Source organism: Microbacterium sp. BE35 (assembly GCF_031457705.1).
Lineage (GTDB): Bacteria > Actinomycetota > Actinomycetes > Actinomycetales > Microbacteriaceae > Microbacterium > Microbacterium trichothecenolyticum.
Genome location: NZ_JAVDXD010000003.1, coordinates 1 through 56,755, shown reverse-complemented (window position 1 = coordinate 56,755; position 56,755 = coordinate 1). Strand labels below are relative to the sequence as shown.

The following is a 56,755-nucleotide window of genomic DNA, read 5'->3' as shown; positions in this document are numbered from 1 at the left end:
TCAAGCGGGCCCGATCGCGGCGGAGTTGGTCTCGCCGCGTCGCGGCATTCGCGTTATGTCACAAATCGGCAACGGGAGCCGCCCATTATGCGCCTTCCCAGGCCTCATCGCTACCATGGTCGAGGCACGAAGGGGTGTCGCGCCGGTGAACCGGCAGTGAATCACGCACTTCAGGAGCAGATTTTGACCCTTCAGACCGTCATCCTCGCAGCCGGAATGGGCTCGCGGCTCGGCCGCAGCCTGCCCAAGCCCCTCACGGAGCTCGGCGACGGCCGCAGCATCATGCAGCAGCAGCACGACAACATCCGTGCCGCGTTCGGCCGCGAAGCCAAGATCACGACCGTCGTGGGCTACCGCGCCGAGACCATCGTCGAGGCGTTCCCGGACGTCGACTACGTCTACAACGACCGCTACGACCAGACCAACACCTCCAAGAGCCTCTTGCGCGCCCTCGCCAAGACGGGCAAGGGCGGCGTGCTCTGGATGAACGGCGACGTCGTCTTCGACCCGCGCGTGCTCGGACGCGCCATCGAGCTCATCGAGCGCGACCGGTCGTTCGTCACGGTCAACACCTCCAAGGTCAGCGACGAAGAGGTCAAGTACACGGTGACGCCGGAGGGCTTCATCGACGAGCTGTCGAAGACCGTCAAGGGCGGCATCGGCGAGGCCGTCGGCATCAACTACATCTCCAGCCGCGACAAGAAGGCGTTCATGCGCCACCTGACGCGCGTCGACGACCAGGACTACTTCGAGCGCGGCCTCGAGCTCGCGATCGCCGAGGACGGCGTGCTGCTCGAGCCGCTCGACATCTCGGACCTGTACGCCGTCGAGGTGGACTTCGCCGAGGACCTCGAGCGCGCCAACCTCTTCGTCTGACTCAACGCCGCGAGGCTGTCAACCCCGGTCCTGCGCTCAGACTCGGCCGCATAGACTCGGCGCGATGACCGACAAGGTGCACCAGATCCACTCCCTCCCCGGCGACGCGCCGTGGCAGGGAGGGCTGCCGCCCGCTGGGTCCGACGAGCATCCCTTCACGATCCGTGCGCTCGACCGGGTGCTCGCGATCCAGCGGCCGGTCGTCCTCGCGCACCTGCGCAGCATCCGTCTACGGCATCCGGAGTCCTCCCCCGCCGACATCGTCCGCATCCTCGAACGGCGCTATCTCGCTGCGGTGACCTCCGGCGGCGCCGCGGTCGGCGCGACCGCGGTCGTTCCGGGGATCGGGACGGGGGTGACGCTGGCGCTCAGCGGCGTCGAGACGGTGGCGTTCCTCGAGGCGACCACACTGTTCGCGCAGTCGGTCGCCGAGGTGCACGGCATCCCGGTGTCGGATCCCGACAGGGCGCGAGCCCTGGTGCTGACGCTCATGCTCGGCAAGGAGGGCGTCGACCTCGTCGCGCAGCTCGCCGGGCAGGCCGCCGGTCGCGGTCCCTCCCGTTCGGGCTACTGGGGCGAGCTGATCACCAAATCGCTCCCCCGCGCCGCGGTCGGGCCGCTCGTCGACCGGCTCAAGACGACGTTCATCCGCCAGTTCGCCGCGCGGGGCGGCGCGTCGTGGATCGGCAAGGCTCTGCCGTTCGGCATCGGCGCGGCCATCGGCGGCGCCGGCAACAACATCCTCGGGCGACGGGTGCTCACCGGCTCCCGGCGGGCCTTCGGGATGCCTCCGCAGGTGCTCCCGCCCGAACTCGAGCCGCGCCCGGGCGCCGACCGGATCGAACGCCTCGCCGGACGCAGCATACGTCGTGCCGGAGAGGCGGTCGTCGGCGGTGTCGCGCGCGGCGCGTCCGGTGCCCGACGCATCACGGCCCGCGTGATCCGTCGGCCGCCGCAGGCGATCGAAGCGCCCGTTCCGACCGAGGACGGAGCCTCCTCCCCGCCCGCGGGGTGACAATGGCGTCATGGGACTGTTCAGCAAGCTCCCCGAAGAGCCCGTCGAGTGGGCGGGTCTCCCGTCGGAGCCTGCGCGCGCCGAGACGCGGGCGGAGTGCTTGACGGATGGCGCAGCCGTCGATCTCGGCGCCCTCGGCCTCGGCGACCTCGCCGTCGGCGGCGGAGGAGCCGTCGAATCGATCGTCATCCCGGTGACGCCGGTCATCGAGATCGCCGAGACCCAGGAATCCGGCGCGGACGGGTAGCAGGCGGAATTCCACTGCGCTTTCTGCAAGCGCTTGCAGCGGGTCCTCGACACGCCCCCGACCACGGGCATACGCTCACAGGTATGGACAGCACGTTGGCGTGCCTTGCAGCGTGGATGCCGCGGCAGCGGTGGTACGCGGCGAAGGGGAGACCGCCCAGCCTGCGCCTGCTCTCGTGGTGGGATCTGAGCACGGTATCCGGCGACGCCGACGACGAGGACGCCGGCGCGCGCATCCGCACATTCCTCGTCGCGGATGAGGGGGCTCTCCCGGCCGTCCTGTACCAGATCCCCGTCGTGGAGCGTGCGACGGAGACCGTGGGCGCGGACCCCGACCACGTCATCGGCAGCCCGGTGCCGGGAACGACCTTCATCGACGGCCCCTTCGACCCCACCTATGCCCGGGCTCTGCTGCGGCTCATCTCGGCCGGGGGCACCGCTCACGGGCCGCAGACCACGGCGATCGGGCGGGCCGCGGGCTCAGGCGGAGCTCCGTCCGGTGCGACGTCGCGCGTGATCACCGGCGAGCAGTCGAACACCTCGCTCATCTTCGAGGGCGACGGCGCTCCGGTGATCTGCAAGGTCTACCGGCAGTTGCACGCGGGACTCAATCCCGACATCGAGCTGCAGGAAGCGCTGGCCGGGGCGGGATCGCCGCATGTGCCGCGCCCCGTCGGCTCGATCGAGGGGACGTGGCCCGACCTCGCCACCGCGCACGGCACCGTGCACGGGTCCCTCGCCTCCGCGCAGGAGTTCCTGCCGGGGGTCGAGGACGCGTGGCGCGTCGCGCTGCAGGCAGCCGCCAAAGGCGACGACTTCCAGGACGCGGCGCGCGCCCTCGGCACCGCGACGGCCGAGGTGCATGTCGCCCTCGCGGAGTGCTTCCCGACCCGCACCGCGACGGACGCCGACCGTGAGGCGACGGCGGCCACGTGGGAGCGAAGGTTCGCGATCGCCATGGCCGAGGTTCCCGAGATCGCCGGTCGGCGGGGTGCCGCGGCGGCGGTGTACCGTCGCGCGCTCGAGGTGCCCTGGCCGCCGCTGCAGCGCATCCACGGCGACTTCCACCTCGGGCAGGTGCTGCACTCCCCCGACCGCGGCTGGATCATGGTCGACTTCGAGGGCGAGCCGCTGCGCCCGATGGCCGAGCGCACGCAGCCCGATCTCGCACTGCGGGATGTGGCGGGAATGCTCCGCTCGTTCGACTACGTCGCGGGTTCGCTGCGCCTGGACGACCCGGATCGCTCCGCCGACGCGGTGCGCGCGTGGGCGCGCGATGCCCGCGGGGCGTTCGTCGACGGATACGCCGCGTCGGCGGGCGGGCTCGACCCCCGGCATCCGCTCCTCGCCGCGCTCGAACTCGACAAAGCGGTGTACGAGGCGATCTACGAGGCCCGCAACCGGCCGACGTGGGTTGCGATCCCGCTGCGCGCGATCGCGCGCCTGGTCGAGCGTCCTACCCCGGTGGCCTGACGCCGCCGGAGGATCGCCCGGGCTCAGCCCTCGTCGTCGAGTTCCGCTTCGTCTTCGGGCTCGTCGTCCTCGGCGTCGGCGACCGACCGCGCGTACCAGGAGTCCCAGTCGTCCATGAGGCGCTGCACGGCGCCGTGGAACCGTGCCGTCGCCGCCCCCGGAGCGGTGTCGCCGAAGTAGCGGGTCACCCATTCCTCCAGGCGCGCGACGGCATCGGGGTCGCCGAGCACGCGTTCGGTCTGGGCGACGATGTCGGGCGCGGCGGCGGCGTCGAGCCACTCGCAGGCCGACAGGTAGCCGTGCGTGTCGATCGCGGCGGCGGGGTCGGCCGGTCGCGTGATCATGAGCGGCTTGTCGGCCGCGAGCCGGTCGTAGACCATCGCCGAGATGTCGACGATCGCGACGTCCGCCGCGGCCAGCTGCCAGCCGAGCTCGGGCCCGTCGTCGAAGACGTGCCGGGCAGAGGGATCCGAGGCGTTCGCCGCGTTCAAGGCCGCGATGATGCGCTTGTTCGCCGCCCCGTACTCGTGGTTCACGACTCCCGAACGCGGGTGGGGCCGGTAGATGACGCGATGGCGCCCCGTGGCCACGAGCGCGGTCACGAGCGCTTCGCCATGCGTGGCGATCGAGCCGTAGTGGGCGGACGGCCGGTCCCCCTCCCACGTGGGCGCGTAGAGCACCACCGTGCGCTCGTCAGGCGTGTAAGGCAGGGTGCCCGAGTAGTGGTCGGCCTGCGGGCGCCCGATCTGGATCGTTCGGCGCTCGATGTCGTAGTCCCACAGCACCCGCGAGAGCCGCTCGCGCGCGGCGTCGCCCGCGATCATCGCGTAGTCGTACGCCTTGTACTGATTCGTGGTCATGTACATCTTGTCGGACTCGCCGTGGTTGATGAACACGTGCCAGCGCCGGCCGTAGCGGAACATCTGGAAGTTGCGCGTGTTCTGGTTCACGTACAGGACGACGCGGATGTCCTGCTTGGCGATGAAGCGCTCGAGATCGCGCACGGTCGGGACGAACGCCACCGGGAGCGCGCCGTCTGCCAGCAGCGCCTCGGCGCCGGTGGCGGCCCTGCTCAGCACCACCACGGGCCAGGTCTTGGCGAGTTCGGCGAGCGGCTTGTACCACTGCCGCATCTGGTACATGTTGACCGCGCCGTCGGCGAAGTAGACGGCGACCCGGTACTGGAACGGCGGGTGCGGCGGCCGCGCAGCGAGGGTGCGCCGCACGTCGATCACGGCCGAACGATTTCGCACCGCCTTGCGGACGAGAGCGACCGCCTTCTTTCCATCCGAGACCAGACCCACGCTTCCAGCCTACCCAGGGCTCTCGTGACATGATCGACGCGTGCATGTCGAGCAACACGGGCGCAGGGACGCTCCAGTCCCTCCGCCGGGTTCCGGCGTGAGCTTCGTGATGCCGGTGCTCAACGAGCGCGATTACCTCGGCCGCGCGGTCGAGACGGTGCTCGCGCAGGACGTCCCCGGCCCGACCGAGCTGATCCTCGCCCTCGGCCCCTCGACGGACGGCACGAACGCGCTGGCGGCCGAACTCGCCGCCGGTGACGACCGCATCGTGCTGGTCGAGAACCCGGGCGCCGACATCCCCATCGGCCTCAACCTGGCGATCCGCGCCGCGCGGCACCCCACGGTCGTGCGTGTGGACGCGCACTCCGAACTCGATCCGACGTACGCGCGACGCGCGCTGGCGACCCTCGACCGTGTGCGCGCGGCGAACGTGGGCGGCGTGATGCGCGCCGACGGCCGCACACCGTTCCAGCGGGCCGTCGCGCGCGCCTACAACTCCCCCATCGGCCTCGGCGGCGGCGCGTACCACGGCGGCACGCAGGAGGGCGAGGCCGAGTCCGCCTACCTCGGCGTCATGCGCCGCGAGGTGCTCGGAGAGGTCGGGCTGTTCGACGAGAGCATCCGGCGCGGCGAGGACTGGGAGCTGAATCTGCGCATCCGCCGCGCCGGCTACCGCGTCTGGTTCGATCCCTCACTCGCCGTGACGTACTGGCCGCGTGAGAGCTGGGCGCGCCTGGTCCGTCAGTTCTCGGCGACGGGGCGATGGCGGGGAGAGCTCGTCCGGCGATTCGGGCGCGGCAACTCGCTGAGGTTCTTCGCGCCGCCGGCGCTCGTGCTGACGATCCTGCTGGGGATCATCGTCGGCGTGCTCCAGCTCACCGGTCTGCTGCAGGGATGGTGGTCGGTGGCGGCATCCGTCGTCTACCTCCCCGTGCTCGCGTACGCCGTCCTCATCGCCGCCGTCGCTCTCGGCCGAGGTGGCGGGCACGGGTGGCGCGACAAGCTGTGGACAGCAGCGGTGCTGCCGTCCATGCACCTCGCGTGGGGCTGGGGTTTCCTGCTCGGAGTGATCGGCGGCGCACACGACACCGTCGACACCTCCCGCCTCGGAAGCCGCAACACGCCGCTGCCGTGACGTGCACCGCGCAACCCGCCGTCAGGCGTCGATGAAGCCCTGGTCCAGGATGCGTGCCACGACCCGCTCGGCGGCGTGGCCGTCATCGCGGGCGTTGAACTTGTCGCGCCACTGCGTGTAGCGGGACGCATACTTCGCGGTGTCGCCCGCGGCGAGCGCGGCCACGAGCTCGTCCTGCGTGCGCACCATCGGGCCCGGCGCGTGCGCGGCGAGGTCGAAGTAGAACCCGCGCAGCTCGCCGCGGTAGTGCTCCATGTCGGGGACGAGGAAGTACATCGGCTTCCCGGTCACCGAGTAGTCGAACATCACGGACGAGTAGTCGGTGATGAGCGCATCGGCGACGAGCAGCAGCAGCGAGGTGTCGGGGAAGCCTGTGACGTCGATCACCCGTGGGCCTTCCGCGTCACGTCCCGGCAGCAGCGTGCGCGAGTGCCCGCGCACGAGCACCACCGCGTCGGTGGCCGCGGCGAGCGAGACCGGGTCGATGAAGTCCACGATCTGGTCGCGGTCGTCACGCCACGTCGGCGCGTACAGCAGAACGCGCTCGCCGGGGCGGATGCCGAGGGCCTCGCGCGTCGCGGTGCCGTCGCCCGTGGTCAGGACATCGTTGCGCGGATACCCCTCGACCCAGACCGGACGCGTGAGGAACGCGTACGCCTTGCCGAGGATGCGCGCGGCATAGGGATTCTGCGCCAACAGGATGTTCCATCGCCGCGACTCGCGCACGACCGCCGCCGTCCGGCGCGGGTCGAACCCGGGCCGGTGCAGCGCGAGGCGCTTGAGCGGAGTGCCGTGCCAGGTCTGCAGCACGATCTGCCCCTTGCGCCGCGAGAACCGGCGGCGCAGCCAGTCGTTGACCACGAGCAGTCGGGCGGCGCCACGGGCGCGCCACCACTCCGGGCTCCCCTCGACCACCGGGATCGCGCCGTCCGGCACGGCGACCGACAGGTCGACGACGCTCCAGTAGCGGGTCACGCCCGGCGCGCGGCGCGCGACCTCCCGGTCGATCGCCAGCGGGTTGCAGCTGGCGTTGCGGCCGTAGAAGCTCTCGAAGAACACGGCGTTCTCGAAACCTGTGGCGGGTCGGGTCGCATAGCGGCGTTCGAGGGCGTCCTGCCCTTCGCCGGAGTCGTACGCGGGGTCGATCGGGGGCCCGACGCGCAAGGTCCATCCCTCGAGGCTCGCTCGGAGGGTTCCGAGCTGCGTGAGCGGGAGCGCTTCGGGGGGACGGATGCCGCGATCCGCGGCATCCTCGATCCGCACCTCGTACGCGCCCGCGGGCAGTGGCAGCTCAGGCCCGCCCCAGCGCGCGGCGCGCAGCGGCAGCGTCGCCGTCCACGTCTTGCCGCGTCCGGTGAGGCGCGCGGTGACGCGGGCACGGGCGCCGACGATCTCGACGGATTCCGGCCGCTCCCCCTCGCCCGAGAGCACGAGAGCCGGGCTCCCCTCCGTCGTGAAGCGCGCGTCGGTCATCCGGTTCCTTCCCTCGGGTCGTCGTGCACCGTTCCGGCCAGAATCGCACGGTACACCCTCTCGGCATTGCGCCCGTCGCGGAACGCGTGCACCCGCGCATCCAGCGCGATCGCCCGATCGACGCGGCGTGCACGCTCGGCATCGTCTCCGAGCACCGCGTCCAGCTGGGTCGCCGCCTGCGTCCAGTCGATCGCCCAGTCCGCGCCCGCCACGTCGGCGTATGTGCCGTAGAAGCCGCGCCTTCGTGCGTACTCCTCGACGTCGGGGGCGAGGAACAGCGTCGGCAGCGGCACGAGCGACGCGTCGAACGCGAGCGACGAGTAGTCGGTGACGAGGGCGTCGAGGCCGGGCAGCAGCGGGGTCACGTCCGCGACCAGGTCACTGCCGAGCAGGTGCACGCGGTCGGTCGGGAACGGCGGGGTGTAGTCGCCGGCGCCGAGCGGGTGCGACCGGACGAGGAGCGTCGCGTCGTGATGCCTCAGCACATCGACGATCTGCGACCATTCCTGCGTGGTCGGCACCGCCGGGTCGACCGCGCCGTCGCGCCACGTCGGCGCGTAGAGCACGAAGCGGGTCGAGAGGCCCCCGCGGGGCACGGCGCGCCCGATGGCGGCGCGGGCCTGCACGCGGCGATCCTCGGCGCTGCCGCGGGAGAGCACGTCGACGCGAGGCTCGCCGGTCACCGGCACGCTCGCATCGGGCAATGCGAAGGCGGATTCGAGACGGCCGCGGACGAGATGCGAGGCGGCTGGAATCACACGGATGCGGCGCGCGGCGCCGCGGTACATCGATCTCAGCAGCCCGCGCACGGCTCCGGCAGCCGGCGTCGCAGCGACGACGCCGGGCACCCTCAGCGTCTCGGGCGAATCGACCCCGATCCGCTTGAGCGGGATGCCGTGCCACAGCTGCACGACGAACGCACCCGACACCGCGTAGCGGTTGACGTCCCCGAATCCGTGCGTGACGACGACCACTCGGGCGCGCGCGGTGCGCCACAGCCCGCGCAGGGAATGCTTCGGAACGGTGCGGATGCCGCAGGCCGCAGCATCCGCCGCCTCCTTCGCCGAGCCGACCAGCCAGACAGGGCTGCGTCCGTCGGCGGCCGCCACCTCCCAGAGCGCCAGCGCGCCGTCACCGATGCCGACCGCACAGCCGATCACCCACTCGTCGCGCGAGCGGGGCACCAGGAGGGTGAGGAGGCGTCCGGCGGCATAGAGCGGGATGGTCGCGAGCTTTCGGGCGTTCCCCGCGCCGAACGAGAAGGACGCCATCCCGCGAGCCTACCTGCTCGCGCAATGGCGTCCCTGGGGGTGTGGACGGGCGTGCGGACTACTGCTGGAGCGATCCCAGCGTGACCTGGACGGTCTGCGTCTTGCCGTCGCGGACGTACGTCACTTCGGCGTCGCTGCCGGCCGCGGCCGCGCGCACCTGCGCCGTGAGGTCGGTCGCGTCGGTGACGGGGACGCCGTTGAAAGCAGTGACGATGTCGCCCTTCTGCAGGCCGGCGGCGGCAGCCGCGCCGCCGTCGGTGACGGCATCGATGTAGGCGCCGGTGATGGTGGAGCCTTCGACGGATGCCGCGGCCTTCACGTTCGCGCCGAGCAGACCGTGGGTCGCCTCGCCGCTGTCGATGATCTCGCCGGTGATGCGCTTGACGATGTCGGACGGGATCGAGAAGCCGACGCCGATCGAGCCCGAGCCGTCGGACGACGAGCCGCCAGCGGTCGCGATCGCCACGTTGATCCCGATCAGCTTGCCGTCGGAGTCGACCAGCGCGCCGCCCGAGTTGCCGGGGTTGATGGCGGCGTCGGTCTGGATGACGGAGATCGAGATGCTCTCGGTCGCCGTCGACTGCTGGTCGCCCTGACCGAAGTCGAAGCGGAACGGGCCTTCCTGGCTGTTCTGGTCCTGCTGGTCCTGGCTGTCGCCGCCCGAGTCGGGCGCCGCCGACGACGCGATCGAGATCGAGCGGTTGAGCGCGCTCACGATGCCTTCCGTCACCGAGTTCGCGAGCCCCAGCGGCGCCCCGACCGCGACGGTCGTGTCGCCGACGTTGAGCTTGCTCGAGTCGGCGATCTCGATCGGGGTGAGGTCCTCGGCGTCCTTCAGCTTGATGACGGCCAGGTCGTACGTCGGGTCGGTGCCGACGACCTCTGCGTCGTAGACGCGGCCATCGGACGTGGTCACGCGGATGGTCGCGTCACCGGTCGCGCCGTCGAGGGTCACGACGTGCGTGTTGGTGACGACGTAGCCGTCCTTCGTGAGCACGACGCCCGAACCGGTGCCGGCTGCCGACGAGCCGGTCGCCTCGATCGTGACGACGCTCGGCACGACCTTCGCGGCGATCGCGGTGGTCTGGTTGACCGAGTCGGTGTCGTTGACGGTGACCGTCGACGGTCCCGCGGCGGGCGATGCGCTCACCGGGGCGAACCAGGTGACGCCGGCGTACGCGCCACCGAGGCCCGCAGCGCCGCCGACGATGGCGGCCGCGACGATGAGGCCGACGACCTTGCCCGCTCCGGACGACTTCTTGGGGGCCTTGGTCGCCGTCGGCACCGCGCCGGTCGAGCCGGCGATCGGCAGCGTCTGCTGGGCGTCCGCAGCGGGCACGCCGAACGCGGCACCGGGGGCGCCGGGCGTCGGCTGGCCCGCGTAGGAGTGGGGGTAGGGTGCGGGCTGGCCGGCGTAACCCTGCGGACGGGCGTACGCGTGCGCCCCTGCCGGATAACCGGCGGGCGGCACGGGCTGGGTCGGCGCGGTGGGCTGCACGTGGGTCGCGGGCTGCGCGGCGGGTGCGCTCGGCGGGACCGGGGGCAGCGCGGCGGCGGGCGCGGCCGAGGCCACGGGCGGCGCAGGCTGGGCGGGCGCGGATGACTGCGCGGGCTCGACGGCTTCCGGCGCGGCCGCGGCGGGGGCCGGGGTCTCGGGCTGGGCGGGCGTCTGCGCGGCGGCCTCCGCGGCCGACTGCGAGGGGACGGCGGGGGTCTGGTCTTCCGGGCGATCGCCCTGGATGTCGCTCATGGTTGCTCCTTCTGCCAAGCACTCACCACTGTGCCCACCGATGCTGTGCGTTTCTTATGTCGCGAATGGGACTCGCCTATGCAACAGGGATGAGCCCGCCCGGTATTACGGTGAAGCGATGCGACAGATCTCCGGAGCATGGCGCCGCACGGCCGCGGGCGCCGGACTCGTCGGTTCCGACGGGTCGATCCACCCCACCATCTTCGCCGAGATGTCGGCCCTTGCGGCGCGTACCGGCGCGATCAACCTCGGGCAGGGCTTCCCCGACGAGGACGGCCCGGCCGAGGTGCTCGAGGCGGCACGTTCGGCGATCGCGAACGGCGTCAATCAGTACCCGCCGGGTCGCGGCATCCCTGATCTCCTCTCGGCCGTCGCCGAGCACCAGGAGCGGTTCTACGGACTGCGGCTGGATCCCGCCCGTGAGGTGCTCGTGACGGCCGGGGCGACCGAGGCGCTCGCCGCCACGCTCCTCGCCCTCATCGACGGTCCCGACGACGAGGTCGTGGTGTTCGAGCCCTACTACGACTCGTACGCCGCGGTCGTCGCTCTCGCCGGCGCTCGGCTCGTGACGGTGCCGCTGCGGTGGCCCGACTTCCAGCCCGACCTCGACGAACTGCGCGCCGCCGTGAGCGATCGCACCCGCGTCATCCTCGTGAACGATCCGCACAATCCCACCGGGGCTGTCTTCGGCGCCGCGGTGCGCGACGAGGTCGTGCGCCTCGCCGAGCACCACGACGCCGTCATCGTGACCGACGAGGTGTACGAGCACCTCGTCTTCGACGAGCCGCACGTGCCGATCGCCACGCTCCCCGGCGCCGGGGAGCGCACGCTGACGATCTCGTCGGGCGGCAAGACGTTCTCGACGACCGGCTGGAAGATCGGCTGGATCTCCGGCCCCGCCCCGCTCGTCGATGCGGTGCTCGCGGTCAAGCAGTTCCTCACGTACGTCAACGGCAGCCCGTTCCAGCCTGCGATGGCCACCGGACTCCGCCTGGGCGACGACTTCTTCCAAGGCATCGCCGGCACGCTGCGTGCGAAGCGCGACCTGCTCGGCGCGGGGCTGCGCGCCGCCGGATTCGACGTGTCGATGCCCGCCGGCTCCTATTTCACCGTCGTCGACGCCGCGCCGCTCGGAGCGACGGATGCCGCGGCCTTCTGCCGCGCTCTCCCCGAGCGCGCCGGGGTCGTGGCCATCCCGCTCACCGCGTTCGCGACGCCGGACCGGCTCGAGGAGTACGCCACGCTCGTGCGCTTCGCGGCGTGCAAACGCGTCGAGGTGCTCGAGGAAGCGGCCTCCCGCCTCGCCGCCCTCGGGTGAGCCTCGGGGTCAGCGCGGCCCGACGCCGAAGCGCCGGAGCGTCAGGGCGGGGTTGACCCGGCGCACACGCTCGATCGCGCCGACGTCGAGGTGGGCGACCGCCACGTCGGTCGACGTGCCGACCGCGGCCAGTTCGACGCCCTGCGGGTCGACGACGAGCGAGTTGCCTACTCCGAGGGGCGGCGGGTGGTCCGCGGCGGCGACGAACACGGTGTTCTCGATCGCGCGGGCGTGCAGCAGGGTGCGCCAGTGGTGCTCCTTGAGCGGACCGCGCACCCATTCCGCCGGCACGACGAACACGTCGGCCCCGGCGTCGACGAGCAGCCGTCCGACCTCGGGGAACCGGAGGTCGTAGCAGGTCATGAGGCCGAACCGGAGTCCGCCGAGCTCGAACGTCTGCGGTGCCTCCGGCTCCCCCGGCTCGACCCAGTCCGACTCCCGCTGGCCGAACGCGTCGTAGAGGTGCAGCTTCCGGTAGTGCGCGATCAGGCCCGTCGCATCGACGGCGACCGCGGTGTTGCGCACGCGCTCGCCGTCGCTGCCGCGCTCCAGCAGTCCCGCGACGATCGTCAGGTCGTGCTGCGCCGCAAGTCGCGTGAGCGCCTGCACGAACAGGCCGTCCAGCGCCTGGGCGTTCGCGGCGAGGGACTCGTCGAACGGGTCGACGAAGTAGCTCGAGTACTCGGGGAAGACCACGACGCGCGCTCCGCGGGCGGATGCCGTCGCCACGAGCTGCGCGATGGATTCGAGGTTCACCGCGGCATCGGCCGTCGGTGCGAACTGCGCCACCCCGATGGGGAGTGTCTCGGTCATCGTCGTACTCCGTTCGTCCGGCGGCGCGCGCGGAGGATCGCGGGCACGACCAGCCACATCGCGAAGACCAGCAGCCCGAGCGGGATGAGGGCCCACCAGAACGCCGACCCACCCAGCACGACATCGAACACGAAGGCCACGACACCGACGAGGAGCACGGCGACGGTCCCGAGCGCCGTGACGAGGGCGAGGTGTCCGTACCGCACGACTTCGGCCTTGGCACGCTGCTGGAACAGGGCCCGGTGGAGGGCCACCGGTGCGAGGGCGACGATCGAGCTGAGCGCTGACAGCACGACGAGCCCCAGATAGAACGACCTCTGGGAATCGGTGAGGTCGCCGAAGGCCGGCTGGAAGGCCAGCGCGAGCAGGAAGCCGGTCAGGATCTGCGTGCCCGTCTGCAGGACGCGCACCTCCTGCAGCACCTCGCTCCAGTTGCGGTCCGCACGCTCCTCCGGCGTCTCGTCGCGGCCTTCGACGCGGCCGCCTGCAGCGTCGGTGTCGCGCTCGGTGGACATGGGTTCATCCTTGCCCGCCGCCCGCGGTCGGGGCAAGCCGACCACCCCTGTGTCACGACCACCCCAAACCCCGTGCTAGGCTATTCCTTGTGCCGCGGGGTGGAGCAGCTCGGTAGCTCGCTGGGCTCATAACCCAGAGGTCGCAGGTTCAAATCCTGTCCCCGCAACAGAAAACACAGAAGAGGGCGTCCCGACAGGGTCGCCCTCTTCTGTTGTTCCGCGAGCCGTCGCGTTCACTCCTCCGGGTCCATCGCGCCGCACAGGTCGTCCAAGAACCGCGCGATCACGGCGAGTTCCACCTCGTCGTAGTCCAACGCGACGGCCCGCATCGCCCGCAGCCTGTCGCCGAAGACCCGGAAGAACGCATTGCGCGCATCCTCGGTGAGCACCACCACGCGCCCGCGCCCGTCGCTGGGATGCGGTCGCCGCTGGACGTGGCCGGAATCGACGAGTCGATCGAGCAGCTTGGTGGTCGATGCGGTCGAGATGCGAAGGTGTCGGGCGATGTCGCGCGGGCTGACCGAGCGGCCTTGCCGCTCGCGGATGATGAGCAGCCGAAGAGCGGCGACATCGGACGCGTTCATGTCCATGTCGCCCTTCATGCCGCTGTGCATGCGCTCCATGGCGTCACTGACGGCACGGATGGACGTGAGCACACGCATCACCGCATGCTCATGCTCGGTCTGTGGCAGCCAGCGTTCCGACATCGTGGACGTTCCCTCCGACCCGTTGTAGCATCGCACAAGAGGTATTGCTAGCTTAGCTAGCAATCTGAGAGGAATGATGGGATGCCCGACACCGACCACGTCGTCCTGCTCGACGATGACGGCCGAGCCATCGGCACGGCCCCGAAATCCAGCGTGCACGGCCCCGATACCGCCCTGCACCTCGCGTTCTCCTGCCACGTCGTCAACAGCGACGGCCAGGTTCTCATCACCCGGCGGGCCCTCACGAAGCGCACCTGGCCCGGGGTCTGGACCAACTCGTTCTGCGGGCATCCCCGTCCTGCCGAACCGGTGCTCTCGGCGGTGCGTCGCCACGCGGACTTCGAACTCGGGCTCACCCTCACCGACCTCCGCGTCGCGCTCCCGCTTTTCCGGTACCGCGCCACCGACGCCAACGGCATCGTCGAGCACGAGGTGTGCCCGGTGTACACCGCCTATACCGACGACGAGCCCGTGCTCAACCCGCTCGAGGTCGTCGACGCGCGGTGGGTCGAGCCCGAAGCGCTCGCCGTCTCGCTCGAGGCGACACCGTGGGCGTTCAGCCCGTGGCTCGTGCTCCAGGCCCAGCAGCTCCACCTGTTCGAGACGTCATCGCGCGAGAGACGCGCGTCATGATCCCCGCGGCGTCCGACCCCGACCTTCGGATCGCGATCGACGGCGCGCTCGCGCGCATCCGCGAGCGCGCGTCGGAGCTGGGCCCCGCGTTCGGCGTCCTGGGCGACGCGATCACCCGCGCGGCCCAGGGCGGAAAACGACTGCGTCCCGCCCTGGTCACGGCATCCTTCGACGCGTTCCGCGCCGACGACGCCGACACGTCCGCCGTCCTCTCCGTCGCCGCGGCCTTCGAACTGCTGCACACGGCGTTCGTCGTGCACGACGACGTGATCGACCACGACACGATGCGGCGCGGGGTGCCCAACATCGGCGGCGAGTTCCGGCGGCGGGCACAGGACGACGGCGCCGACCCCGACGGGGCGGCCCTGGTGGGCGACGCCGCCGCCATCCTGGCCGGCGACATCCTCCTCCACGAGGCCTTCCGCCTGATCGCGATGGCCCACACCGACGACGCGACGAGAGATCGGCTCCTGACCCTGCTCGACGACGCCGTCCTGATCTCGGCGGCGGGCGAACTCGCCGACGTCGAGAACAGCGTCGCGGCGCGGCATCCGTCGCGCCTCTCGACCCTCGATACGGCGTTCAACAAGACCGCGGTGTACACATTCCGCGCGCCGCTGCAGGCGGGCGCGCTGCTCGGGGGCGCCGACGGCGACGCGCTGCGCGTGCTCGGTGAGGCAGGCGGACGCCTCGGGCTCGCCTTCCAGCTCGTCGACGATCTGATCGGCGCGTTCGGGACCACGGCGCAGACGGGGCGTGACACCGGACCCGACCTCCGCGAGAACAAGCGCACCCCGCTCGTTGCGCTGGCGCGGGAGTCCGGCGCCGCGCCGCGCGTCGACGAAGCGCTCGCGCTCGCGCGTACCGGCCCTGTCGCGGTGCGCGAGGCGCAGGCGGTGCTGGAGGAGACCGGAGCACGCCAGCGCCTGGTGCAGCTCGTCGAGGAGACGCTGACCGCGGTGCGGGCGGCGTCGCACGATCCCGCACTCCCCGACCGGGCCGGCGCACTCCTGCGCACCCTCGCCGACGGCATCGAAAGACGGATCCCATGAGCACCGTGCGCACCGCGACCCCCACGGGTCTCGCCCTCTACAACCAGGCGGCGGCGGATGCCGCGGCAACCGTGATCGCGCGGTACTCGACGTCGTTCGGGCTCGCGTGCAGGCTGCTCGGTCCGCGACCGCGACCGCACGTGCGCAACGTCTACGCGCTGGTGCGCGTCGCCGACGAGATCGTCGACGGCCCCGCCGAAGAGGCCGGGCTGCCTCCGGAGGTCGCGGGCGAGATCCTCGACGAGCTCGAGCAGGAGGCACTGTCGGCGATCGAGCGCGGCTTCAGTTCGAACCTCGTCGTCCACGCGTTCGCCCGCACGGCACGCGAGTGCGGCATCGGGGAGGATCTCGTGCGCCCCTTCTTCGCGTCCATGCGCACCGACCTCGGCACGCGCAGCCACGATGCCGCCTCGCACGACGCCTACGTGTACGGCTCGGCGGAAGTCGTGGGACTGATGTGCCTGCAGGTCTTCGTCAACGCCGGGGCGCAGCATCCGGTCGCCCCCTCTCCTCAGCTCGTCGATGGAGCCCGGCGCCTCGGTGCGGCCTTCCAGGACGTGAACTTCCTCCGCGACCTCCACCACGACGAAGCCGTGCTCGGCCGCGACTACCTCGGTCTGTCCTCTGCCGACGGGGAGCGTGCTGCAGTGCTCGACCGCATCGACCGCGACCTGGCCGTCGCGGCGAGCGCCATCCCGGCGCTTCCCGCCGACTGCCGCCGCGCGGTGACCGCCGCGCACGACCTCTTCGCCGAGCTCGCCGTGCGCCTGCGCGCGTGCGACGGATCCGAGGAGCGGGTGCGCGTGCCCGACGCCGTGAAGGCGCGTCTCGCGGCCCGCGCGCTGCTCGGCTTCGCACCACGGGAGGTGCGCGCATGACTCTCATCGACGGACCGCGGCGCGCGGTCGTCATCGGCGGCGGGGTCGGCGGGCTCGCCGCGGCCGCACTGCTGGGCAGCGAAGGGTGGGACACGACGCTGTTCGAGGCGCGCGATGAGATCGGGGGCCGCGCAGGTTCCTGGGAGCGCGACGGGTTCCGCTTCGACACGGGCCCGAGCTGGTATCTCATGCCCGAAGTGTTCGAGCACTTCTTCCGGCTGCTCGGGACGACGGCGGAGCGCGAGCTCGATCTCGTCCCGCTCGACCCGGCGTATCGCGTGTACTCGGACCCCTCGACCGGTCTCGCCCCGCTCGACGTGCGCTCCGGCCGCGCCGAGGCCACCGCCCTCTTCGAGAGCGTGGAGGCCGGCGCGGGCGCTCGCCTCGACGCCTACCTCGACTCCGCCGCCGACGCGTACGACCTCGCGGTCTCGCGCTTCCTCTACGACACGTACGAGACGACCGCGGGCCTTCGAGACCCGGCAGTGCTGAGACGGGTGCCGCGGCTCGCGTCCCTGTTGACGCGCAGCCTCGCCAGCCATGTCGAGCGTCGGTTCACCGATCCGCGGCTGCGTCAGATCCTCGAGTACCCTGCGGTCTTCCTCGGGGGATCCCCCTACGGCGTGCCGAGCCTCTATCACCTCATGAGCCACCTCGATCTCGGCGATCGCGTGCTCTACCCGCGCGGTGGATTCACCGAGCTCGTGAGCGCGATCGCGCGCCTGGCCGAAGCATCCGGAGTCGCGATCGAGACCGGTGCGCGAGTCACCGCGATCACCACCGAGGCAGGCGTCGCGACGGGCGTCGAGCTCGTCGGCGGACACCGGGTGCCCGCCGATCTCGTCGTGTCGGGCGCCGATCTGCACCACACCGAGACCCGTCTGCTCCCTCGCGCCGAACAGACGTATCCCGAGGAGTGGTGGCGTTCGCGCACGCCGAGCCCCGGCGCGCTGCTGGTGATGCTCGGCGTCGAGGGGCGACTGCCTCAGCTCGCCCATCACACGCTGCTGTTCGCCCGCGAGTGGCGCGCGAACTTCACCGACATCTTCGGCGCCCGCCCGCGCATCCCTGCCCCCGCGTCGCTCTACATCTGCCGTCCCAGCGCCACGGACCCCAGCGTGGCGCCGCCGGAGCACGAGAATCTCTTCGTGCTCGTCCCCGTGCCCGCAGACCCCCAGCTGGGGCACGGGGGCATCGACGGCGGCGGAGACGCTTCGATCGAGGCCGCTGCCGACGAGGTGATCGCGCAGATCGCCGAGTGGTGCGGCATCCCCGACCTGGCGGGACGCATCGTGGTGCGCCGCACGGTCGCGCCCGGCGACTTCGCCGACGACTTCGGCGCCTGGCGCGGCAACGCGCTCGGTCTCGCCCACACGCTCGGGCAGAGCGCGGTGTTCCGCCCACGCAACGCCTCGCGCAGGATCGAGGGCCTGTCGTACGTCGGCGCCTCCACCCTGCCCGGCATCGGCCTGCCGATGTGCCTCATCTCGGCCGAGCTCGTCGTCAAGCGTCTGCGAGGGGATCGCTCCCCCGGTCCCGTCGCTGAGCCGGCGAGGGTGTGAAGGTGCCGGGGATCTACCTCATCGCGATCCTCGCCTCCGCCGCAGGCGTGCTGCTGATCGACCGGCGCTGGCGCCTCGCGGCATGGCAGGCGCCCGCACGCACAGCCCTCGCGGTGGGCATCGGCACGGCGTTCTTCCTCGCGTGGGACGCCGTGGGCATCGCCACGGGTGTCTTCGTCAAGGGCGACAGCGCCCTGTTGCTGGGCGTCGACCTCGCCCCCCACCTCCCCCTCGAAGAACCCGTGTTCCTCGCATTCCTGAGCTACCTGGCGCTCGTCGCGTGGTCCGGCGCCGTGCGCCTGACGGAACGACGACGAGCGGATGCTGCGTCCCCGCGCTCGGAGGCGAGCCGATGACCTACTCCCTCATCGTCGTCCCGTTCGTCGTCATCACCGTGATCGTGGCGCTGCTGACGGCCCGCCGCCCGGCGTTCGGGCGCAGGATGACAGCATCCGTCATCGCCGCCGGCGTGCTGGTGGTGCTCACCGCCGTGTTCGACAACGTCATGATCGCCGCGGGACTCTTCACGTACCCCGAGACGCTGATCTCCGGAGTGCGCATCGGTCTCGCCCCCATCGAGGACTTCGCGTACCCCGTGTGCGCGGCATTCCTCGTACCTGCGGTCTTCACGCTGCTGGAGCCGACGCGCTCGCATCGTGAGGAGACGGCCTCGTGACCACCGACGCGCCCCTGCGCGCCAACACCGTCGCCCGGCAGCTGCTCATCGCCTCGCGGCCGGTGAGCTGGATCAACACCGCGTATCCGTTCGCCGCCGCCTACGTCCTGACCACGCGCGAGGTGGACCTCACCCTCGTGGTCGGCACGCTGTTCTTCCTCGTGCCGTACAACCTCGCGATGTACGGCATCAACGACGTGTTCGACTACGAGTCGGACCTCCGCAACCCTCGCAAGGGCGGCGCCCACGGCGCCGTGCTCGATCGGCGGATGCACCGCGTGACCCTGTGGGCCTCCGCACTGCTGTGCCTGCCGTTCGTCGCCTATCTTGCGGTGGTCGGCTCCGCGGTCTCGTGGGTCGTCCTCGCCGCGAGCCTGTTCTTCGTCGTGTTCTACAGCGCGCCACCGCTGCGGTTGAAGGAGCGGCCGTTCCTCGACTCCGTGACCAGCAGCATCCACTTCTTCTCCCCCGCCGTGTACGGAATCGTCCTGGCCGGAGCGACGTGGACGCCCGCCCTCGTCGCCCTCATCGTCGCGTTCGCGCTGTGGGGCATCGCCTCCCACGCGTTCGGAGCGGTGCAGGACGTCGTCGCCGACCGCGAAGCGGGCATCGCATCGATCGCCACGGCACGTGGCGCGCGCTGGACGGTGCGCTTCTCCCTCGCCTGCTACGCCGCGGCGGGGGTCGCGATGCTCGCGACGACCTGGCCGGGGCCGCTCGCGGCAGTGCTCGTCGTGCCCTACCTCGTGACGGTCTGGCCCTACCGCTCGATCGCCGACGCCGACGCCGCGGCCGCGACCTCCGGATGGCGGCGGTTCCTGTGGCTCAACCAGTTCTCGGGCTTCGCGGTCACGCTGCTGCTCATCTGGTACGCGATCCTCACGGCATAGCTCTCGGAAACGCCGAAGGCCGGCCCCCTCGGGGACCGGCCTTCGCGCGTGCGGGGGTTACGGCTGCTCGCCGAGCTGGATGAGCTTCTCGACCGCCGCGGTGAGACGCTCGTCGGCCGCGCCGTACGCCGCCCAGTCGCCCTTCTCGAGCGCCGCCTGGCGATCGAGCATCGCCTGCTGCGCGTCCTGCAGCGCCGCCTGGTACTCGTCGGTGGGCGCGGTCGGGGTCGTCGGCTCGGTCGGAGTCGGCTCAGGAGTCGGCGCCGGCGTGGCACCCGGGGTCGGCTGCACGTCGGTGTCGCCCGCGTCGGCACCCGAGTCGCCGCCGAACAGAGTGTCGAGGGCCTCATTCAGTGTGTCTTCGAAGGCGATCTTGTCGCCGAACGAGACCAGCACCTTCTGGAGCTTCGGCAGCTTCGTGCCCGTCGACGACTGCACGAACACAGGCTGGACGTACAGCAGGCCGCCGCCGACCGGCAGGGTGAGCAGGTTGCCGTTGAGCACCTCGGACTGCCCCTGTTTCAGCAGGTTGATCTGCGCCGAGATCTGCGGATCCGAGTTGAACGTGTTCTGCACCTGGCCAGGACCGGGCACCGTCGTCTCGGCGTCGATCACCAGCATCCGGAGTTTTCCGTAGTCCTCGCTCTTGACGCCCGCTTCACTTCCGGCGTTCGAGTCCACCGCGAGGTAGCCCATCAGGACGTTTCTGGTGTTGCCTGCCGTCGCCGCCGGGATGAATGACGTGAACATCGAGTACGTCGGCTCATCCTGGTCGGGCATCTGCATCGTCAGGTAGTACGGCGGCTGCAGCGCCGTCTCTTCCTGCGGGTCGTTCGGCGTCTGCCAGCGGTTGTCGCTCTGGTAGAACGAGCGCGCGTCGTCGACGTGATACACCCCGAGGATCGTGCGCTGCACCTTGAACAGGTCGGTCGGGTATCGCACGTGGCTGATCAGGTCGGCCGACATGTCGCTGATCGGCTTGATCGTCGACGGGTAGACCTTCTGCCACGACTCCAGCACCGGGTCGCTCTCGTCCCACGCGTACAGCGTGACCGAGCCGTCGTACGCGTCGACGGTGGCCTTGACCGAGTTGCGGATGTAGTTGATGTCGTCGAGAGCGAACCGCGGAGCCGGGTTGCTCGAATCCGAGATCGCCGACGTCAGGCTCACGGTCGACGAGTACGGGTAGTTGGCGCTCAGCGTGTAGCCGTCGATGATCCACACGATCCGCCCGTCGACGACACTCGGGTAGGCGTCGTTGTCGAGCGTCAGGTAGGGGGCGACCTTCTGGACGCGATCGCGCGGATTGCGGTCGTAGAGGATCTGCGAGTCCTCGTTGACGTAGTCGGAGAACAGGATCTGCTCGGCCTGGAACTTGAGCGCGTAGATGAGCCTGTTGAAGACGTTGCCGAGGCTCGGGCCGCCCTCGCCGTCGAACGTGGTCTTCGTCTCGCCGGAGCCGTCCTCACCCGAGGGGTAGTCGAGCTCGACCGGCTCCGCCCCGGCGGGTGCCCCGACGATGGAATACGTCGGCGAGTACTCGCCGAAGTACACCCGCGGCTGGAAGTCCTCCTGGTCGGAGAGGAACCCCGCAGCGGGGATGCCGCGCTCGAGGAACACGGGGTCGCCCTCATTCGTGCGGTCGTTGCCCTTCGCGGCGACGAGGCCGTAGCCGTGCGTGTAGACGACGGCGGAGTTCTGCCAGTCGGCGGCGTTGCCGAGCTGCGCGAGGTTCAGCTCACGCACCGAGACCACCGTGTCCTGCGAGACTCCGTCGATGTCGTACCGGTCGACGTCGAGCGGGTCGGCGAACTGGTAGTAGGACCGGTACTGCTCGAGCTGGCGCACGTTCGGCGAGATGATCGCGGGGTCCATGATGCGCACCTGGGCCGTGGTCGCCGCGTCGTCGCGCAGCTGGCCGGCCTCGACATCGGTCACGGCCGTGAAGTCCTGCTGGTCGAGGCTGGCGACGCCGTACGCCTCGTGGGTCATGTCGACGTTGCGCTGGTAGTAATCCTCTTCCAGGGCGAAGCGGTTCGGCTGCACCTGGAAGGTGTTGACGACCCATGGGTAGCCGACGCCGACGACGATCGCCGACACGACGAGCAGGGCGGTCGCGATGAGCGGGTAGCGCCAGCGGCCGATGATCGCGGTCACGAAGAACAGGATGGCGACGATGACGGCGGCGAAGGCGAGGATCGTCTGGCCGGGGATGATCGCGTTGACGCCCGTGTAGCCGGGACCGGTGATGCGGTCGCCGGGCTCGACGAGCGTCTTGTACCGGTCGAGCCACAGGCTCGCGCCCTGCACCAGCAGGTACAGGCCTGCGGTCACCGCGAGCTGGATGCGGGCAGACTTCGAGATCCGCAGCTCCCGCTGACCGATCCGCACCGAGCCGTAGAGGTACGAGACGAGCGCCGTGACGAGCAGGCAGATGAGCAGCACCGCCGAGGCGAAGCCGATGAGCGAGCTCCAGAACGGCATCGCGAACATGTAGAAGCCGGTGTCGAGCCCGAACTCGGGGTCGGTCGTCTTGGTGGCGACGCCGTTGAACCACAGCCACGTGGTCTCCCACTGCGCCGAGGCGGCGAAGCCGGCGAAGAAGCCGAAGAAGATCGGGATGCCCCACATCGCCAGCCGGCGCAGCGGCTCGACGACCTCCTGATAGCGGTCGAGCTGCGAGCTCAGCCGTGCGTAGACGGGGCGCAGCCGGTACGCGAGCTGGATGGAGAGCCACACCGGCACCGCCATCCCCAGGAAGCCGACCGCGAACATCACGACGCGCGCGACCCACTGGGTGAGCAGCACCTCCGAGAAACCGAGCTGGTCGTACCAGAGCCAGTCCGCGTAGAGGCTGGCGAAGATGAAGAAGGCCACCACGAGCGCGGCGATGATCGCCAGGCTGATGGCGATGACGCGTCGGGTGCGAGAGGGTGTGGCCGGAGTCGGCGCGGAGGTCGTGGTCACGTTCCCATCCTAGGCGCGCGATTCTCGGCGCCCGCCTTGTCCTCCCTGGGCGAACTCTAAGAAACTCGCAACGTTTCGGGCACGATCCGCACGCTCACTTGAGAGTGCAGGTCGGGAGCGCGTCGAGATCGCCGCCCGAGCTCACCGCGTCGAGCACGGCCAGCGCATCGTCCAGATCCTCGACCGAGAACACTCGCAGGTCGCCCGGGATGTGACCCACCACCTCGTCGCAGTTGGCCTCGGGAGCGAGGAACCACTCGGCGCCCGCATCCAGCGCGCCCCACATCTTCTGACGGATGCCTCCGATCGGCCCGACCTCGCCATCAGCGGTGATCGTGCCCGTGCCCGCGACCTGCTCCCCGCCGTTGAGCTCGCCCGGGGTGAGCGTGTCGATGATACCGAGCGCGAACATCATGCCGGCGCTGGGTCCGCCGACGTTGTTCAGCTGGATGGTGACGTCGATCGGGAAGTCGTAGTCCGTCGTGAGGTTGACCCCGAGGATCCAGGTCGTCTTCCCATCGTCGTCGGTGATCTCCTTCGGCGCGACCTCCACCGTCTGCTGCTCGCCGTCGCGCTCGATGAGGAGCTCGACCGGAGCGCCCTCCCCCTGGTTGATGACCGAGCGGAGGTTCGAGACATCCGCGAGCTCCTCGCCGTTCGCCTCGAGGATCAGGTCGCCCTGCTCGAGGATCCCCTCGGCCGCGGCGCCGTCGATGACCGAGTAGACCGACAGGGTCCCGCCGACGTCGTAGCCGAGCTCGGTCAGCGCGGCCGCCGTCGCCTCGTGCTGGGAGTCGACCATCATCTGCGCGCTCTCCTCGTTGCGCTGCTCGGTCGTCTGGTTCTCGGGGAAGATCGCGTCGATCGGCATGACGGCCCGGCTCGGGTCGAACCACGCCATGGCGAGCTCGAACCACGACGGCGTGTGCTCGCGGTTGCCCTGCACCTGCACGGTGAGGAGGTCGAGCGATCCGTCCGTCGGGTAGGTCTCGGCTCCCTCGACCGAGATCAGGGGCACCTCGTCGCCGTCGGCGTTCTGGGCCGTGCCGAGCGTGTTGTACACCGGACCCGGCCGCTGGATGACGTAGGAGGTCGGCAGGAACGTGATGACGAGGAGCACCACCATCGCGACGGCGAGCGACCATACGCCCGCCAGCGTGCGGCGGGACATCCGCGGCCGTGGGGCGGGCTCGATCGTCGTGTTCTCGTCGAACAGGGCCACGCGGGACCTCTCTTCCGTGCCTTGTCGGTGTTGCGCCTGGTCGTTCGCGACCGGCGTAAGGCGTTCGGGGTCCTTGCCGGGGAGTGCGACGGATGCTGCGACTAGCGTAGAACGCAACCTCATCGACCGGCTGAAAGGCGGCTGAAGTGGCAGACGACGTCACTGGCGGGGGCGACCCCAGCCCCGAGGACGACTTCCAGGAACTCATCCGCCAGCTGTTCGGCGGCGCCGCGGGCGACTTCGACCCCGAGCAGCTGTCGCGGCTGTCGGGGATGAGAATCGACCCCGCGATGATGCAGGCGGTCATGCGTCAGCTGCAGGGGGCGTTCGAGGGCGCCGATGAGACCGGCATCTCGTGGGACATGGCGAAGCGGCAGGCGCTGCACATCGCCAACCAGGAGGGCCTGGGTGTGACCGCGGGTCAGCGCACGGACCTCGACCAGGCGTTCTCGCTGGCGACGCTGTGGCTGAGCGAGGCGACCACGATCTCGGAGCTGTCGGCTCCCCCCGCGACGCTCACGCGTGGTGCCTGGGTCGAGGCGACGCTGCCCGTATGGCAGGAGCTCGCCGCTCCGGTGGCCACGAGCATCGCAGACGCACTCACGTCCGCGCTGAGCGAGCAGGCGCCCGAAGACATGCAGGGACTCGTGCAGGGCGCCGGGCGCCTCATGCGCACGGTGGGCGGCTCGCTCTTCGCGTCGCAGCTCGGTCAGGTGGTCGGCAACCTGTCCAAGGAGGTGGTGAGCGGCGGCGACGTCGGCATCCCGCTGATGCCCGACGGCCAGGCCGCGATCCTTCCCCAGAACTTCGCCGACTTCGGGCGCGACCTCGAGGTGCCCGAAGACCAGCTCGCGCTGTACGTCGCGACGCGCGAGCTCGCGCATGCCCGCCTCTTCCGCCACGCGCGCTGGCTGCGCCTGCACGTGATCTCGCAGGTCACCGACTTCGCGCGGGGCGTGCACGTCGACACCGACGCCCTCGAGGATCTCGCCACGCGCTTCGACCCGTCCGAGCCCGAGGAGCTCCGCCGCGCGATCGAGAGCGGTGCACTGCTGCCCGCCCGCTCCGAGGCCCAGGAGGCGGCTCTCGCCCGCCTGGAGAACCTCCTCGCGACGGTCGAAGGCTGGGTCGAAGTCGTCACCGAGGACGCCACCTCGCGACTCCCCTCGGCACAGCGCATCTCGGAGGCCGTTCGCCGCCGCCGCGCGGTCGGCGGTCCCGCCGAGCGTGCTCTGGGCTCGCTCGTCGGCCTCGAGATCCGGCCGCGCCGCATGCGCGAGGCCGCCGCGATGTGGCGCGCCGTGACGGCTGCGGTGGGCCCGGCCGCGCGCGACGCGCTGTGGGACTACCCCGATCTCATGCCGAGCGCTTCCGACATCGACGACCCCGCAGCACTCGTCGCCCGCCTGGAAGCCCGCGCCCGCGGCGAGGAGCCGGCGCGCGACGAGATGGACGACGCCCTGGCGCGCCTCCTCGCGGGCGAGGAGCCCGGAGGATCGGCCGCGGACGAGGCATCCGATTCCCCCTCCGAGTCCGACGGATCGGGCGAGGAGGGCGAGAGCGGCGCGCCCGACGACCACCGGCCCGTGTAGGCGGCGGGTCCGGGCCGGATCGCCGGTTCCTCCCCAGACGGCCGGAGCACCCCGAAGACACCTCGCGGCCTGTGGATATCCGCTGCGGACCCTGTCGGCGCGACAGGATCGGGCGCATGCTGCGACTCGACACCGCGTATCCCCCGGTGTGGCGGACCGACTCGACGATCCAGTTCGGCGCCGAGCCGGTCGCGGTCCTCGATGATCCGCTCCCGTGGCAGCAGCGTCTGCTCCGCGAACTGGAGCGCGGCATCCCCGACGGGGCCGCAGTCCCCTTCGCACAGGCGCTCGGAGCTCCGGACGCCCTCGCCGCGTCGCGGTTCCTCTCACGCATCCGCCGGGCACTCCTGACGGATCGGGCGACCAGACCCCGCGTCGCGATCCAGTGCGCCGAGGGCGTGCCCGACCGCCATCGCGACGCGATCGCCGCGGGCCTCGCCGCGGAGGGAGTCGACATCCACACGGCCCACCGCTTCGATGGCATCGGCAGCGCCGGCACGGATGCCGAAGCCGTCGTCTTCATCGTCCATCGCATCGTGGCGCCCGGTGCGGCCGCCGCGCTCATGGGCGCCGACGTCGATCACGTGCCGATCGCGCTCACCGGCTCGGGTGCGGAGGTCGGACCGTTCGTGGAGCCCGGCCGCAGCGCCTGTCTCGCCTGCGTCGCGGCTCACCGTCGCGACAGTGACCCCTCGTGGCCGGTGGTCGCGGCGCAGCTGCTCGGTCGTCCCGTCGAGAGTGAGCCTTCGGTGCTCTGGGAGGCGGGGATCGTGGCCGGACGCCTCATCGCGGAGCGCGCGCGGAACCCCTCGGCCGACCGGACCCGGTCGGTGATCCTGCGCGCCGGGTCGCTGCACCGGCACGTGCGGTCGCACCGCCCGCACGCAGAGTGCCGTTGCCGATCTCTCGCAGGAACCGCGACGGCTGCCGCTCCCGTACGCCTCGAGCCCATGACAGCGACAGCGTTCGCCCAGCCCGCGTGATGCCGACGTACGCGAGGCGCCGCTCCTCGTCGACGTGCTCGAACGTGGTGGCGTACGAGATCGGAAGGAGGCCCTCCGCGACGCCGATGAGGTGAACGTGCTCCCACTCCAGGCCTTTGGCCGCGTGCAGCGTCGCAAGGGTCACCGTCCGCATCGCGGGCTCGTCGTGCGCCTTGGCCCGGGCGGTGAGCTCGTCGGCGAACGCTCGGAGGGTGGTCCCCTCGGGCGCCTCCTGGGCGAGACGCAGCAGCGCAGCTCGTGCCTCCCAGGCGTCACGGAGGGCGCCGCCCGCCTCGGGCGGCTCGTCCGTGAGACCCCGCGAACGAAGGATGTCTCGCACCGTGTCGACGAACGCGCTCTCGATGGGTGCGACCGAGGCCGCACGCAGTTCCATGACCGCCTGCCGCACCTCGGGCATGTCGAAGAAGCGGCGGCCGCCGAGGACCGTCGTCGCGATCCCCGCGTCGGAGAGGGCGGCGACGAGCTCCGCGGACTGCGCATGCGCGCGGTACAGCACGGCGATGTGGCGCGGGTCCGCGCCGTCTGCGATCTGCGCCGCGATCCGCGCCGCCACCGCGCGCGCTTCGTCCCGGTCGTCGTCGAACGCGGTCACCGTCGGAACGGGGGCAGAGCCGGCTTCGGCGTCGCGATCGGCGGCCGCTGAGAGGTGCAGCGCGCCGGGACGCCCGCGCATCAGCTCGTTCGCGACCGCCAGGATCGGGGCATCCGATCGATAGTTCGTCTCGAGGCGCACGACGCGGGCACCCTCGTAGCGCGACGGGAAGTCGAGCAGGTACGCGGCGTCGGCGCCGGCGAACGAGTAGATGGTCTGGCTGGCGTCGCCGACGACGCAGAGGTCGCGGCGATCCCCCAGCCACAACTCGAGCAGGCGATTCTGGAGCGGCGAGACGTCCTGGAACTCGTCGACGGTGAAGTGGCGGTACTGCTCGCGAACGGCCTTGGCGACCTGCGGCTCGGCCTCGAGCATGCCGGCGCACGCGAGCAGCACGTCCTCGAAATCAAGCTGACGGCGTTCATCCTTCAGCTTCTCGTAGGCGTGTTGCAGCGCCACGACGCGCTCGACGCCGAGGCGACCGACGCCGTTCGGGCGGGCCGCCGCGTACGCGTCGACGCTCAGCATCGAGACCTTGCGCCACTCGATCTCGGACGCGACGTCGCGCAGGGTGGCGACGTCGGGCGCGAGCCCGATGCCGTCCGCCGCGTGGGCGAGCATCCGCACCTTGTTGTCGATGATGCCCGGAGCGCTGTCACCCGCGAGCGTCGGCCAGAAGAAGTTGAGCTGTGCCAGAGCGGCCGCGTGGAAGGTGCGGGCCGACACCCCGCCGACACCCATCGCCCTCAGACGCCCTCGCATCTCACCGGCGGCCTTGGTCGTGAAGGTCACCGCCATGACGCGCCCCGGCGAGTATGCGCCGGTGTCGACGCCGTGGGCGATGCGGTGTGTGATGACGCGGGTCTTACCCGTGCCGGCGCCGGCCAGCACCGCGACGGGTCCGCGCAACGCGGTCGCCGCTTCGAGCTGATGCTCGTCGAGCCCTGCGAGGGCGCCGGCGCTCACACTCGCTCCGCGTGCCAGTCGGCGATGAGCCGGTGCGCGATGGACGCTCGCCCGGGCAGCACGACGTCGCCGTCGCCGGCGAGCGCCCGGCCGATCTCGTCGCGCGTGAACCAGCGGACCGCAGCGATCTCCTCGCTGTCCGCGCGCGCCATCGCGTCGTCGCGGGATTCGGCGAGGAAGCCGACCATGAGCGAGCGCGGGTACGGCCAAGCCTGGGATCCGCGGTAGGTCACCGTGCCGACGTCGATGCCGGACTCCTCGGCCACCTCGCGGCGCACGGCCGCCTCGAGCGACTCGCCGGCTTCGACGAACCCGGCGAAGCAGGAGAACCGGTCCGCACCCCACAGGGCGTTCGAGCCGAGGAGCAGCAGATCGGGGTCCGCGATGCTCGTGATCGCGACGATCACCGCTGGATCGGTGCGGGGGAAGTGCTGCCGCCCGCAGTTCGGGCATCGGCGCGACCAGCCCGCGTCTCCGAGGATCGTTCGGGTGCCGCACGCCGGGCAGAACGGGGCGTCGATCAGCCATCGTCCGAGGCTCAGCGCCTCGACGAACGCGCCGGCGTCGAGAGGCGTCAGCAACGCCCCCACCGTGCGCAGGCCCGCCCATCCTGACGGGGCGGCGAACAGCTCGTCGTCCTGCGTCGCGAACACCGCGGCGAGCAGGGCAGCGCCGTCCTCATCACGCCCGAGGAAGGCCCACTCGGCTCCGTCTGGCACGTTCGCCGGGGTGCGCCATTGGAGGGCGTCGGGTGCCGCGAGCGGTGCGGAGTCGCCGACGACGACCAGGACGCGGGAGTCGGCATCCGTCTTCGCCGTCTCGAGGAGGCCGGGAATCAGCCTCTCATCGGCCGCGCGATCAAGTCCGGGCTGCGCCAGCGGATTCAGGCTGGTGCTGTCGGGCGCCGTCATCGAACATGCTCCCCTTCGTCGTTCAGGGCCGGGCGTGGCGCGGGGACGGACGAGCGCGACCGACCTACCCTGGGCACATGGCACGCTCACCCCTCACTCTAGCCGCGTCGGTCACGTCGGCTCTCCCGCGGGTCGGCGTCGTCGGAGTCGGCGCCCTCACCGAGAGAGCGGCCGGCCGATTCGACGCGGCGGTCGCGGATCTCGACGATGGGCGCAGGGTGGTCGTGCGTGTCCCTGCCGACGCGTCGTCCGCTCCCGAACTCGCCGCGGAGGTGCGCGCGCTGCGCGCACTCACTCCCGGCGTGCGGGGCCTGCTCCCTTTCCGCGCGCCTGAGCTGCTGGGCGAGGCGGGCCTCGGAGACACGCGTGTCGTCGTCGTCGACTTCCTTCCCGGCTACCGCGTCGATGCGGCCCACCTTCCGCCCGGACGCGGCGCTGCGACCTCGCTGGGAGCCTCGCTCGCAGCACTGCACGCACTGCCCCACTCGATCGTCAAGAGCGAGGGTCTGCCTGCGCGCACCCCGCAGCAGGTGCGCGCCGACGTCACCCGCTTGATCGAACGCGCTGTCGCGACCCGCCGCCTGCCCGTGACTCTGGCCGAGCGCTGGCACCGGGCCGCCGACGCCGACGAGCTCTGGCGCTTCGAGTCCGCCGTCGTGCTCGGGGGCGCGGGGGCAGCGTCGTTCCTCTTCGAGGATCTCGACGGCGTGCCGACCGTGACCGGACTGCTCGAGTGGCACGGGCTGTCGATCGGCGACCCTGCGACCGACCTGCAGTGGCTCGCGTCGGCCCCCGACGCCGCTGACGACGTCTACGCCGCCTACGTCGCCGACAGCGGCCGCGCTCCCGACGCCCGGGCGCGCGAGCGCGCGCGCCTGTACGCCGAGCTCGAATTCGCGAAGTGGCTGGTGCACGGCTACGACGTCGACCGCGACGACATCGTCGCCGACGCCGTCGAACTGCTCGAATCCCTCGCCGGCGGGGTCGCCGGCGACGACATCCTCTCGGCGGACTCACTCGACGTCGACGACGCGATCGCCCTGCTCGAGCGCACGCCCGGCGCCGGTGCGCCGACCATCGACACGTCGATGCAGACCGACGCATACGACCCCGAGGAGCTGGCGCAGTGGGTCGCCGACGAGGACGACGCGCGACGGGAGACGGGGCCGGTGCCTCGTGCGCCGGAGTCCTTCGACACGCAGGAGATCACCGCAGATGAGCTCGCCGCCTTCCGGCCCGTCGATCTCGACGCGGCCTCGGTGGAGCTGCCCGCGATCCACCCGGACGACGACCTCTCCACCGCGCCCATCACGCTGCCGGCCGGCACCGCGGCGAACGCACCGGGTGCGCGTGACGACGACCGCGACGGCGGACTGGATGCCGCCGCCGAGGCGGAGCGCGCGTCCGAGGCGGCGCTGCGCCGCTGGCTGGCCGACTGAGGCGGCGCCGCGCCAGGGTTCGCGGCGTGGGCGACGCCTCGCGGACTCAGCTCCGCAGGATGACGTCCTCGGCGACGTAGTAGAGCGCGACGTCGATCTCGTCGAGCGGCACGCCGTGCTTCGAGTGATAGGCCTGGCGGTAGAGCTCGAGCTGCAGCATCCGTTCGTCCTTCTCGGCCGAGGTGCGCGGCGCGACGCCTGTCTTCCAGTCGACGATCTCGATGCGCCCGCCGCGGTCGTCGCGCCGGTACACGGCGTCGAGCTTGCAGATCACGATGTGCGGCAGGCCGTCAGGGCCGATGGTGGTGAAGTCGATCTCGGTCTCGACCTCGATCGGCTGCAGCGCGGCCCACTCCGACGCGAGGAAGCGTTCGCGCAGGGCAGCCAGCGCGGCGGCGTCCTCGACCGAGGCCTCCGTCCCCGGAAGGTCCTCGTCCGTCTCCCACAGCGCGTCATCGAGCGAGCCGCCGAGCCCCGCGTGTCCTGAGCGCTGCTCGACCCAGGCGTGGAACAGCGTGCCGAGGCGGGTCTGACGGAAGGGTCGCTCCGGCATCGGCCGCGCGATGCCGGCGAGGGTGCCCTCGAGGTCGGCCACGTATTCCTTGTAGCGCGAAGCCGCGATGCGCGTCGGCGCCGTGTGCACCGGGCGGGCACGGCGCGCCTCGCGCTCAGCGAGCAGCAGCGCGGCCTGGGGATCGATCCCCGCACGCGGTGCGTCGAGCGCTGCCTCGACGGTGCCCGCCGCGACGGCCACCGCCGTGCGGCGGGCACCCAGCGGATCGATCGGCCACTGGAGCACGCGCCGCTCCCCCTGATACGGGTCGTCGCCGGGCTCGTCTTCCGGCAGCGGCACCTCGAGCGCCTCGGCGATCTCGGCGAAGAACGTGCTACGGGTGCGCGGGCGCTTGGTGCCCGACCAGGTCGCACCGGTGAGCAGCAGGTGATCACGGGCGCGGGTGACCGCGACGTATGCGAGGCGGCGGTCCTCTTCGAGCTGCCGGGCACGGTTCGCCTCGACGAACGTCTCGATCGCCTCCTTGAGCGCCTGCTGCGTGTCGGCCGACTGCCAGCCGAGCGCCGGCAGCCAGGCGGAATCACCGCGGAATGCGTACGGCAGGACGCCGAACCCGAGCCACGCCTTGGTGTCGCGCGGAGCGCTCGGCAGCTCGTCCTTGACGAGACGCACGACCGCGACGGCGTCCCACTCGAGGCCCTTCGACCCGTGGATCGTGAGCAGCTGCACGACGTCGTCCTCGGGCGGCTCGGTGCGCGGCGCGAACTCGTCCAGTTGCTCGGCGTGGTCGAGCCACGCGAGCAGGCTCGACAGCGACCCGGTCTCGTCAGCGGCGAGGAAGGCGTGCACCTCGTCGACGAAGGCCCGCAGCTGTGCCGATGCGACGCGCGCGGGCCCGCGTGACTCGTTCGCGGCGAGCTCGATGTCGAGGCGCAGCTCCAGCTCGATCAGTCGCACCAGCTCGGGGATCGGCATGCCGCCGGCCTGCCGGAGTCCCGCGAAGACGGATGCCGCGTCGCGCAGCCGCTCCCGCGCCTCGGGTGTGAAGCCCTCGAGCCAGCCGTGATCCGGCTTCTGGCGCAGCACGAAGTCGAGCGCGTCGACGAGCGACCCGTCATCGTCGCCCGCGCTGGCCCGGATGCGCTCGACCACCTCGGGTGCGAGAGGTTGCAGCGCGGTGTCGTGACGTGCGAGGCGGCGGGACAGCGCCACGAGCTCGCGCAGGTCGGGGAGGCCGATCGCCCACCGTGGGCCCGACAGCAGCCGGATGAGCGCCGAGCCCGCGGACGGGTCGCTGATGACACGCAGCGTGCAGACGACGTCGACCACCTCGGGAGTCGAGAGCAGGCCGCCGAGTCCGAGGATGCGGTGCGGGATGCCGCGGCGCCCGAGCGCATCGCCGAAGCGCACCATGTGCTTCTTGCTGCGGAAGAGGATGGCTCCGGTGGTCGATCGGCCGCCGTCGGCACGCTCGGCACGCACCCGCGCGAACCACTCCGCCACCCGGTCGGCCTCGGTGTCGAGGTCGGCGTCGAAGCCCAGCTCGACCACCCCGGCAGGGGCTCCCGGTCGCGGCTGCAGCTCTCCGACCGTGACGGAAGCCGACGCCGCGAGCGGCGCGAGCACCGCGTTCGCCGCCGTCAGCACCGCGGCGCTGTTGCGCCAGCTCGTGAGCAGCGAAAACTGCGCGCATGCCGCGCCCGGCGCGAACGCCGCAGCGAAGCCGCCGAGGTTGCCCGCGCTGGCGCCACGCCAGCCGTAGATCGCCTGGTGCGGATCGCCGACCGCCATCACCCCGGTGCCGGCGAAGAGCGTGGCCAGCAGATCCGTCTGCACGACGGAGGTGTCCTGGTACTCGTCGAGCAGGACGACGCGGTAGCGGTCGCGCAGTTCGTCGGCGACCGCGCGGTGGCCGGCGACCACCTCGAGCGCGCCCGCCACCTGATCGGAGAAGTCGATGACCCCGAGACGGAGCTTCTCGGCGGCGTACTCGCGAGCGAGGTCGGCGAGCAGCGCGAGCGCATCGACGCGGTCGGCGGCGTCGGCCACGTCGGCGTAGACCGTGGTGCGCCGATTGGTCGACGGCAGCTCGCGCACGGCACCGAAGCGCTCGGGGAATGCGGCGAGAGCGTCGAAGTCGACGAGGTTGTCGACGCCGTCACGGGCGATCCGCAGCGCTGCGTCGACGATCGTGCGCACCGCCTCGCCCCGCTCCTCGAGGCGCGGGTCGTCGGAGGCGAACACGACGCGACGCATGAGCAGCCAGGCCGCGGACTCCGAGAGGACGGCGGCCTCGGCATCCCGGCCGATCCGGAGCGCGTGCTCGCGCACGATCTGGTCGGCGAAGCTGTTGTAGGTCGCGACGCTCGGCCGGTGCAGCAGCGCGTCGTCGACGGAATCCTGCGGGATGGCGTCGACGGCGTGCGCGAGCGCGTCGAGCAGACGGTGTCGCTCCGCCGTCGAGCGCGCCCCATCGACGCCGGAGAGCTCGAGCTCGCCGAACACTTCGAGCCGTCCCTCGTCCGCGAGTGCGGGCAGCGACGGCAGCAGGCCGCGGCGCTCGAACTCGCCCAGGCGCGCGAGCCGCTTCTGGATGCGCTCCGCGAGCTCGCCGGCGGCCTTGCGGGTGAACGTGAGGCCGAGCACCTCGTCGCGGCGGACGATGCCGTTGGCGACGAGCCAGACGACGCGGGCGGCCATCGTCTCGGTCTTGCCGCTGCCGGCGCCGGCGACGACGAGCGCGGGCGCCAGGGGCGCCTCGATGACCGCGATCTGCTCGTCGGTCGGCGGGAACTGCCCCAGTGCGGACGCGATCACGCGTGCCGACAAGATGGGGGGCGGGGACACGGCCTGCGTGTCAACGGGCTGCGCGATGGTCACGAGGCGCTCACCGCACCCACGGTGTGGATCCGGCACAGTCCGTACGAGTGCTCGTCGCGGCAGTGCTCCTCGTACGGTGCCGTGAAGGTCTCGCCGCGCATGACCGCGACGGCCGTGCGGATGCGGCCGACGAACGCGTCACGACGCTCGTCGTCGAACGGCGGCTGCCACGGTGTGACGTAGTCCGACCTGGTCGCGGTCGGCCGCAGCACGAGGAGCTTCGCGCCACCGGGCGCATGGCCGTTCGCCTCCGGGATCGCGCCCGATTCGAAGGCCAACTGGTATGCGCCCAGCTGGGGGTTGTCGAGCACCTTGGCGTCGGTCTGCGGCTCGCGCTTGCCGGTCTTGAGATCCATGATGACGACGGTTCCCTCCGGCGTGAGCTCGACGCGATCGATGTAGCCCGAGAGGATGACGCGGTGCTCAGTTGCCTCGGGGGCGGCCGCCTGCGGCTCGTCCTCCATCGGGATCACGACCTCGAAGTGCGGCTCGGCGCCGATGAGCCTGCCGCCGGCGTCGTCGAAGCGTCGCAGGTAGAGGTGCAGGCGCCGCACCAGGTCGCGTGCACGGGTCTGCTCGGCGCGGTCGCGCCACGCGGCCTCGAACGTCAGCTCGCCCCAGCGCGACTCGACCTCGGCCCACAGTCCCGCTTCATCGTGATCGGCCGCGTGCTCGAGCGCCGCGTGGATGATCGTGCCGAGGCCGGCGGTGGTGCCCCCCGGGTCGCCGCCGAGATCGGCGATGACCCAGTTGAGCTCGCACTCCTCCAGGGCGTGCAGCCGGGAGGGTGAGACGCGGATGTCCTCTCGCGAGAGATCGCGCAGCGGGCCGGTCGACGTCGGCCCGGCGACGCCGTACCACTCGCGCGGCGACGCGCCCGGCACCCCCGCATCCGCCAGCAGGGCGAGCTGCTCTGCGGCGCGGGCCGCAGGCGCGGCGAGCGGCCCCGGGGCGGCGGCTGAGCGCGGGCCTGCGGCAGTCAGGGTGCGCCGGTGCCGAGCCACGAGTCCGCGAAGCGACACGGGGTGGTCGAGCTCGAAGGGCTCCGGATCCGGCAGCAGCTCGAAGAATACGCTCGGGCCCGTGTCGTCGTCATCGACGGCCGTCACGATCACGCGGGCCGTTGCCCGCGACAACGCTCGCGCGAGCAGGCGCAGCTCGTCGTGCATCGCCCCGCGGCGGCGGTCGAACGCACCCAGCGTCTCGCCGTCGGCGCGGGTGGCGGCGTCCGCGAGCCGCCACGTGTCGAGAAGGCTGCCGCGCAGTCTCGTGTTCGGCCAGACACCGTCCTGCACGCCGGCCACGACCACCGTGTCGAACTCGAGGCCGAGGGCTCCGGCCGGAGTCATGACGCGCACGCTGTCGTCGCGCGTCGGCGCTTCGAGACGGTCCTCGGCGACGCCGCTGTCGAGGATGGACCGGGCGAACACACGCGGATCGGCGTCGAGCGAGCGCTCGACGAATCGTTTCGCGGCCTGGAACAGCGCGACCAGGGCGTCGAGGTCGCGGTGCGCCTGCTCGGCCAGCGGGCCGTTGCCGCGCGCGAGCTCGCCCCACGAGCGCTCGAGTCCGCTGCGGTCCCACGCGGTCCAGAGCAGCTCGTGCGCCGTGGCACCGCGCTCGAGGTCCTCGCGCAGCACCTCGAGCGTCCGCGCCAGCGATGCCGCGCGCCGGGCCTCGCGCGTGTCGAGCAGGTCGAACTCGAGCGGCCGGCGCATCGCCGAGAGCACGAGGTCGCGACCCGAGCGCTCGGCGACGCCCGCGCCATCGTCGCTCTCCACGGCGACCCGGCTGCCCGTGGCCTCCGCCTCGCCCTCGAAGACCCGCCGCAGCTCGGCGTGCCGCAGTGCCGAGCGCAGCCGGCGGAGCTCGATCACGTCGAGGCGTCCGTAGGTGCCGACGAGCGCCGCAGACACCTCCTCGAACGTCCACTCGTCGCGCGACGCGAGCTCGATGAGCCTCAGCAGGTCGGCGACCGGCCGCACCCCGCCGAGGGCGCGCCCCGGGCCGCTCGAGCGCGCCGGCACCTCTCGCGCCGACAGCTCCGCCTCGAGCGCCGCGACCTGCCGGGTGTCGTGGGCGATGACGGCACAGCCGCTCCACGGCACGCCGTCGTGCACGTGGCGCTCGCGGAGCACCCGCGCCACGGCGTCATACTCCTCGGCCGCGGAGCGCAGAGTCAGCACCCGCACGGACTCGTCGGCTGCGGCACCCGATGCCGCACCGCGGTGGGCCACGACGCCGACCGCGCCGATGCGCTGCGTGACCCGACCTACCAGCTCGCGCTGCCACGCACTCCCGCGATGGCCTTCGGTGAGCACGTGGACGGCACCCAGTGACGCTGCGAGCCGCGCGAAGTTCTCGGGCGTCGCACCGCGGAACGATCCCGACCCGACGTCGGGATCGCCGAACGCGAGCACCGCGGCGCCCCGGGCGCCGACGGCCTCGAGCAGTTCGATTCCGCCGAGGGTGAGCTCCTGTGCATCGTCGACCATGACCACGCGCACCCGGTCGACCGCAGGGCTTCCGGCCGGCGCCGTGCGAAGCAGCCCGACGGCTTCGCGGACCAGACCCGCCGCGTCCCGGTGTGCCCCCCGCATGGCGGCGCGCACCTGGAGGTATTCGCCGAAGAACGACGCCAGCGACACCCAGGCCGGCAGCTCGTGACGCTCGCCGAGCTCGCGGAGGCGCCGCGGCTCGATGCCGAGGGTGGTGCACTCGGCGAGGAACGTCCGCACCTCGGTCCGGAACCCGGCCGTGCCCCGGATCGCCGGGCCCAGCCAGTCCGGCCAGCGGACGGCGCCGGCCGCCTCATCCTCGTCGTCGCCCTCGAGCAGATCGCGGATGATCTGGTCCTCGTCGCCGCCGGTGAGAAGCTGCGGCGGATCCGCGTCCGCCGCGACGGCGTGCGCTCGAACGACCTGGAACGCGTACGAGGCGACCGACCGCGCGAGCGGCCCGGTCGTCGCCACCCCGACCGCGAGACCGAGGCGGTCGCGCAGAGCCGTCGCGGTCTGCCGCGACGGGGTGAGCACGAGCACGGCGTCGGGATCGACGCCGGCCTGGATCACGGCTGCCACGCGCGCGATCAGCGTCTCGGTCTTGCCGGTGCCGGGTGCGCCCACCACGACGCCCGAAGCCTGCGGAGGCAGCGCCAGCACGTGCCGCTGCGCGGCGTCCGGGGTCCACGCCGCACGATCTGCCCTGCCCGAAGTCACCCTCCGACGCTAGCGCGAGGGCGCGACATCGGCCGTTCGCCCAGAGCGTTCCGGCGGCGGGCGGATGCCCCTGCGCGGTGTCGTAGAGTTGCCATGCGTCCGGGGACCCTCAGCCTTTCCGCCAGGAGGAGCCCTCAGCCATCTGGCACACAACTATCGCCCCGCGCAGGAGGTCAGTCACGTGGAGATCCGCATCGGCATCGCGAACACCGGCCGCGAGCTCAACTTCGAGACGAACGAGCCGGCGGCAGACGTGAAGAAGTCCGTCGCCGCAGCGCTCGACGCCGGCGCCACGCACGTCACCTTCGCCGACGCGAAGGGGAACTCGTACATCGTCCCCACCGCGGGCCTCGCGTACATCGAGCTCGGCTCCGAAGAGTCGCGCCGCGTCGGCTTCGTCGCCTGAGCGGACCCGGGCATGCAGATCCTCATCGCGTTCATCGTCGGCGCGGTCGTCGGCATCGGCATCCACTTCCAGCTGCACCAGCGCCTGACGCGCGGGGTCGTCCTGGCGCCGATGATCGGCGCCGTGTCGGCCGGTGCGGCGTGGTCGATCCTGACGTGGCTCGGTGTGGGGATCGACACGCCGTGGCCGTGGCTCGCGGCGCTCATCGTCCCGATGGTGGTCACCTACCCGGCGATCACCCTCACCTCTCGCGCGCGCGTCGCCCACGACGCGCGCGAGAAGGCGCGCCTCGGCATCGGCTGATCGCGCTCGGCCGAGCGCGCCCGAACCCCGCCGCGATCGGGGGCACGAAGCATCCGTTCGGCGTGTCAGGCCGCCAGGCCCATGGCGTCCATGCGCCGCGAGTGCGCGGCCATGAGCTCTGTGAAGACGGGCTCCACCTTCTCCTCGGCCACCGGGCCGAGGTCGGTCGGCCGCAGCGCGGCTCGCGCGATGAGCAGGGTGTCGCCGACGAGGCGGCGCCCCCACAGCGCCAGCAGCGATTTCCATTCCGGGTCGCTCGCGATGGCCTGGGAGATCAGCTCGACGATGGCCTGACGGTCGTCATCGGCCTGCAGGATGTGCGCCACGCGGTCGCCCGTCTCCCCGTAGCTCGCCGACAGCGCCAGGTAGAAGTCGTCGAGCATGCCTGCGGTGATGTGCACCGACAGCATCGTCTCCTGCGGTCGCACGCCGTGCGTGGCCGCCCGGAAGGCGTCCAGGGGCTCGCGGAACGGCCGCATGATCTCGGTGGGGTCGTCGCCGCGTTCGCGGATCAGCGCGACCAGCGCCTCATGCTTGGTGAGAGCCGCGCCGGCGGCGCGGGACACCGCCTCCTTCTCGCCCAGCTCGGGGGTCGACTGGATCAACTCGGTGAGCGTCTCGAAGAAGCTGAGCTGCAGATAAGCCGCCTGGCCGAGGAAGGTGTCGATGTCCGGGGCGAGCTCCTCGAAGTCGACGCGATTGCCACCGCTCAGCTCGTCGCGCGAGCGCAGCTGCAGCCTGCGCCCCGTTTCGCGACGCTGCCAGAACCACTTCACCATGGACGAAAGCCTACGAGGGGACAAGCCTCCACGCTCGCGCCGGGGTCCTCCGGTATCGTGGGTGTCGTCCCCGGCGTCGGATCGGGGCGCCCGCGCCTGTGGGAAAGAAGGGCGTGGATCGCACTTCCGCCCGCGCGGCGACCGCTCAGAGTCGTCGGACGCGCCAGGGCATGAACCCAGGCAGCATCCCACTGCCGGACAGGCACACATCGTGACGACCTTCGCCGAACTCGGCGTTGATCAGGACATCGTCGACGCGCTCTCCGCAAAGGGCATCGTGGACGCGTTCCCCATCCAGGAGCAGACCATCCCCCTCGGCCTTCCCGGCCAGGACATCATCGGCCAGGCCAAGACCGGCACCGGCAAGACCTTCGGCTTCGGCATCCCCGTCGTCCAGCGTCTCGGCGCCGACCCGGCCCCCGGGGTCAAGGCGCTCATCGTGGTCCCGACCCGGGAGCTGTGCGTCCAGGTCTACGAAGACATGGACATGCTCACCTCGAACCGCTCCGCGAGCGTCGTCGCCATCTACGGCGGCAAGGCCTACGAGGGCCAGATCGACCAGCTCAAGGCGGGCGCGCAGATCGTCGTGGGAACCCCGGGCCGCCTCATCGACCTCAACAACCAGCGACTTCTGGACCTCTCGAACGCGACCGAGGTCGTGCTCGACGAGGCGGACAAGATGCTCGACCTCGGGTTCCTCCCCGACATCGAGAAGATCTTCTCGAAGGTGCCCGCCATCCGTCACACTCAGCTCTTCTCGGCGACGATGCCCGGGCCGATCGTCGCGCTGGCGCGCCGGTTCATGTCGAACCCGATCCACATCCGCGCGACGGATCCCGACGAGGGCCTCACGCAGGCCAACATCAAGCACCTCGTCTACCGGGCGCACTCGCTCGACAAGGACGAGATCATCGCCCGCATCCTGCAGGCGGAGGGCCGCGGCAAGTCCGTGATCTTCACACGCACCAAGCGCGCCGCCCAGAAGCTCGTGGACGAGCTGAACGACCGTGGCTTCAACGCGGGCGCGGTCCACGGCGACATGAGCCAGGAGTCGCGGGAGCGCTCGATGGCGGGCTTCAAGGCCGGCAAGAAGGACGTGCTGATCGCGACCGACGTCGCCGCGCGCGGCATCGACGTCGACGACGTCACGCACGTCATCAACCACACGATCCCCGACGACGAGAAGACGTACCTGCACCGCGCCGGCCGCACCGGCCGCGCCGGCAAGACCGGCATCGCAGTCACGTTCGTGGACTGGGAGGACCTGCACAAGTGGGCCCTCATCAACCGCGCCCTCGAGTTCGGCCAGCCCGAGCCGGTCGAGACCTACTCGTCGAGCCCGCACCTGTTCTCGGACCTCGACATCCCCGCGGGCACGAAGGGCCGCATCGTGACGGCCCCGAAGACCCAGGCCGTCCGCGTCCAGCCCGAGAGCGCGGCGGATGCTGCCGCCGAGGTCGAGACGAACGGCCAGGCTCCGCGGAGCCGGCGCCGGCGTCGCCGGTCGGGCTCGACCGAGCGGGTCGGCTCCACGTTCCAGACCGGCGAGGCGGGTGCTGCCGGGTCGCAGGAGCACGGCGCGCCCGGGAGCGCGGACGGCGACCGCTCCACCGACGGGGGCGGAACCCACGACGGCGGGGGCAAGGAGCACCACGACGGCAAGCCCGCTCCGCGGCGCCGTCGCCGCCGTCGCGGCGGCAGCGGTGGCGGGTCGACCCCCGCGGGTGGCGCCGCCGTCGGCGCCTGAATCCGTCTTCTCCTGTCGCGGCGCCGTCATCCGGCGCCGCGACAGCGCTATGGTGAGCGCTGACGGCGCACAGGGCGCCGGTACCTCGCATTCACGAAAGGCACACGATGCGCATCATCGAGGCCGTGACCACCGGTTATGAGTACCAGGGCTTCTGGGGCTCCTTCTGGGACATCATCTGGTGGTTCCTCTGGATCTTCTTCTTCATGGCGTACCTGTTCGCGCTGTTCGCTGTGATCGCCGACCTGTTCCGCGACCACAAGCTGAGCGGCTGGTGGAAGGCCGTCTGGATCATCTTCCTGATCTTCGTGCCCTTCCTGACGCTGCTGGTCTACCTCATCGCGCGCGGGAACGGCATGGCCAAGCGCAGCGCGAAGGAGGCCTCGGAGCTGCAGAGCGCACAGGACGCCTACATCAAGTCCGTCGCGGGCGCAGGCCCCAGCCCGGCCGACGAGATCGCCAAGGCGAAGGGTCTCCTCGACGCCGGCACGATCACGCAGGCCGAGTACGACGCGCTGAAGGCCAAGGCGCTCGGCTGAACGGCACCGTGCCGATCGTCACGATCTGACCCGCGGCATCCGCGGTCACGAAGCGCCCTCGTCCGCCCTCACGGGTAGACGGGGGCGCTTCCCGTCGCGCGGGCGATGATGCGCCCCACCATCTCGTCGGTGGTGGTGTTCTCGCCCGGCTGGTTGGGCTTTCCCAGCCCGTGGTAGTCGCTGGAGCCCGTCACGACGAGGTCGCGCTCGCGGCACAGGTCGCGCAGGGTCGCGAGCGCGGGGTCGCGGTTCTCGCGGTGACCCAGTTCGAAGCCTGCGAGGCCGGCGTCCAGCATCCGTTCCATCACGCGCATGGGAAGCAGGCCTGCGCGCCCGGCCGGATGCGCGATGACCGCCACTCCCCCGGCGCCCGCGACGAGTCCCACCGCGGTCACCGGGTCGGGCGCGTAAAGGGCGACGTAGTAGTCGCCCCGCGGGCTCAGGATGCCGGCGAACGCCTCAGCGCGATCGCGGACGAGTCCCCGTGCCACCAGAGCGTCGGCGATATGCGGCCGGCCCACGGTCGCGGCATCGGTGGTCTGCTCGAGGATGTCGTCCCACACCAGGTCGTAGTCGCGCGCGATGCGGTCGGCCATCAGGCGGGCCCGATCCAGCCGCGAGGACCGGATGCGCGCGGTCTCGGCTCGCAGCGCCGGCTCGTCGGGGTCGGGCAGGTACGCCAGCACGTGGACGCTGCGCCACTCGTGCCGCGCCGACAGCTCCATCCCGGGAAGGAACGTCATGCCGAGGGATGTCGCGGCCTCCGCGGCCTCGGCCCAGCCCGACGTGGTGTCGTGGTCCGTGAGGGCGGCCGTGCGCACCCCGTGCCGGTGGGCGGACGCCATCACCTCGGCGGGTGGCTGCGTGCCGTCGGAGTTCGCCGAGTGCAGATGCAGGTCGCTCGGCCCTTCGAACCGCTGCAGTCTGGGCATCCTCCGAGCGTAGCGCGGCGCGAAACGCGCGACGCCCGCGCGCGCTGACGGATCTCACAGCCTGCTCGCATAGAGTCGCGGTCGTGCTTCGCCTGCTCGGGATCCTCTTCGCCGTGCTGTGCGCCATCGCCGCCGCGGTGCTGACCTTCCCGGGTTTCTTCCGTGTCGAGCGCATCTATCCCATCGCCCAGATCGTGTCGTTCCGAGGCCTCCTCGCCCTGGCGTTCGCCGCCGCGGCGCTGTTGGCGCTCCTCCTCTCGATCGCCCGCCCGATCCGCGCGTTCGCGTTCTCGATCGCGGTGGTCGCGGGGCTCGCCACCGTCGCGAATGTCGCCGTGCTGTCGTCGCGCGGCGGGCTGGGCAGCGACCCGCTCCCGGCGAAGACCGAGTCGTCCATCCGCATCATGACGTGGAACACCGCCGGCGCCGCCACGCCGCCCGAGACGATCGCGAAGATCGCCGTCGCGATGGACGCCGACATCGTCGCGCTCCCCGAGACGACCATCGAGACCGGCGAGAGCGTCGCCATCGCGATGCGCGACCTCGGACACCGCATGTGGGCGCACCACGCCTCCGACCCGTCGACGGAATGGGACGCCGGCTCGACGACGCTCCTGATCTCACCCGAGCTCGGCGACTACGCCGTGATCGAGTCCTCGCTCGACGGCAGCAGCAACACCTCGACCGTGCCCAGCGCGGTGGCGATGCCGGTGTCGGGCGACGGACCCACCGTCGTGGCGGTGCATGCGGTCGCCCCACGCCCCAGCTACATGCAGAACTGGCGCGACGATCTCCAATGGCTGGCCGATCAGTGCGGCGACGGCAACGTGATCATGGCCGGCGACTTCAACGCCACGGTCGATCACATGTCGGGTCTCGGGCTCGACGGTGCCACGCTGGGCCACTGCACCGATGCCGCAGCCGAGACGGGCAACGGCGCGCTGGGAACCTGGTCGGCCGACATGCCTGCCATCCTCGGCGCCCCGATCGACCACGTGATGGCGACGCCGCAGTGGCGGGCCACGGGCTCGCTCGTCCTGCGCTCGCTCGACGATTCCGGGTCCGACCACCGCCCGCTCATCGTCCAGTACGACCCCGCCGGCTGAACTGTCCGCGCTCCCACGCGCGTGCGAGACTGGGAGGCATGAGCAGCGCAGCCAGCGAGCAGTCCCCCGGCGCCACGAGCACCACCGAGACCTCGACCCCGACGTCGACCAGCACGAACCGCCGTCAGCCGTACGGGCAGGGCTTCCTCGACACCATCTCGACCGGATGGGCCGAACGCCCGGAGTCCGCTCCGCCGGCACGCCCGCAGGCAGCCTTCACGGCTGCGCGGCGTGACGCGGTTTCTGCCGCCTTCCCGGGCAAGCGCCTCGTGATCCCCGCGGGCGAGCTCAAGCAGCGCAGCAATGACACCGACTACCCGTTCCGCGCGCACTCCGCCTTCTCCCACCTGACGGGCTGGGCGTCCGACGCCGAGCCCGGCGCCGTGCTGGTATTCGAGCCCCGCTCGTCAGGCGGCCACGACGTCACGCTGTACTTCCGCGAGCGCGCCGACCGCACGACGAGCGAGTTCTACTCGGATGCCTCGATCGGCGAGTTCTGGATCGGCCCCCGACCCGCCCTTGCCGGCGTCGCATCCGACCTCGGCCTCGCGACGGCGCACATCGACGACTTCGAGGCCGGCGACGGGGATGTCGTGCTCGACGAGGACGACGACCTCACCCGGTTCGTCTCGGAGCTGCGGCTCGTGAAGGACGCCTACGAGGTCGGTCAGATGGAACTCGCCGTCCAGGTCACCGCGTCCGGTTTCGACGACATCGTCGCGAACCTCCCCGCGATCGTCGAGCATCCCCGCGGCGAGCGCGTCGTGGAAGGTGTCTTCCACCAGCGTGCGCGCAGCGACGGCAACACCGTCGGCTACGACACGATCGCAGCGTCCGGCCCCCACGCGTGCTACCTGCATTGGACGCGCAACGACGGCGCCGTCGTCCCCGGGGACCTCATCCTCATCGACGCCGGCGTCGAGGTCGACAGCCTCTACACCGCCGACATCACACGCACGCTGCCGGTGAGCGGCCGCTTCACGGACGTGCAGCGCAAGGTGTATGAGACCGTGCGCGAGGCGGCCGACGCCGCGTTCGCCGTGGCGAAGCCTGGCGTGAAGTTCCGCTCGATCCACGAGGCGGCGATGCAGGTCATCGCGACGCGTGTGGCCGAATGGGGTCTCCTCCCCGTCACCGCCGAGGAGGCGCTCGACGCCGAGAACGGCGGCCACCACCGGCGCTACATGGTGCACGGCACGAGCCACCACCTCGGCATCGACGTGCACGACTGCGCGCAGGCGCGCCGCGACATGTACTACGACGGCATCCTCGAGGCGGGCATGGTCTTCACGATCGAGCCCGGCCTGTACTTCCAGATCGACGACATCACCGTTCCCGAGGAGTACCGCGGCATCGGCGTGCGCATCGAGGACGATATCCTCATGACCGCCGACGGACCGGTCAACCTGTCCGCCGCGATCCCGCGCACCGCCGACGAGGTCGAGGCATGGATCGCCCGCGGCGGCCGCTGAACGCCCTCATCGGTCATCGAGCGTGTCGAAGTACACCGCCCCGTCGTCCTTCACGACGCGTCCGACCCTGACGGGCACGTTCGGTATGGCCGCGTCCACGCACTGGATCGCGACGGCGACCGCGCAGGCCGTGCTCGAACGGGGCGGCAACGCCTTCGACGCGTCGGTCGCCGCGGCCTTCGTCCTGCACGTCGTCGAGCCCCACCTCAACGGGCCCGGCGGCGATCTCGTGGCGATCTTCCAGCCGGTGGATGCCGCCGCCCCGACCGTGCTGATGGGCCAGGGCCCGGCGCCCGCCGGCGCCACGATCGAGCACTACCGCAGCGAGGGTCTCGAGCTCACGCCCGGCGCCGGAGGCCTCGCGTCCGCGGTGCCCGGCGCCGTGGACGCATGGCTGCTGCTGCTGCGCGACCACGGGACATGGGAGCTCACCGACGTCCTCGCGTACGCCATCGGCTATGCGCGCGACGGGCACCCGCTCGTGGCGGGCGCGGCCGCCACGATCGCGCGCGTCGCCGAGCTCTTCCGCGAAGACTGGCCGACATCCGCCGACCTGTGGGTGCCCGGGGGCGAGATTCCGGTCGCCGGTCAGATCATGCGGAACCCGGCCTACGCCGAGGTGCTCGACTCGCTGGTCCACGCGTCGTGCACCGTGCGCGACGACGGGCCCGTCGGACGGGCCGCCCGCATCGACGCCGCGCGGCGCGATTGGAAGACCGGGATCGTCGCGCACGAGGCGTCCGCGTTCCTGTCGCAGCCGCACCGGCACTCCGGCGGCGGCCTGCACGCGGCGGTCATCACCGCGGACGACTTCGCGAGCTTCGACGCCGGCTACGAGCCCGCGATCACGCGGGAGTTCCGCGGCCGCACGATCGCGAAGGCCGGCGCGTGGACGCAGGGCCCCGCGCTGCTGCAGACGCTGGGCCTGCTCGAGCCCCTCGCCGACGACCTGCTCGACCCGTCGCAGGAGGAGGGCGCGCACACGATCCTCGAGGCGCAGAAGCTGGCCTACGCCGACCGCGACGCCTGGTTCGGGGACGACGACGTCGACCTCGACGCGCTGCTGTCGGCCGACTACCTCGACGCGAGAAGGTCGCAGATCACGTCGCAGGCCTCGGCCGAGTTCCGCCCGGGTCCGCTGCCGGGGCGTACGCCGTTCCGTCCCCCGCTGCGCACGACCTACGACGCTCCCACGGTGGGCACGGGCGAGCCGACCGTCGCCAGAACCGGCGAGACGCGCGGCGACACGTGCCATCTCGACGTCATCGACCGATGGGGGAACATCGTCTCGGCGACTCCCTCGGGCGGGTGGCTGCAATCCTCGCCCACCGTCCCGGCGCTGGGGTTCTGCCTCGGAACGCGTCTGCAGATGACATGGCTCGAGCCGGGGCACCCGTCTTCGCTCGTCGCAGGGAGGCGCCCGCGGACGACCCTCACACCCACGCTGGTGCTTCGGGACGGCACGCCGGAGTTCGCGATCGGCTCCCCCGGCGGCGATCAGCAGGACCAGTGGCAGGTGCTTGCCCTGCTGCGCATCATCGTCGGCGGCTATACGCCGCAGCAGGCGATCGATGCGCCCGCGCTGCACACCACTTCGATGCCCGAGTCCTTCTGGCCCCGCACCTGGACGCCCGCCGGCGCCGTCGTCGAGAACCGGCTGGGCGACTCGCTGATCGAGGGGCTCGAGCGCCGCGGCCACCGCGTCACACGAGCGGGCGACTGGGCGCTCGGCCGCGTGTCGGCCGTCGGACGGGATGCCGCCACCGGCTTCCTGTGGGGTGCGGCGAACCCGCGCGGGATGCAGGGGTACGCCGCCGGAAGATAGTCCCGATCAGGCCGCCGCCACGCGGACCGCGGGTCCCACGTAGCGCGACGACGGCCGGATGATCTTCGGGTCGTGCGCCTGTTCGAGGATGTGCGCCGTCCACCCGATCGTGCGCGCGACCGCGAACGTCGGCGTGAACATCGAGCGGGGGATCCCGCACTGCTCCATCACCAGCGCCGCCCAGAACTCGACGTTCGCGTGCAGCTCACGCCCGGGCTTCGCATCGGCCAGCAGCCGCTCGGCGCTCTGCTGGAACCGCAGCGCGAGCTCGACACGCGGCCCGCCCGTGCGCAGGGCGACGCGCTTCATCAGCTCGGCGCGCGGGTCCGCGGTGCGGTACACCGCATGACCGAACCCCATCAGACGCCGCCCCGCCGCGAGCTCGCCGCGGATCCACGAGTCGATGCGGTCGTCGGTGCCGACGGCATCGAGCCCGTCGAGGGCACGGGACGGCGCGCCCCCGTGGAGAGGTCCGGTGAGCGCTCCGAGGGCGCCGACGAGGCAGGCGGCGACGTCGGCCCCGGTCGAGGCGATGACCCGGGCGGTGAAGGTGGAGGCGTTGAAGCCGTGATCCATGACGGCGATCAGGTAGGCGGTCAGAGCGCTCTCGGTCGCCTCGTCCGGAACGAGTCCGGTGACCTGCCGGAGGTAGTTCGCGACGACGCCGCGGCCCTCCAGCACGGGCAGCTCGCGCTCTCCGCGACCGCGCCGCCAGAGGGCACCGACGAGCACCGGCGTGGCGGCGGCGAGGGCGATCGCATCGTCGAGGCGTTCGTCCTCGTCGAGATCGTAGAGAGGACGGATGCCGCGCCTCGCGCCGAGCAACGGCCAGGCGGCCGCGAGCCCGGCGAGCACCTCCGGCGTCGCCGTCGACACCGCGTCGACGACGGGGTCGAGGTCGCCGCGCCGCCGGATGGTGGCATCGGCGACGCGGGCGGCGAACCCCGGGCGCGAGGCATCCGTCGCGTCCTGTCCGGTGACGAGGAGCTGCCAGGCGTCTTCGAAGCTCGCCGTCTCCGCCAGCTCGATCGCCGACCGATCCCGGTACTGGTAGAAGCCCTCCGCCCCGCGGACGTCGCTCACGGTGGTCTCGGCGACGATCACGCCGGCGAGGCCGCGCGGCGCGTCTGTCGGGGTGAGGCGTGTCGTCGTCATGTCGGCTCCTTGCTCGAGGGTTCCGGGAAGTCGACCGCGCCGTGGGCGGTCGGTCCCGCTACACTCAGTGTCGGAACTTGATCCTGCTTTCGTCAATCTTGATCGGATCAACATCATGAGCGACCTTCCCCGGCTCACCGCGGCTGAGGCCGCGGCCCGTCTCGGCGTCAAGCCGGAATCCCTGTACGCATACGTCTCACGGGGACTGCTGTCGCGGGAGCGCGATGCCGCGGGCTCGTCGTTCGATCCGCTGGAGATCGAGGCGTTCTCGCGCCGGCGCCGACGCTCTCCGAGTGCTGTCCCCGGCTCGCCGGCTCCGGGCACCCCGCTCATGGTGCTCGACACGAGACTCGCCCACATCGAGGACGACGAGCTGCACTATCGCGAGCGATCCACCGCACGACTCGCCCGCGAGTCGACGTTCGAGGAGGTCGTGAGGTGGCTGTGGGACGTACCGGCACTGCGCGCCCCGTCGCCCGCCGATCTCGCCGTCGCGCGACGCACGATCGACGCCCTGGGCCCGGAGGCGCCGCCTGTGGACAGGCTGGTCGTCGCGGTGGCGGCTCTCGCTGCCGGCGATCCCCTGCGCGACGACCCCGATCCGTCGCAGCTGGTGCGCGTGGGAGCGCGGCTCGTCACCGGCCTGCCCGCCGCGCTCGCCCCCGCCGACCAGCCCGCGGGCGTCGCGCGGACGCTGTGGCGCGCGCTCGCTCCGCGCGATCTCCCCGGCGGACCACGACTGCTCGATGCGGCACTGGTGCTCGTCATCGACCACGATCTCGCCGTGTCGACACTCGCCGCGCGTGTCGCGGCATCGGCCCGCGCCTCCGGATATGCCGTCGTCACCGCGGCGCTCGGCGCGTTCGATGCACCCTTGCACGGCACCGCGAGCCGCGCGGCCGCGCAGCTCGTGCGCGCCGTCCGCGACGGCCGAAGCCCGTCGCTCGCCATCGCGCGCGCCGTGCGGGACGGCGGCCGCGGGATCCCGGGGTTCGGACAGCCGCTCTATGCCGCGGGCGACATGCGCGCGACCGTGCTCCTCGAGCTGCTGAGGGACGCGACGGACAGCGCGGACATCCTCGCCGCGGTCGACGCCGTCTGCGATGAGGTGGCTCGCCGCGCCGACCTGCGGCCGAACCTCGACCTCGCATTGGCCGCGCTGACCCTCTGGGCGGACATGTCCGACGACGCCGGATCGGTGATCTTCGCGATCGGACGCATCGTCGGCTGGATCTCGCACGCGGTTGACGAGTATGACGAGCGCCCGATGCGCCTGCGACCCCGAGGGCGTTACGTCGGTCCTGCTCCCGAGTGAGTCCGGCGCAGCCAGTCCGCGACCACCGGTGCGAGATCGGCCGCGATCTCGGCAGGAGGGCGTTTGCGCCCCTTCACTTCGAACGAGTGGCCGCCGCCGTCGATCCAGGCGATCGCGGCGACCCGGCACGACGCGACGGCGGCTTCGAGCTGTTCGTGGGGGTCGATGAAGGGGTCGTTCGTCCCTTCGACGAACAGCTGCGGCTGCGGCACGTCGGGCAGGTGCGAGGTGCGGGCCTTGTCGGGGCTGCCCGGCGGATGCAGCGGGTAACCGAGGTACACCAAGCCGACCGGATCGATCGCGCCCTCCGCCGCCGCCATCGACGCCATGCGCCCGCCGTACGACTTGCCCATCGCGAACACGGGGGCGCCCGCGGCGCGCTCCGCCAGCTCGGCATGGACCGCCGCCCACGTCGCGATCGCGTGCGCCGCGGGTCCCGGCATCCGTCTGCCCGCCTCTGCGTACGGGAAGTTGAACCGCAGGGTGGCTACGCCCTCCCGTGCCAGGGCGTCGGCGAAGCCGGTGAGGAACGGATGCCGATACCCCGCGCCCGCACCGTGCGCAACGGCCGCGAACGCCCATGCCGACGACGGCATGACCAGGTCGGCTGATACCTCGGCGTTCCCGTTCGGGAGCGCGACGGCGATCCGCGAGGAATCCCCGTCTGCGTTCATGCGCGCTCGCTGTCGTCCGCGCGTACCGGGTCCGCTTCGTCCTGCCCCGCGGCTGTCGACGGCTCAGGTTCGGCGGCGTCCACGGCGTGCGCGCCGGGGCCCGGAGCCACGGCGTGCGCATCCGGCGCGGATTCGCCGAGTTCGCCCTCGGCACCCGGCTTCGCCGCGACCCGCTCGCCGTATCTGGGCGGCTCGGTGGAGTGAGCGGCGGGGGCTGGGGCGACCGGCGCCGTCGGTGGGGCCGGAACGGGGGGCGTGACCGAGGTCTGGGGGCCGAGCACCTGACGCGCTCGGCCGACGCTGTTGTCGGTGACGGTGACCTCGTAGTGGTCGGCGACGACCTGCATCACGGACGCGTAGTCGCGGCGCCGACGCACGAACGAGTACGCCACGATGCTCAGCAGCATGCCGATCGCGATGCCGACGAACAGGACGCCGACGAATGCCTGGATCGGCACGGACGGCGAGCCGATCACGAGGATCGCCGAGAAGAGGAGACCGAGGAGGAGCCCGTTCACCGCGCCCGACCGCGCGGCCGACGCGTAACCCAGACGGCCGGTGATGCGCTCGATCGAGCGGAGGCCCAGCCCGACGATCGCGATGTCGCGTGCGGGAATGTCGGCCGCGATGAGGGACGACACCGCCTTCTGCGCCGCCTCGTACGTCGGGAAGCTCGCCACGGTCTGTCCGACGGCGTCGGAACCCTGCGGAGAGCGCCCTCCCATCATGGTCATCTCCCCATCCTCCCACGGCGCGCGGACTACGCTGGGACGTGTGAGCACGCAGAGGGTTTTCGTCGCGCGCCTTTCCGGGTGCTCGGTCTTCGACCCCGCCGGCGACCGTCTCGGCAAGGTCCGCGACGTCGTCGTCATCTACCGCAAAGACGATCCGCCCCGCGTGATCGGGCTGATGGTCGAGATCCCCGGCCGGCGGAACGTGTTCGTGTCGATCGGCCGCGTCACCTCGATCGCGACCGGCCAGGTCATCACCACCGGACTCATCAACGTCCGACGCTTCCAGCAGCGCGGCGGCGAGGTTCGCGTCATGGCCGAGCTCCTCGGCCGCAAGGTGTTCTTCGCCGACGGATCTGGAACCGCGGTGATCGAAGACGTGGCGATCGAGCGCAACCGCCTCGGCGAGTGGGACGTCGGTCAGCTCTTCCTGCGCAAGCCGAAGACGAGCGCCTCCCCCTTCGCCAAGGGTCCCACCACATTCGCGAACTGGGACGCGGTGCGCGAGAGCCAGGTGCCCGGCGAAGCGCAGTCCGCGGAACAGCTGGTGGCGACATACTCCGAACTTCGTCCCGCCGACCTCGCGAACACGCTGCTCGACCTGCCCGAGGAGCGGCTGCTCGAGGTCGTCGATGAGCTCCCCGACGACCGTCTGGCCGACGCCCTCGAAGAGATGCCCGAAGAGGAGCAGGTGCATATCCTCGAGGCCCTCGACGACGAACGCGCGGCCGACATCCTCGACGCCATGGAGCCCGATGACGCGGCGGACGTCCTCGGGCAGCTGCCCGAGGATCAGCGCGAAGAGCTTCTCGAGCTCATGGAGCCCGAGGAGGCGGAAGACGTCCGCGCCCTTCTCAAGTACGGGCCCGACACCGCGGGCGGCCTCATGACGAGCGAGCCCATCGTGCTCTCCGCCGATGCGACGATCGCCGAGGCTCTCGCGCTCATCCGTCGTCACGAACTGCACCCGGCGCTCGCCGCCGCCGTCTTCGTGACCCTCCCTCCGTACGAGACCCCCACGGGCCGCCTCCTCGGCACCGTGCACTTCCAGAGGATGCTGCGCTACCCGCCGCACGAGCGCTTGGGCGCGATCATCGACGACACGCTCGACCCGGTTCCGGCGACCGCGTCGGCGGCCGAGGTCGCACGTCTGCTCGCGTCGTACAACCTGGTATCCCTCCCCGTCGTCGATCCCGCCCACCGGCTGGTCGGCGCGGTCAGCGTCGACGACGTGCTCGACTACCTCCTCCCCGAGGACTGGAGATCGCACGATGCCGAGGAGGACGAACGCCAGGCATCCGAGTCCGTCCCGACCACGACCGCGAGCACGTCAGTTCTCGGCAAGCCATCCGGCGCAGGCAGGAGGCGCTGATGGCACGCAACACCCGCCAGACGTCGCTCGACGCCCCTCGCGGCCGCTCGGGCATGCTGCAGCGCACGCCTCAGCCGTCCAGCGATCGCTTCGGGCGCTTCTCGGAGGCGTTCGCCCGCGCGATGGGCACGTCGGGCTTCCTGATCGGGATGACGATCTTCGTCGCCGTGTGGCTGACGTGGAACATCTTCATGCCGCCGCAGCTGCAGTTCGACCCCGCAGCGACCAACTTCACGCTGCTCACCCTGATCCTGTCGCTGCAGGCGTCCTACGCCGCGCCTCTCATCCTCCTCGCGCAGAATCGGCAGGACGACCGCGACCGTGTGCAGATCGAGCAGGACAGGCAGCGCGCCGAGCGCAACCTCGCCGACACGGAGTACCTCGCCCGCGAGGTCGTCGCCCTTCGGATGGCCGTCAACGACTTCGCCGACCAGGTCCTCACACGCGACGTCCTCCGCAGCGAGCTGCGCGCCCTGCTCGAGAAGCTCGAGAACTCCCCTGAGGTCGAGGACGGCGCCGCACGATGAGCCCGGCCTCCGCGGACGCCGTCCGCACCGCCGTCGGAGCCGTCTCCGACCCCGAGCTGCGCCGACCCATCGGCGAGCTCGACATGGTCCGTGACATCTCGGTGGACGACGGGGTCGCCCGCGTCGGGATCGCCCTCACGATCGTGGGGTGTCCCGCGGCGGACCGGATCGCGTCAGAGGTGCGCGCGGCGGCGTCATCCGTTCCAGGGATCACGGAGGTCGCGCTCGAGGTCGGCGTCATGACGCCGGCCGAGCGGCACGCGCTCACGGAGCGGCTGCGCGGCGGACGAGCTCGCGAGATGCCCTTCGGTCCCGGCACGCTCACGCGCGTCATCGCCGTCACAAGCGGCAAGGGCGGCGTCGGCAAGTCGACGGTCACGGCGAACCTCGCCGTCGCGCTGGCCGCACGCGGGCTCGCCGTCGGGCTCCTCGACGCCGATGTGCACGGCTTCTCGATCCCGGGCCAGCTCGGGCTCGTCGCGGCCGACGGCACCGTACCGCAGCCGACGCGCGTCGACGACCTGATGCTGCCGCGCGTCGCACATGGCGTGAAGGTGATCTCGATCGGCATGTTCCTGCGCCGTTCCGGGGGCGACGCCCCGGTCGGCGCCGTCGCATGGCGCGGGCCAATGCTGCATCGCACCGTGCAGCAGTTCCTCACCGACGTCTACTTCGGCGACCTCGACGTACTCCTGCTCGACATGCCTCCCGGCACCGGCGACGTCGCGATCTCGGTGGGGCAGCTGCTGCCCAACGCCGAGGTGCTCGTCGTCACGACGCCGCAGGCGGCGGCGGCCGACGTCGCGGTGCGCAGCGGCGTCGTCGCGCGCCAGACCGGGCAGCGCGTCATCGGGGTGGTCGAGAACATGGCCGCCATGACGCTTCCCGACGGTACGACGGTCGATGTGTTCGGCGCGGGCGGCGGCGGCGCGGTCGCCGAAGCGCTGTCGCAGCCGGACGCCGAGGTGCCGCTGCTGGCCTCGGTGCCGCTCAGCCCGACACTGCGGGCGGATGCGGATGCCGGAACCCCGGCAGTCCTCGCACACCCCGACGATCCTGCGTCGCGCGTCATCGCCGGCCTCGCCGAGATGCTGGCTCAGACGCCGCGCGGCCTGTCGGGGCGCTCGCTCCCGTTCCGCCCGCGCTGATCGGCCCCGCGGGTCAGGTCGCTTCGCTGTCGTAGGGCGTCGGTCCGTCGATCGGGCTGCGGTACGGCGACCGCTCCGGCGTCGTCGGCGGCAGCGGTGGCGGCGGCGGGACGAGGCTCGCGACCGGAGCGTCGTCGAGGAGCGCCTCGCGGATGATGCGGCGCGGGTCGTACTGCCGAGGGTCGAGCGTGCGCCAGTCCACGTCGTCGAAATCCTCGCCCATCTCGTCGCGCACGCGCGTCCGCGCGGTCGTCACCCAGGTCCGCGCCCGCTTGGTCAGCCCGGCGAGGGCCTCCGCATAGCGGGGCAGCCGCTCGGGTCCGAGGATGAGTGCCGCGACGAGTCCGATCAGCAGGAGCTTCTCGATCGTGAGGCCGAAGATCATGCCTTCAGATTACCGCCGCGCCTGTGCGGCCAGCGCCGCGCGGCCGCGTAGGCTGGCGGGCGGAGGATTCCGATGGGAGAGCAGAACGCGAACCAGCGGTTCGTCGACGAGGCGACGAGCGAGCCGGAGCACATCGCGCGCGCCCGCGCGCACGCGCTCGAACTCGGGGCCGCGCCGATCAGCCCGGCGATCGGCGCCCAGTGCGCGATCATCGCCGCGGTGTCGCAGGCGCTCAACATCGTCGAGATCGGCACCGGTGCCGGAGTCTCCGGCCTCTGGCTGCTGCACGGCTCCCCGCGCGCGACCCTCACCACCATCGACAAGGAGCCCGAGCACCTCGGCGCCGCCCGCCAGGCATTCGCCGAGGCGCGGATCCCTCCAGCGCGCGCCCGCTTCATCACCGGCCGCGCGTCAGAGGTGCTGCCGCGCATGAATGAGGCGTCCTACGACATCGTGCTCGTGGACGCCGACCCCGAGGGGGTCATCGAGTACGTCGAGCACGGTCTGCGCCTGGTCCGGGCCGGCGGGACGGTGCTCGTCCCCCGTGTGCTCGCCGGTGGCGCCGTAGCCGATCCGGTGCGCCGCGACCCGGTCACCACCGCGTACCGCTCGCTCATCCAGGAGACGCAGGCATCCCCCGCGGTGATCGGCGCACTGTCGATCACGGGCGAGGGACTGCTGCAGCTCACCACCGTCTCCACGTCCTGACATCTCCGCACCGCAGACGCGAACGGCCGGTCCCGATAGGACCGGCCGTCGCGCAACGAGCGATTACGCGGCGTTGACGACGCCCCCCAGGACGTCGTAGAGCTCCTTGGCCTCAGCGTCGTTCACCGAGACGACAAGGCGACCGCCTCCCTCGAGCGGAACCCGCACGATGATGAGTCGACCCTCCTTCACGGCCTCCATCGGCCCGTCTCCGGTTCTCGGCTTCATGGCTGCCATTGCGGCTCCTTTTCATCGATGGTCTGCACATCGAGTTTATCGTGAGGGCCGACGCCCCGGGCACGCCTGGGGAAAGCGGCATCCGTCATCCGGCGTCACGGGACCTGCCAGTTCGTACTTCCCAGCGCATACATGTTGTAGATCCACCACCATTGTCCCGCGAGACACGCGATCAGCACACCGATCCGCCACGCGCGGGAGCGCGGAACCGCGAACGCGCCCCACAGCGGCGACAGCGGCACCAACAGCCGGAAGATGCTCGACTGCGGAAAGAACACCAGCAGGAGGTAGACGAGGTAGCTGGCGCTCCACAGGCGGATCTCGATGCCGAGACGGCGGACCTGCGGCAGCGCGATCAGGGCGACCGCGACGACGAGCAGCCCTCCGGCCACGAGGATGTAGCCGAGTGCCAGCGGGAGGTGCCACATCGTCTCGAACCAGTATGAGATTCCCGCGAGGAACGGCTCGAATGGCGTGAACGTCGCGTCACCGAGGATCCAGTTGCGACGCCAGGCCATCTCCGTGACGAGATAGGCCTCAGGATTCCCGGTGACCCATCCGGCGATGAACTGCCACGCGAACCCCGCGACCGCGGCGAGCAGCCCGGCGGCGATGATGTGCGCGATCTCCGGAGCCCGCAGCGGTTCACGCGCGCGCGTGAGCCAGCGCCAGATGCCGAACAGTGCGAGGAACAGGGCGAACGCGAGGACGCCGGGGCGTGTGAACGCCATCAGCGGGATCAAGGCGTACAGCCACACATAGCGCTGGCGTGCGACCGCGAGCAGCGCGCAGAACAGCCAGAACAGGTTGAGCGCCTCCGCGTAGCCGACATGGAAGAGCGCAGCGAGCGGACCGCTCGCGAAGAACGCCACCGCCCAGAGCGTCGCCGACTCGTCCAGTCGCATCCGCAGCAGGTGATAGAGCGCGACGGATGCCCCGTACCCGGCCACCAGCGACACGATGAGGGCGCCGGTGTGCCAGAGGCCGAAGGGGATCGACACCCACTGCGCGAGCCACGGATAGATCGGGAGGAACGCCCAGGCGTTCTCTGCGACCTGCCCGGCGTCGTTGAGCGGCAGCTGGCTCGGGTAGCCGGAGACGGCGACCAGCCAATACCACTGGCCGTCCCAAGCGACGATGGTGTCGCCCAGCTGGGCGTCCGCCCCCATCCGCGACGTGAAGCCGGAGAGCTCGGCGGCGGCGAACAGGAACAGGGAGGTGACGATCCTCGCGGCGACGTAGATCGCCGCGACGCGCACAGCGGTCCGGGCGGCCGACGGACGCGTCACCGGCGACAGGATCAGCTGCTCGCCAGCCATGCGCGCAGACCCTGCTCGACAGCCTCGATCTGCGCGACGGGAACCCGCTCCTCGTCGTGGTGCGCCAGGTGAGGATCGCCGGGTCCGTAGTTCACCGCGGGCACGCCCAACGCGCTGAAGCGCGCAACATCGGTCCAGCCGTACTTCGGCCGCGGCTCGGCGCCGACGGCCGCCAGGAACTCCTGTGCGAGCGGGGCGTCCAGACCGGGACGGGCGCCGGCCGCGGCATCGACGACTTCCACCTCGAACCCGGCGAGCACGTCACGCACATGGCTCTCCGCCTCCGCGACATCACGGCTCGGGGCGAAGCGGTAGTTGACCTCGACCTCGCACAGATCCGGGATCACGTTGCCGGCCACACCCCCGTTGATGCGCACCGCATTCAGCCCCTCCCGATAGACGAGCCCCTCCACCGCGACGTCGCGCGGCTCGTAGGCGGCGAGGCGCTCGAGGATCGGCGCGGCCTTGTGGATCGCGTTCTCGCCGATCCAGGCACGCGCGCTGTGCGCGCGCACCCCGTGGGTGCGGACGATCGCACGCAGGTTGCCGTTGCAGCCGCCCTCGACGGCGCCGTCGGACGGCTCCCCGAGGATGGCGAAGTCGCCGGCGAACAGGTCGGGTCGCGTGCGCGCGAGCCGCGTGAGTCCGTTCAGGTCCGCGTCGACCTCTTCGTGGTCGTACCACATCCACGTGATGTCGACCCGGGGATCCGAAAGCTCTGCGGCGAGCTTCAGCTGCACCGCGACGCCCGCCTTCATGTCGACGGTGCCGCGACCCCAGACGTACGCCTCGCCGTCGACATCGATGTCCTTCGTCGGCACGTTGCCGTTGATGGGAACCGTGTCGATGTGCCCGGCGATGACCACGCGCTGCGCGCGACCCAGGCGGGTGCGGGCGACGATCGTGTCGCCGTCGCGATAGACGTCGAGATGCTCGAGCGCGGAGACCTGCGCGAAGATCGCGTCGGCGAGGGTCTTCTCGTCGCCGGAGACGCTCGGAATGTCGCAGATGATGCGAGTGAGTTCGACAGAAGACAGAGACAGGTCGAGCGCCGGCATCCTTCGAGTCTACCGACCGCGAATATCGGGCTGTTAACGCGGAATGGCCACCCGTGGGGGTGGCCATTCCGTGAATGGGTGTCCGGCGGTGTCCTACTCTCCCACAGGGTCCCCCCTGCAGTACC

The 56,755-nt window shown here is 71.4% G+C and carries 49 protein-coding genes and 1 tRNA gene; 28 read left to right on the top strand and 22 right to left on the bottom strand.

The genetic code is table 11. The annotated features are described in order from the left end of the window. Positions 1–183: 183 nt before the first annotated feature. The 4 genes from J2Y46_RS11535 (at position 184) to J2Y46_RS11520 (ending at position 3,610) form a co-directional block, all read left to right on the top strand. Positions 184–876 carry a phosphocholine cytidylyltransferase family protein gene (locus J2Y46_RS11535; protein ID WP_310242443.1) on the top strand — a complete coding sequence of 231 codons (693 nt, stop codon included), beginning with the start codon at positions 184–186 and terminating at the stop codon, positions 874–876. Between the two features lie 64 nt (positions 877–940). Further along, on the top strand, positions 941–1,891 hold the full coding sequence (locus J2Y46_RS11530; protein WP_310242441.1) for a hypothetical protein: 951 nt from the start codon (positions 941–943) through the stop codon (positions 1,889–1,891). Between the two features lie 10 nt (positions 1,892–1,901). Further along, complete coding sequence (locus tag J2Y46_RS11525; protein ID WP_310242440.1) at positions 1,902–2,138, top strand: hypothetical protein; 237 nt, start codon at positions 1,902–1,904, stop codon at positions 2,136–2,138. Between the two features lie 83 nt (positions 2,139–2,221). Beyond that, positions 2,222–3,610, top strand: a complete 1,389-nt coding sequence (locus J2Y46_RS11520) for a maltokinase N-terminal cap-like domain-containing protein (protein ID WP_310242439.1) — start codon at positions 2,222–2,224, stop codon at positions 3,608–3,610. A gap of 23 nt (positions 3,611–3,633) precedes the next feature. Here the strand turns inward: J2Y46_RS11520 and J2Y46_RS11515 are convergent, their stop codons facing one another. Further along, positions 3,634–4,914, bottom strand: coding sequence for a CDP-glycerol glycerophosphotransferase family protein (locus tag J2Y46_RS11515; protein WP_310242437.1), 1,281 nt, complete (start codon positions 4,912–4,914; stop codon positions 3,634–3,636). Positions 4,915–5,011: 97 nt separating this feature from the next. Here J2Y46_RS11515 and J2Y46_RS11510 point away from each other — a divergent pair, with 97 nt between their 5' ends. Next, entirely contained in the window at positions 5,012–6,049 is a 1,038-nt protein-coding gene (locus tag J2Y46_RS11510) for a glycosyltransferase family 2 protein (RefSeq protein ID WP_245619497.1), read from the top strand. Between the two features lie 21 nt (positions 6,050–6,070). Here J2Y46_RS11510 and J2Y46_RS11505 read toward each other — a convergent pair whose 3' ends face one another. The 3 genes from J2Y46_RS11505 to J2Y46_RS11495 are packed head-to-tail and all read right to left on the bottom strand — an operon-like array spanning position 6,071 to position 10,543. Then, positions 6,071–7,522: a CDP-glycerol glycerophosphotransferase family protein gene (locus tag J2Y46_RS11505; protein WP_310242434.1), complete on the bottom strand. Its 1,452-nt coding sequence runs from the start codon at positions 7,520–7,522 to the stop codon at positions 6,071–6,073. Then, on the bottom strand, positions 7,519–8,793 hold the full coding sequence (locus tag J2Y46_RS11500) for a CDP-glycerol glycerophosphotransferase family protein (RefSeq protein WP_310242432.1): 1,275 nt from the start codon (positions 8,791–8,793) through the stop codon (positions 7,519–7,521). Before J2Y46_RS11500 ends, J2Y46_RS11505 begins: the two co-directional genes overlap by 4 nt. A 58-nt stretch (positions 8,794–8,851) precedes the next feature. Continuing rightward, positions 8,852–10,543: a trypsin-like peptidase domain-containing protein gene (locus J2Y46_RS11495; protein WP_310242431.1), complete on the bottom strand. Its 1,692-nt coding sequence runs from the start codon at positions 10,541–10,543 to the stop codon at positions 8,852–8,854. A gap of 118 nt (positions 10,544–10,661) precedes the next feature. On the opposite strand from J2Y46_RS11495, the gene J2Y46_RS11490 reads away from it, so the two are divergent. Then, positions 10,662–11,861 (top strand): aminotransferase class I/II-fold pyridoxal phosphate-dependent enzyme, encoded by a 1,200-nt coding sequence (locus tag J2Y46_RS11490; protein ID WP_310242430.1) that lies wholly within the window; start codon positions 10,662–10,664, stop codon positions 11,859–11,861. A 9-nt stretch (positions 11,862–11,870) separates the two neighbouring features. Here the strand turns inward: J2Y46_RS11490 and J2Y46_RS11485 are convergent, their stop codons facing one another. Beyond that, complete coding sequence (locus J2Y46_RS11485) at positions 11,871–12,674, bottom strand: carbon-nitrogen hydrolase family protein (protein ID WP_045296856.1); 804 nt, start codon at positions 12,672–12,674, stop codon at positions 11,871–11,873. Then, positions 12,671–13,189 (bottom strand): DUF6328 family protein, encoded by a 519-nt coding sequence (locus tag J2Y46_RS11480; RefSeq protein WP_045296855.1) that lies wholly within the window; start codon positions 13,187–13,189, stop codon positions 12,671–12,673. Before J2Y46_RS11480 ends, J2Y46_RS11485 begins: the two co-directional genes overlap by 4 nt. Before the next feature lie 93 nt (positions 13,190–13,282). On the opposite strand from J2Y46_RS11480, the gene J2Y46_RS11475 reads away from it, so the two are divergent. Next, positions 13,283–13,356, top strand: a tRNA-Met gene (locus J2Y46_RS11475). 66 nt (positions 13,357–13,422) lie between these two features. Here J2Y46_RS11475 and J2Y46_RS11470 read toward each other — a convergent pair. After that, a complete protein-coding gene (locus tag J2Y46_RS11470; RefSeq protein WP_045296854.1) occupies positions 13,423–13,896 on the bottom strand; it encodes a MarR family winged helix-turn-helix transcriptional regulator in 474 nt (157 codons plus the stop codon). Positions 13,897–13,977: 81 nt separating this feature from the next. Here J2Y46_RS11470 and idi point away from each other — a divergent pair, with 81 nt between their 5' ends. The 7 genes from idi to J2Y46_RS11435 are packed head-to-tail and all read left to right on the top strand — an operon-like array spanning position 13,978 to position 19,587. Then, positions 13,978–14,529, top strand: coding sequence for an isopentenyl-diphosphate Delta-isomerase (gene idi / locus J2Y46_RS11465; protein ID WP_045296852.1), 552 nt, complete (start codon positions 13,978–13,980; stop codon positions 14,527–14,529). Next, positions 14,526–15,581, top strand: coding sequence for a polyprenyl synthetase family protein (locus J2Y46_RS11460; RefSeq protein ID WP_045296850.1), 1,056 nt, complete (start codon positions 14,526–14,528; stop codon positions 15,579–15,581). The genes idi and J2Y46_RS11460 overlap by 4 nt, the downstream gene beginning before the upstream one ends. Then, on the top strand, positions 15,578–16,459 hold the full coding sequence (locus J2Y46_RS11455; protein WP_045296849.1) for a squalene/phytoene synthase family protein: 882 nt from the start codon (positions 15,578–15,580) through the stop codon (positions 16,457–16,459). Before J2Y46_RS11460 ends, J2Y46_RS11455 begins: the two co-directional genes overlap by 4 nt. After that, positions 16,456–18,021: a phytoene desaturase family protein gene (gene crtI, locus J2Y46_RS11450; protein WP_310242424.1), complete on the top strand. Its 1,566-nt coding sequence runs from the start codon at positions 16,456–16,458 to the stop codon at positions 18,019–18,021. Before J2Y46_RS11455 ends, crtI begins: the two co-directional genes overlap by 4 nt. Positions 18,022–18,023: 2 nt before the next feature. Next, positions 18,024–18,377, top strand: a complete 354-nt coding sequence (locus tag J2Y46_RS11445; protein ID WP_045296926.1) for a lycopene cyclase domain-containing protein — start codon at positions 18,024–18,026, stop codon at positions 18,375–18,377. Then, on the top strand, positions 18,374–18,697 hold the full coding sequence (locus J2Y46_RS11440; protein WP_310242422.1) for a lycopene cyclase domain-containing protein: 324 nt from the start codon (positions 18,374–18,376) through the stop codon (positions 18,695–18,697). The genes J2Y46_RS11445 and J2Y46_RS11440 overlap by 4 nt, the downstream gene beginning before the upstream one ends. Then, positions 18,694–19,587, top strand: a complete 894-nt coding sequence (locus J2Y46_RS11435; protein ID WP_310242420.1) for a prenyltransferase — start codon at positions 18,694–18,696, stop codon at positions 19,585–19,587. Before J2Y46_RS11440 ends, J2Y46_RS11435 begins: the two co-directional genes overlap by 4 nt. A gap of 57 nt (positions 19,588–19,644) precedes the next feature. Here the strand turns inward: J2Y46_RS11435 and J2Y46_RS11430 are convergent, their stop codons facing one another. Together J2Y46_RS11430 and J2Y46_RS11425 are read right to left on the bottom strand one after the other, a co-directional pair. Next, a complete protein-coding gene (locus J2Y46_RS11430; RefSeq protein WP_045296845.1) occupies positions 19,645–22,554 on the bottom strand; it encodes a UPF0182 family protein in 2,910 nt (969 codons plus the stop codon). Positions 22,555–22,648: 94 nt separating this feature from the next. Next, entirely contained in the window at positions 22,649–23,776 is a 1,128-nt protein-coding gene (locus J2Y46_RS11425; protein WP_045296844.1) for a PDZ domain-containing protein, read from the bottom strand. 146 nt (positions 23,777–23,922) lie between these two features. On the opposite strand from J2Y46_RS11425, the gene J2Y46_RS11420 reads away from it, so the two are divergent. Next, positions 23,923–25,368, top strand: coding sequence for a zinc-dependent metalloprotease (locus J2Y46_RS11420; RefSeq protein ID WP_310242416.1), 1,446 nt, complete (start codon positions 23,923–23,925; stop codon positions 25,366–25,368). Positions 25,369–26,151: 783 nt separating this feature from the next. Here J2Y46_RS11420 and J2Y46_RS11415 read toward each other — a convergent pair. Continuing rightward, the gene (locus J2Y46_RS11415) at positions 26,152–27,930 is read right to left on the bottom strand and encodes an ATP-dependent helicase (protein WP_310242414.1); all 1,779 of its coding nucleotides are present in this window, start codon (positions 27,928–27,930) and stop codon (positions 26,152–26,154) included. Then, positions 27,927–28,841, bottom strand: coding sequence for an NAD(+) diphosphatase (gene nudC, locus J2Y46_RS11410; protein WP_310242412.1), 915 nt, complete (start codon positions 28,839–28,841; stop codon positions 27,927–27,929). Before nudC ends, J2Y46_RS11415 begins: the two co-directional genes overlap by 4 nt. Before the next feature lie 77 nt (positions 28,842–28,918). Between nudC and J2Y46_RS11405 the strand changes: the two genes are divergently transcribed. Next, a complete protein-coding gene (locus J2Y46_RS11405) occupies positions 28,919–30,280 on the top strand; it encodes a phosphotransferase (RefSeq protein ID WP_310242410.1) in 1,362 nt (453 codons plus the stop codon). A gap of 46 nt (positions 30,281–30,326) precedes the next feature. On the opposite strand, the gene J2Y46_RS11400 is transcribed toward J2Y46_RS11405, so the two are convergent. Both J2Y46_RS11400 and J2Y46_RS11395 read right to left on the bottom strand, forming a co-directional pair. After that, complete coding sequence (locus J2Y46_RS11400; protein WP_310242408.1) at positions 30,327–33,641, bottom strand: ATP-dependent DNA helicase; 3,315 nt, start codon at positions 33,639–33,641, stop codon at positions 30,327–30,329. Positions 33,642–33,670: 29 nt separating this feature from the next. Then, positions 33,671–36,892, bottom strand: a complete 3,222-nt coding sequence (locus J2Y46_RS11395; RefSeq protein WP_310242406.1) for an ATP-dependent DNA helicase — start codon at positions 36,890–36,892, stop codon at positions 33,671–33,673. Between the two features lie 181 nt (positions 36,893–37,073). Between J2Y46_RS11395 and J2Y46_RS11390 the strand changes: the two genes are divergently transcribed. Both J2Y46_RS11390 and J2Y46_RS11385 read left to right on the top strand, forming a co-directional pair. After that, positions 37,074–37,298 (top strand): DUF3107 domain-containing protein, encoded by a 225-nt coding sequence (locus J2Y46_RS11390; protein WP_045296833.1) that lies wholly within the window; start codon positions 37,074–37,076, stop codon positions 37,296–37,298. Positions 37,299–37,310: 12 nt separating this feature from the next. After that, positions 37,311–37,601, top strand: a complete 291-nt coding sequence (locus tag J2Y46_RS11385; RefSeq protein ID WP_045296832.1) for a hypothetical protein — start codon at positions 37,311–37,313, stop codon at positions 37,599–37,601. Positions 37,602–37,666: 65 nt separating this feature from the next. Here the strand turns inward: J2Y46_RS11385 and J2Y46_RS11380 are convergent, their stop codons facing one another. Continuing rightward, positions 37,667–38,380: a ferritin-like fold-containing protein gene (locus tag J2Y46_RS11380; RefSeq protein WP_045296831.1), complete on the bottom strand. Its 714-nt coding sequence runs from the start codon at positions 38,378–38,380 to the stop codon at positions 37,667–37,669. 211 nt (positions 38,381–38,591) lie between these two features. Between J2Y46_RS11380 and J2Y46_RS11375 the strand changes: the two genes are divergently transcribed. Further along, on the top strand, positions 38,592–40,127 hold the full coding sequence (locus J2Y46_RS11375) for a DEAD/DEAH box helicase (protein ID WP_310242402.1): 1,536 nt from the start codon (positions 38,592–38,594) through the stop codon (positions 40,125–40,127). A 107-nt stretch (positions 40,128–40,234) separates the two neighbouring features. Continuing rightward, positions 40,235–40,666: an SHOCT domain-containing protein gene (locus tag J2Y46_RS11370; protein WP_045296829.1), complete on the top strand. Its 432-nt coding sequence runs from the start codon at positions 40,235–40,237 to the stop codon at positions 40,664–40,666. Between the two features lie 68 nt (positions 40,667–40,734). Here the strand turns inward: J2Y46_RS11370 and J2Y46_RS11365 are convergent, their stop codons facing one another. Then, positions 40,735–41,598, bottom strand: a complete 864-nt coding sequence (locus J2Y46_RS11365) for a PHP domain-containing protein (protein ID WP_045296828.1) — start codon at positions 41,596–41,598, stop codon at positions 40,735–40,737. 83 nt (positions 41,599–41,681) lie between these two features. On the opposite strand from J2Y46_RS11365, the gene J2Y46_RS11360 reads away from it, so the two are divergent. From J2Y46_RS11360 to J2Y46_RS11350, 3 genes are all read left to right on the top strand, one after another. Beyond that, complete coding sequence (locus J2Y46_RS11360; protein WP_310242398.1) at positions 41,682–42,704, top strand: endonuclease/exonuclease/phosphatase family protein; 1,023 nt, start codon at positions 41,682–41,684, stop codon at positions 42,702–42,704. Between the two features lie 38 nt (positions 42,705–42,742). Beyond that, positions 42,743–44,176, top strand: a complete 1,434-nt coding sequence (locus J2Y46_RS11355) for an aminopeptidase P family protein (RefSeq protein WP_310242396.1) — start codon at positions 42,743–42,745, stop codon at positions 44,174–44,176. A gap of 85 nt (positions 44,177–44,261) precedes the next feature. Continuing rightward, on the top strand, positions 44,262–46,001 hold the full coding sequence (locus tag J2Y46_RS11350; RefSeq protein ID WP_310243037.1) for a gamma-glutamyltransferase: 1,740 nt from the start codon (positions 44,262–44,264) through the stop codon (positions 45,999–46,001). 6 nt (positions 46,002–46,007) lie between these two features. Here J2Y46_RS11350 and J2Y46_RS11345 read toward each other — a convergent pair whose 3' ends face one another. Beyond that, positions 46,008–47,156: a citrate/2-methylcitrate synthase gene (locus J2Y46_RS11345; RefSeq protein WP_310242394.1), complete on the bottom strand. Its 1,149-nt coding sequence runs from the start codon at positions 47,154–47,156 to the stop codon at positions 46,008–46,010. Between the two features lie 115 nt (positions 47,157–47,271). Here J2Y46_RS11345 and J2Y46_RS11340 point away from each other — a divergent pair, with 115 nt between their 5' ends. Next, positions 47,272–48,471, top strand: coding sequence for a citrate/2-methylcitrate synthase (locus J2Y46_RS11340; protein ID WP_310242392.1), 1,200 nt, complete (start codon positions 47,272–47,274; stop codon positions 48,469–48,471). On the opposite strand, the gene J2Y46_RS11335 is transcribed toward J2Y46_RS11340, so the two are convergent. Both J2Y46_RS11335 and J2Y46_RS11330 read right to left on the bottom strand, forming a co-directional pair. Continuing rightward, entirely contained in the window at positions 48,447–49,145 is a 699-nt protein-coding gene (locus J2Y46_RS11335) for an alpha/beta family hydrolase (RefSeq protein WP_310242390.1), read from the bottom strand. The two genes, J2Y46_RS11340 and J2Y46_RS11335, sit on opposite strands and share 25 nt — an antisense overlap. Then, positions 49,142–49,879 carry a general stress protein gene (locus J2Y46_RS11330; RefSeq protein ID WP_310242388.1) on the bottom strand — a complete coding sequence of 246 codons (738 nt, stop codon included), beginning with the start codon at positions 49,877–49,879 and terminating at the stop codon, positions 49,142–49,144. The genes J2Y46_RS11335 and J2Y46_RS11330 overlap by 4 nt, the downstream gene beginning before the upstream one ends. A gap of 40 nt (positions 49,880–49,919) precedes the next feature. On the opposite strand from J2Y46_RS11330, the gene J2Y46_RS11325 reads away from it, so the two are divergent. The 3 genes from J2Y46_RS11325 to J2Y46_RS11315 are packed head-to-tail and all read left to right on the top strand — an operon-like array spanning position 49,920 to position 52,923. After that, complete coding sequence (locus J2Y46_RS11325; RefSeq protein ID WP_045296038.1) at positions 49,920–51,248, top strand: magnesium transporter MgtE N-terminal domain-containing protein; 1,329 nt, start codon at positions 49,920–49,922, stop codon at positions 51,246–51,248. Further along, positions 51,248–51,775, top strand: a complete 528-nt coding sequence (locus J2Y46_RS11320) for a DUF1003 domain-containing protein (protein ID WP_045296040.1) — start codon at positions 51,248–51,250, stop codon at positions 51,773–51,775. The genes J2Y46_RS11325 and J2Y46_RS11320 overlap by 1 nt, the downstream gene beginning before the upstream one ends. Then, complete coding sequence (locus J2Y46_RS11315; protein ID WP_310242385.1) at positions 51,772–52,923, top strand: Mrp/NBP35 family ATP-binding protein; 1,152 nt, start codon at positions 51,772–51,774, stop codon at positions 52,921–52,923. The genes J2Y46_RS11320 and J2Y46_RS11315 overlap by 4 nt, the downstream gene beginning before the upstream one ends. 13 nt (positions 52,924–52,936) lie before the next feature. On the opposite strand, the gene J2Y46_RS11310 is transcribed toward J2Y46_RS11315, so the two are convergent. Then, on the bottom strand, positions 52,937–53,308 hold the full coding sequence (locus J2Y46_RS11310; protein ID WP_045296043.1) for a translocase: 372 nt from the start codon (positions 53,306–53,308) through the stop codon (positions 52,937–52,939). Between the two features lie 72 nt (positions 53,309–53,380). Between J2Y46_RS11310 and J2Y46_RS11305 the strand changes: the two genes are divergently transcribed. Then, on the top strand, positions 53,381–54,016 hold the full coding sequence (locus tag J2Y46_RS11305; RefSeq protein ID WP_045296044.1) for an O-methyltransferase: 636 nt from the start codon (positions 53,381–53,383) through the stop codon (positions 54,014–54,016). 63 nt (positions 54,017–54,079) lie between these two features. Here the strand turns inward: J2Y46_RS11305 and J2Y46_RS11300 are convergent, their stop codons facing one another. The 3 genes from J2Y46_RS11300 to dapE form a co-directional block, all read right to left on the bottom strand. Further along, entirely contained in the window at positions 54,080–54,253 is a 174-nt protein-coding gene (locus J2Y46_RS11300) for a DUF3117 domain-containing protein (RefSeq protein ID WP_019179788.1), read from the bottom strand. A 95-nt stretch (positions 54,254–54,348) separates the two neighbouring features. After that, positions 54,349–55,572: a hypothetical protein gene (locus tag J2Y46_RS11295; RefSeq protein WP_310242376.1), complete on the bottom strand. Its 1,224-nt coding sequence runs from the start codon at positions 55,570–55,572 to the stop codon at positions 54,349–54,351. Continuing rightward, the gene (gene dapE, locus J2Y46_RS11290) at positions 55,554–56,630 is read right to left on the bottom strand and encodes a succinyl-diaminopimelate desuccinylase (protein ID WP_045296046.1); all 1,077 of its coding nucleotides are present in this window, start codon (positions 56,628–56,630) and stop codon (positions 55,554–55,556) included. Before dapE ends, J2Y46_RS11295 begins: the two co-directional genes overlap by 19 nt. Positions 56,631–56,755: the final 125 nt, after the last annotated feature.

Excerpts from the sequence above, each read along its gene's own strand:
- J2Y46_RS11530 (WP_310242441.1), top strand. The coding sequence starts at position 941 with ATGACCGACAAGGTGCACCAGATCCACTCCCTCCCCGGCGACGCGCCG.
- J2Y46_RS11525 (WP_310242440.1), top strand. The coding sequence starts at position 1,902 with ATGGGACTGTTCAGCAAGCTCCCCGAAGAGCCCGTCGAGTGGGCGGGT.
- J2Y46_RS11520 (WP_310242439.1), top strand. The coding sequence starts at position 2,222 with ATGGACAGCACGTTGGCGTGCCTTGCAGCGTGGATGCCGCGGCAGCGG.
- J2Y46_RS11505 (WP_310242434.1), bottom strand. The coding sequence starts at position 7,522 with ATGACCGACGCGCGCTTCACGACGGAGGGGAGCCCGGCTCTCGTGCTC.
- J2Y46_RS11500 (WP_310242432.1), bottom strand. The coding sequence starts at position 8,793 with ATGGCGTCCTTCTCGTTCGGCGCGGGGAACGCCCGAAAGCTCGCGACC.
- J2Y46_RS11495 (WP_310242431.1), bottom strand. The coding sequence starts at position 10,543 with ATGAGCGACATCCAGGGCGATCGCCCGGAAGACCAGACCCCCGCCGTC.
- J2Y46_RS11490 (WP_310242430.1), top strand. The coding sequence starts at position 10,662 with ATGCGACAGATCTCCGGAGCATGGCGCCGCACGGCCGCGGGCGCCGGA.
- J2Y46_RS11485 (WP_045296856.1), bottom strand. The coding sequence starts at position 12,674 with ATGACCGAGACACTCCCCATCGGGGTGGCGCAGTTCGCACCGACGGCC.
- J2Y46_RS11480 (WP_045296855.1), bottom strand. The coding sequence starts at position 13,189 with ATGTCCACCGAGCGCGACACCGACGCTGCAGGCGGCCGCGTCGAAGGC.
- J2Y46_RS11470 (WP_045296854.1), bottom strand. The coding sequence starts at position 13,896 with ATGTCGGAACGCTGGCTGCCACAGACCGAGCATGAGCATGCGGTGATG.
- idi (WP_045296852.1), top strand. The coding sequence starts at position 13,978 with ATGCCCGACACCGACCACGTCGTCCTGCTCGACGATGACGGCCGAGCC.
- J2Y46_RS11460 (WP_045296850.1), top strand. The coding sequence starts at position 14,526 with ATGATCCCCGCGGCGTCCGACCCCGACCTTCGGATCGCGATCGACGGC.
- J2Y46_RS11455 (WP_045296849.1), top strand. The coding sequence starts at position 15,578 with ATGAGCACCGTGCGCACCGCGACCCCCACGGGTCTCGCCCTCTACAAC.
- crtI (WP_310242424.1), top strand. The coding sequence starts at position 16,456 with ATGACTCTCATCGACGGACCGCGGCGCGCGGTCGTCATCGGCGGCGGG.
- J2Y46_RS11440 (WP_310242422.1), top strand. The coding sequence starts at position 18,374 with ATGACCTACTCCCTCATCGTCGTCCCGTTCGTCGTCATCACCGTGATC.
- nudC (WP_310242412.1), bottom strand. The coding sequence starts at position 28,841 with ATGACGGCGCCCGACAGCACCAGCCTGAATCCGCTGGCGCAGCCCGGA.
- J2Y46_RS11405 (WP_310242410.1), top strand. The coding sequence starts at position 28,919 with ATGGCACGCTCACCCCTCACTCTAGCCGCGTCGGTCACGTCGGCTCTC.
- J2Y46_RS11385 (WP_045296832.1), top strand. The coding sequence starts at position 37,311 with ATGCAGATCCTCATCGCGTTCATCGTCGGCGCGGTCGTCGGCATCGGC.
- J2Y46_RS11380 (WP_045296831.1), bottom strand. The coding sequence starts at position 38,380 with ATGGTGAAGTGGTTCTGGCAGCGTCGCGAAACGGGGCGCAGGCTGCAG.
- J2Y46_RS11370 (WP_045296829.1), top strand. The coding sequence starts at position 40,235 with ATGCGCATCATCGAGGCCGTGACCACCGGTTATGAGTACCAGGGCTTC.
- J2Y46_RS11365 (WP_045296828.1), bottom strand. The coding sequence starts at position 41,598 with ATGCCCAGACTGCAGCGGTTCGAAGGGCCGAGCGACCTGCATCTGCAC.
- J2Y46_RS11355 (WP_310242396.1), top strand. The coding sequence starts at position 42,743 with ATGAGCAGCGCAGCCAGCGAGCAGTCCCCCGGCGCCACGAGCACCACC.
- J2Y46_RS11350 (WP_310243037.1), top strand. The coding sequence starts at position 44,262 with ATGGCCGCGTCCACGCACTGGATCGCGACGGCGACCGCGCAGGCCGTG.
- J2Y46_RS11345 (WP_310242394.1), bottom strand. The coding sequence starts at position 47,156 with ATGACGACGACACGCCTCACCCCGACAGACGCGCCGCGCGGCCTCGCC.
- J2Y46_RS11340 (WP_310242392.1), top strand. The coding sequence starts at position 47,272 with ATGAGCGACCTTCCCCGGCTCACCGCGGCTGAGGCCGCGGCCCGTCTC.
- J2Y46_RS11335 (WP_310242390.1), bottom strand. The coding sequence starts at position 49,145 with ATGAACGCAGACGGGGATTCCTCGCGGATCGCCGTCGCGCTCCCGAAC.
- J2Y46_RS11330 (WP_310242388.1), bottom strand. The coding sequence starts at position 49,879 with ATGACCATGATGGGAGGGCGCTCTCCGCAGGGTTCCGACGCCGTCGGA.
- J2Y46_RS11320 (WP_045296040.1), top strand. The coding sequence starts at position 51,248 with ATGGCACGCAACACCCGCCAGACGTCGCTCGACGCCCCTCGCGGCCGC.
- J2Y46_RS11315 (WP_310242385.1), top strand. The coding sequence starts at position 51,772 with ATGAGCCCGGCCTCCGCGGACGCCGTCCGCACCGCCGTCGGAGCCGTC.
- J2Y46_RS11310 (WP_045296043.1), bottom strand. The coding sequence starts at position 53,308 with ATGATCTTCGGCCTCACGATCGAGAAGCTCCTGCTGATCGGACTCGTC.
- J2Y46_RS11305 (WP_045296044.1), top strand. The coding sequence starts at position 53,381 with ATGGGAGAGCAGAACGCGAACCAGCGGTTCGTCGACGAGGCGACGAGC.
- J2Y46_RS11300 (WP_019179788.1), bottom strand. The coding sequence starts at position 54,253 with ATGGCAGCCATGAAGCCGAGAACCGGAGACGGGCCGATGGAGGCCGTG.
- J2Y46_RS11295 (WP_310242376.1), bottom strand. The coding sequence starts at position 55,572 with ATGGCTGGCGAGCAGCTGATCCTGTCGCCGGTGACGCGTCCGTCGGCC.
- dapE (WP_045296046.1), bottom strand. The coding sequence starts at position 56,630 with ATGCCGGCGCTCGACCTGTCTCTGTCTTCTGTCGAACTCACTCGCATC.